Annotated in this window: 43 protein-coding genes, 2 tRNA genes and 1 riboswitch (2 of these 46 running past the window's edge); of the genes, 19 read left to right on the top strand and 26 right to left on the bottom strand. The window is 61.0% G+C overall.

The window, feature by feature from the left end; all coding sequences use genetic code 11:
• The 5 genes from SFUM_RS21855 to SFUM_RS13215 all read right to left on the bottom strand — a co-directional run.
• On the bottom strand, positions 1 to 3,047 hold the 5' portion of the coding sequence (locus tag SFUM_RS21855) for a PA14 domain-containing protein (protein WP_011699403.1). It extends 2,794 nt beyond the left edge of the window; only the first 3,047 of its 5,841 coding nucleotides appear in the window; the start codon lies at positions 3,045 to 3,047; its stop codon lies off the left edge, out of view.
• A gap of 272 nt (positions 3,048 to 3,319) precedes the next feature.
• Positions 3,320 to 4,003, bottom strand: coding sequence for a pilus assembly PilX N-terminal domain-containing protein (locus SFUM_RS13230; protein WP_167321350.1), 684 nt, complete (start codon positions 4,001 to 4,003; stop codon positions 3,320 to 3,322).
• Positions 4,004 to 4,043: 40 nt separating this feature from the next.
• Positions 4,044 to 4,520: a type IV pilus modification PilV family protein gene (locus tag SFUM_RS21850; RefSeq protein ID WP_049766374.1), complete on the bottom strand. Its 477-nt coding sequence runs from the start codon at positions 4,518 to 4,520 to the stop codon at positions 4,044 to 4,046.
• 17 nt (positions 4,521 to 4,537) lie between these two features.
• Entirely contained in the window at positions 4,538 to 5,248 is a 711-nt protein-coding gene (locus SFUM_RS13220; RefSeq protein ID WP_011699399.1) for a prepilin-type N-terminal cleavage/methylation domain-containing protein, read from the bottom strand.
• 143 nt (positions 5,249 to 5,391) lie between these two features.
• Positions 5,392 to 5,949, bottom strand: coding sequence for a GspH/FimT family pseudopilin (locus SFUM_RS13215; RefSeq protein ID WP_011699398.1), 558 nt, complete (start codon positions 5,947 to 5,949; stop codon positions 5,392 to 5,394).
• Between the two features lie 261 nt (positions 5,950 to 6,210).
• Positions 6,211 to 6,295, bottom strand: a riboswitch (cyclic di-GMP riboswitch).
• 848 nt (positions 6,296 to 7,143) lie between these two features.
• On the opposite strand from SFUM_RS13215, the gene SFUM_RS13205 reads away from it, so the two are divergent.
• The 8 genes from SFUM_RS13205 (at position 7,144) to SFUM_RS13170 (ending at position 15,057) form a co-directional block, all read left to right on the top strand.
• Complete coding sequence (locus tag SFUM_RS13205; RefSeq protein WP_041440519.1) at positions 7,144 to 7,686, top strand: ferritin family protein; 543 nt, start codon at positions 7,144 to 7,146, stop codon at positions 7,684 to 7,686.
• 420 nt (positions 7,687 to 8,106) lie between these two features.
• Positions 8,107 to 9,642, top strand: coding sequence for a multiheme c-type cytochrome (locus tag SFUM_RS13200; protein ID WP_011699396.1), 1,536 nt, complete (start codon positions 8,107 to 8,109; stop codon positions 9,640 to 9,642).
• A gap of 244 nt (positions 9,643 to 9,886) precedes the next feature.
• Positions 9,887 to 10,483, top strand: a complete 597-nt coding sequence (locus SFUM_RS23360; protein ID WP_167321349.1) for a peroxiredoxin family protein — start codon at positions 9,887 to 9,889, stop codon at positions 10,481 to 10,483.
• Positions 10,484 to 10,487: 4 nt separating this feature from the next.
• Positions 10,488 to 11,093: a peroxiredoxin gene (locus SFUM_RS13190; protein ID WP_011699394.1), complete on the top strand. Its 606-nt coding sequence runs from the start codon at positions 10,488 to 10,490 to the stop codon at positions 11,091 to 11,093.
• A gap of 106 nt (positions 11,094 to 11,199) precedes the next feature.
• Positions 11,200 to 11,400: a hypothetical protein gene (locus SFUM_RS13185; protein ID WP_041440515.1), complete on the top strand. Its 201-nt coding sequence runs from the start codon at positions 11,200 to 11,202 to the stop codon at positions 11,398 to 11,400.
• Between the two features lie 76 nt (positions 11,401 to 11,476).
• Complete coding sequence (locus tag SFUM_RS13180) at positions 11,477 to 11,680, top strand: hypothetical protein (RefSeq protein WP_041440513.1); 204 nt, start codon at positions 11,477 to 11,479, stop codon at positions 11,678 to 11,680.
• 146 nt (positions 11,681 to 11,826) lie between these two features.
• Positions 11,827 to 13,881, top strand: a complete 2,055-nt coding sequence (locus SFUM_RS13175) for a thioredoxin domain-containing protein (protein WP_011699393.1) — start codon at positions 11,827 to 11,829, stop codon at positions 13,879 to 13,881.
• 312 nt (positions 13,882 to 14,193) lie between these two features.
• A complete protein-coding gene (locus tag SFUM_RS13170) occupies positions 14,194 to 15,057 on the top strand; it encodes a flavodoxin family protein (protein WP_011699392.1) in 864 nt (287 codons plus the stop codon).
• A 103-nt stretch (positions 15,058 to 15,160) separates the two neighbouring features.
• On the opposite strand, the gene SFUM_RS13165 is transcribed toward SFUM_RS13170, so the two are convergent.
• A complete protein-coding gene (locus tag SFUM_RS13165; RefSeq protein ID WP_041440509.1) occupies positions 15,161 to 16,084 on the bottom strand; it encodes a YkgJ family cysteine cluster protein in 924 nt (307 codons plus the stop codon).
• Between the two features lie 548 nt (positions 16,085 to 16,632).
• Between SFUM_RS13165 and SFUM_RS13160 the strand changes: the two genes are divergently transcribed.
• Positions 16,633 to 16,890, top strand: coding sequence for an FmdB family zinc ribbon protein (locus SFUM_RS13160; protein ID WP_011699390.1), 258 nt, complete (start codon positions 16,633 to 16,635; stop codon positions 16,888 to 16,890).
• 184 nt (positions 16,891 to 17,074) lie between these two features.
• On the opposite strand, the gene SFUM_RS13155 is transcribed toward SFUM_RS13160, so the two are convergent.
• The 7 genes from SFUM_RS13155 to SFUM_RS21840 form a co-directional block, all read right to left on the bottom strand.
• The gene (locus SFUM_RS13155; RefSeq protein WP_011699389.1) at positions 17,075 to 17,332 is read right to left on the bottom strand and encodes a DUF504 domain-containing protein; all 258 of its coding nucleotides are present in this window, start codon (positions 17,330 to 17,332) and stop codon (positions 17,075 to 17,077) included.
• A gap of 52 nt (positions 17,333 to 17,384) precedes the next feature.
• Positions 17,385 to 18,443 carry an RNA 3'-terminal phosphate cyclase gene (rtcA, locus tag SFUM_RS13150; protein WP_011699388.1) on the bottom strand — a complete coding sequence of 353 codons (1,059 nt, stop codon included), beginning with the start codon at positions 18,441 to 18,443 and terminating at the stop codon, positions 17,385 to 17,387.
• 93 nt (positions 18,444 to 18,536) lie between these two features.
• A complete protein-coding gene (locus tag SFUM_RS13145) occupies positions 18,537 to 20,081 on the bottom strand; it encodes an FHA domain-containing protein (RefSeq protein WP_011699387.1) in 1,545 nt (514 codons plus the stop codon).
• 284 nt (positions 20,082 to 20,365) lie between these two features.
• On the bottom strand, positions 20,366 to 21,103 hold the full coding sequence (locus SFUM_RS13140) for a Stp1/IreP family PP2C-type Ser/Thr phosphatase (protein WP_011699386.1): 738 nt from the start codon (positions 21,101 to 21,103) through the stop codon (positions 20,366 to 20,368).
• A 474-nt stretch (positions 21,104 to 21,577) separates the two neighbouring features.
• Entirely contained in the window at positions 21,578 to 22,006 is a 429-nt protein-coding gene (locus tag SFUM_RS13130; protein ID WP_011699384.1) for a LysM peptidoglycan-binding domain-containing protein, read from the bottom strand.
• A 411-nt stretch (positions 22,007 to 22,417) separates the two neighbouring features.
• The gene (locus SFUM_RS21845; protein ID WP_011699383.1) at positions 22,418 to 24,970 is read right to left on the bottom strand and encodes a serine/threonine-protein kinase; all 2,553 of its coding nucleotides are present in this window, start codon (positions 24,968 to 24,970) and stop codon (positions 22,418 to 22,420) included.
• A 720-nt stretch (positions 24,971 to 25,690) separates the two neighbouring features.
• Entirely contained in the window at positions 25,691 to 27,934 is a 2,244-nt protein-coding gene (locus tag SFUM_RS21840) for a protein kinase domain-containing protein (RefSeq protein WP_011699382.1), read from the bottom strand.
• Between the two features lie 743 nt (positions 27,935 to 28,677).
• Between SFUM_RS21840 and SFUM_RS13115 the strand changes: the two genes are divergently transcribed.
• Positions 28,678 to 30,690 carry an Lcl domain-containing protein gene (locus tag SFUM_RS13115; RefSeq protein ID WP_011699381.1) on the top strand — a complete coding sequence of 671 codons (2,013 nt, stop codon included), beginning with the start codon at positions 28,678 to 28,680 and terminating at the stop codon, positions 30,688 to 30,690.
• Between the two features lie 332 nt (positions 30,691 to 31,022).
• Here the strand turns inward: SFUM_RS13115 and SFUM_RS13105 are convergent, their stop codons facing one another.
• From SFUM_RS13105 to SFUM_RS13085, 5 genes are all read right to left on the bottom strand, one after another.
• Complete coding sequence (locus SFUM_RS13105) at positions 31,023 to 31,931, bottom strand: restriction endonuclease (RefSeq protein WP_011699380.1); 909 nt, start codon at positions 31,929 to 31,931, stop codon at positions 31,023 to 31,025.
• 56 nt (positions 31,932 to 31,987) lie between these two features.
• The gene (locus SFUM_RS13100; RefSeq protein WP_011699379.1) at positions 31,988 to 32,998 is read right to left on the bottom strand and encodes a BsuBI/PstI family type II restriction endonuclease; all 1,011 of its coding nucleotides are present in this window, start codon (positions 32,996 to 32,998) and stop codon (positions 31,988 to 31,990) included.
• Positions 32,977 to 34,470 (bottom strand): Eco57I restriction-modification methylase domain-containing protein, encoded by a 1,494-nt coding sequence (locus SFUM_RS13095; RefSeq protein ID WP_011699378.1) that lies wholly within the window; start codon positions 34,468 to 34,470, stop codon positions 32,977 to 32,979. The genes SFUM_RS13100 and SFUM_RS13095 overlap by 22 nt, the downstream gene beginning before the upstream one ends.
• Before the next feature lie 340 nt (positions 34,471 to 34,810).
• A tRNA-Ser gene (locus tag SFUM_RS13090) sits at positions 34,811 to 34,904 on the bottom strand.
• 17 nt (positions 34,905 to 34,921) lie between these two features.
• A tRNA-Ser gene (locus SFUM_RS13085) sits at positions 34,922 to 35,014 on the bottom strand.
• A gap of 631 nt (positions 35,015 to 35,645) precedes the next feature.
• On the opposite strand from SFUM_RS13085, the gene larC reads away from it, so the two are divergent.
• The 8 genes from larC (at position 35,646) to SFUM_RS13045 (ending at position 47,760) form a co-directional block, all read left to right on the top strand.
• The gene (larC, locus tag SFUM_RS13080) at positions 35,646 to 36,812 is read left to right on the top strand and encodes a nickel pincer cofactor biosynthesis protein LarC (RefSeq protein ID WP_011699377.1); all 1,167 of its coding nucleotides are present in this window, start codon (positions 35,646 to 35,648) and stop codon (positions 36,810 to 36,812) included.
• A gap of 193 nt (positions 36,813 to 37,005) precedes the next feature.
• Positions 37,006 to 38,280, top strand: a complete 1,275-nt coding sequence (locus tag SFUM_RS13075; protein WP_011699376.1) for a CinA family nicotinamide mononucleotide deamidase-related protein — start codon at positions 37,006 to 37,008, stop codon at positions 38,278 to 38,280.
• Positions 38,255 to 38,827, top strand: coding sequence for an RNA 2',3'-cyclic phosphodiesterase (thpR, locus tag SFUM_RS13070; protein ID WP_011699375.1), 573 nt, complete (start codon positions 38,255 to 38,257; stop codon positions 38,825 to 38,827). Before SFUM_RS13075 ends, thpR begins: the two co-directional genes overlap by 26 nt.
• Before the next feature lie 181 nt (positions 38,828 to 39,008).
• Positions 39,009 to 40,040 carry a recombinase RecA gene (gene recA, locus SFUM_RS13065; protein WP_011699374.1) on the top strand — a complete coding sequence of 344 codons (1,032 nt, stop codon included), beginning with the start codon at positions 39,009 to 39,011 and terminating at the stop codon, positions 40,038 to 40,040.
• Between the two features lie 135 nt (positions 40,041 to 40,175).
• The gene (gene alaS, locus SFUM_RS13060) at positions 40,176 to 42,833 is read left to right on the top strand and encodes an alanine--tRNA ligase (protein WP_011699373.1); all 2,658 of its coding nucleotides are present in this window, start codon (positions 40,176 to 40,178) and stop codon (positions 42,831 to 42,833) included.
• 794 nt (positions 42,834 to 43,627) lie between these two features.
• Complete coding sequence (locus SFUM_RS13055; RefSeq protein ID WP_011699372.1) at positions 43,628 to 44,614, top strand: GTPase; 987 nt, start codon at positions 43,628 to 43,630, stop codon at positions 44,612 to 44,614.
• A gap of 279 nt (positions 44,615 to 44,893) precedes the next feature.
• Complete coding sequence (locus SFUM_RS13050; protein WP_011699371.1) at positions 44,894 to 46,195, top strand: sigma-70 family RNA polymerase sigma factor; 1,302 nt, start codon at positions 44,894 to 44,896, stop codon at positions 46,193 to 46,195.
• Positions 46,196 to 46,341: 146 nt separating this feature from the next.
• The gene (locus SFUM_RS13045) at positions 46,342 to 47,760 is read left to right on the top strand and encodes a CDP-archaeol synthase (RefSeq protein ID WP_041440501.1); all 1,419 of its coding nucleotides are present in this window, start codon (positions 46,342 to 46,344) and stop codon (positions 47,758 to 47,760) included.
• On the opposite strand, the gene SFUM_RS13040 is transcribed toward SFUM_RS13045, so the two are convergent.
• The 4 genes from SFUM_RS13040 to SFUM_RS13025 all read right to left on the bottom strand — a co-directional run bounded on the left by SFUM_RS13040 (position 47,748) and on the right by SFUM_RS13025 (position 52,055).
• Positions 47,748 to 48,761: a glycoside hydrolase family 3 N-terminal domain-containing protein gene (locus tag SFUM_RS13040; protein ID WP_011699369.1), complete on the bottom strand. Its 1,014-nt coding sequence runs from the start codon at positions 48,759 to 48,761 to the stop codon at positions 47,748 to 47,750. The genes SFUM_RS13045 and SFUM_RS13040 overlap by 13 nt on opposite strands.
• 187 nt (positions 48,762 to 48,948) lie before the next feature.
• On the bottom strand, positions 48,949 to 50,106 hold the full coding sequence (locus SFUM_RS13035; RefSeq protein ID WP_011699368.1) for an ABC transporter permease: 1,158 nt from the start codon (positions 50,104 to 50,106) through the stop codon (positions 48,949 to 48,951).
• 21 nt (positions 50,107 to 50,127) lie between these two features.
• A complete protein-coding gene (locus tag SFUM_RS13030) occupies positions 50,128 to 50,835 on the bottom strand; it encodes an ABC transporter ATP-binding protein (RefSeq protein ID WP_011699367.1) in 708 nt (235 codons plus the stop codon).
• Positions 50,835 to 52,055 carry an efflux RND transporter periplasmic adaptor subunit gene (locus SFUM_RS13025; RefSeq protein ID WP_011699366.1) on the bottom strand — a complete coding sequence of 407 codons (1,221 nt, stop codon included), beginning with the start codon at positions 52,053 to 52,055 and terminating at the stop codon, positions 50,835 to 50,837. Before SFUM_RS13025 ends, SFUM_RS13030 begins: the two co-directional genes overlap by 1 nt.
• Before the next feature lie 478 nt (positions 52,056 to 52,533).
• Here SFUM_RS13025 and SFUM_RS13020 point away from each other — a divergent pair, with 478 nt between their 5' ends.
• Entirely contained in the window at positions 52,534 to 53,232 is a 699-nt protein-coding gene (locus tag SFUM_RS13020; protein ID WP_011699365.1) for a hemerythrin domain-containing protein, read from the top strand.
• A gap of 38 nt (positions 53,233 to 53,270) precedes the next feature.
• Here SFUM_RS13020 and SFUM_RS13015 read toward each other — a convergent pair whose 3' ends face one another.
• The 4 genes in view from SFUM_RS13015 to SFUM_RS13000 are tightly spaced (at most 41 nt apart) and all read right to left on the bottom strand, a layout consistent with a single transcriptional unit that may run on beyond the window.
• Complete coding sequence (locus SFUM_RS13015) at positions 53,271 to 54,188, bottom strand: ABC transporter permease (RefSeq protein WP_011699364.1); 918 nt, start codon at positions 54,186 to 54,188, stop codon at positions 53,271 to 53,273.
• Entirely contained in the window at positions 54,185 to 55,333 is a 1,149-nt protein-coding gene (locus SFUM_RS13010) for an ABC transporter permease (protein ID WP_167321348.1), read from the bottom strand. Before SFUM_RS13010 ends, SFUM_RS13015 begins: the two co-directional genes overlap by 4 nt.
• 15 nt (positions 55,334 to 55,348) lie before the next feature.
• A complete protein-coding gene (locus SFUM_RS13005) occupies positions 55,349 to 56,926 on the bottom strand; it encodes an ABC transporter ATP-binding protein (protein WP_041440499.1) in 1,578 nt (525 codons plus the stop codon).
• A 41-nt stretch (positions 56,927 to 56,967) separates the two neighbouring features.
• A protein-coding gene (locus SFUM_RS13000; RefSeq protein WP_011699361.1) for a BMP family lipoprotein crosses the window boundary here: on the bottom strand, positions 56,968 to 57,671 show its 3' portion. It continues 358 nt past the right edge of the window; the window shows 704 of its 1,062 coding nt (coding positions 359-1,062); its start codon lies off the right edge, out of view; the stop codon is at positions 56,968 to 56,970.

Raw genomic sequence — 57,671 nt, 5'->3', positions numbered from 1 at the left:
TCGGAAAAGGAGCTGTTCAGCGCGTTTTCGAGCTTTAGCGGGCTTGTCACGTAAAAATAGGTGTCGGGCGTTCCGGTCTTCCCCTTGTCCCACTCCTGCTGGAGGTCGGGCACGTCATCGCCGTCGGCGTCCTCGAATCCTCCCCACTTGGCGGCATACCACAGGGGGGTCTTGATCAGGTCGGCCCCCGTGGCGCTGGGCTTGGGCTTGAACACGCCGGTCCAACTCGTCGTCAGCGCCGTCACGCCGGTATACCCCCTGTAATTCTGGTAGTCCAGCCAGTAGGACTGGTAGGTATTGTTGATGTCCTTGACCACGAGCCAGGGGCCGTCGGCATCGGTGCCGTCCGGATTGAGCGCTCCGGAGAGGGTGAATCCCGAATGCGTATCGAGACCCTGCGAGGAATACAGGCACCTCAGGTTGATGACCACCTGGGTGCCGAGCGCGGGATCGGAGACCGCGTTACCGGAGTCGTCGATGACCTGCCACTTGTAGACCACCAGGACGTCTTGGTCGAAGTCGTTCCCCTGCTCCGCATCCTCCCAGTTGATCATGAATTCCCCGGAAGTCATATTGGGGGCGAGATTGTTGAGGTAGAATCCCGCGTTCTGATTGGTCGGTTGGAACGCCCCCTGGGTCAAGGGGATGCCGTAACCGGTTCCCGTGGACTTCGCGAACGGGACCACGGTGATCTTCTTGTCTCCGACGGGGATCTCCAGGTTGGGATTGGGAGAGGACAGACCGATGGTGTAGGTCGTGACGCTCTGGCTGTCGGTCGTGGACGAAGTGATCTTGTTCCTGCGGCCGAAATGGGCGACGGCAGCGGAGTAGTAACCGCCTTCCTTCGTGGGCTCGTCGGGACAGAGCCCCCGGATGTTGCCGAACCCGCTGACCGTCTGGCCCGTGCATGCGCCGGTATAGCCCGCGGACGCCCCGCTCTGCCCGACGAAGTAATCATGGCCGTTGATGCCTTCCCCGGTCGAGATCGTGTTGGCCAGGTCGGTGACGTTGAGCGTTTCCGTTGCGCCGGTTGCGATGTTTTTGCCCGTCAGGGTCGAAGTGGGAGAGAAGCTCCCGAACGAGGCTCCCGGCAGGTCGTCCGTGTCGTAGGACGGGTAGATGTCGCTGATGACGACCATGAACGGCTTGGAGCAACTGGGCCGCGTCGCGTATGGATCCGACCAGTCCGTTTCCCGCGGCAGATTCATGGAGCTGTCGATCGTCGTACCCGTGCCGTAGTCGTAAGTGGTTGTCGGGGCGCCGTGACCCGCAAAATACCGCAGGGTCTCATACATCATCTCGGCGATGGGATTTCCCCACATGGTGCAGGCCCCGCTTCCGGCGCTTGCCTGGTATTCATCCAGCGGCTCGTCCACGATCAGGGGGCAGCATGCAGGTCCCGACGCGCCGTAATCGTAGCTGCTCCAGCTGTAGCCGTAAGTCTTGATGCGGTCGAGGGTCTTGATGATTCCCACCGTGCTGGTGAATACCCCGGTGGATGCATTGATTTCATTGGAAATCGAGGACACTTTCTTTCTGAGGACGCCTCCATGGAGGTTCTTGCTGTACGAGCCGGTCATGAGGCCGAAGAGGATGCGATCCGATGCTCCGAACCGCTGGAGGATGCCCACCGGCTTGTAGATGGGGCTCGCTTCGGTGCCGTACCTCTTGCAGTTGCTCTCGGGCGTGATCGTGCCGGAGTTGACGCCGACCTTGACCCGCACGCTGTAGTCGGTCAGCGCCGATGCGAGCAGGTTCATGCCGTAGACGGTATGGACGACGTTGGTGAGCCCGCATTGCGTCGCCGTGGAATAAGGAGGCACGATGGAAGCGACGGTGGTGGAGCCGGAGTCGGGCCCCTTCCAGAACAAGTAATAGCCCGCCGTCTCCGACGACTTGTGGGCATGATTGAATTCAATCGTGTAGTTCCCGGCCGCGAGAGTCACGGCGCTGGACGAATTCGCGGGGGCCGAGGGAGGAATGCCGGGCAGATCGTGCTCGCCGTACACGCCGACCCAGTTGACCCGCGTGGTGCCGCCGGAGTCCTTGATCCGGACCTCGACGCTGTCGTCCCCTTCCACTCCGAAGGTGTAGGATCCCGCTGTCTTGATGGTGAGCGTCGCGGTGAATTTGGAGAGGAAAACGTCGCTCTCATACATTTGGTCGGCTCCGGCGCAGGGGTTTCCTGTCCCGGCAATCGCCGCCGGTGTCGTTACGCATTCGAGATAAATGGGGGTAGTGGTCCCGCCCCATGTCGAGAACCGGCTTGTAAAGTCGGTGTGGCTGTTCGGGAGAGTGCCGGACGACGCCGAAGAAATCACCAGACTCGTGTCCGCCTCCGGGCGTTCCTTCGACACCCACTCATAGATGCGATGAAAATTATTGGGGAGAACGCGCAACGTCGGGTCACCCGCGGAGGACGGGGTGGTGTTTGCGAACAGGTGGCGGAAACCCGCGGTGGGGAGCGAAAGGGGAGTGTATTGCCTGATGTCGTAACCGTCGTGAGCGATGCTGCAGTATTCCTTGCCCCAGGAGTGCGTGTCCATCGGGAGCAGGACCCGCTCAAGCACGGTTTCCGTCGTGGTGTCCACCGCACGGTAGCCGCCGTAGAACACCTTTCTCATGCAGTCCATGCGCGACATGGTCAGGTAGTTGAGGAAGTTGCCGCTCCAGTGGGAACCGTCGCAGGTCCTGCCCGGCATGGTGGCGGGACCGAACGGATCGAAGCGCTTGGGTGAAGCGCTGGAGTTGTAGCTGTAGCATTTGTTGCTGTCGAAATATCCATAATACTCTATGCTCGGCTTGAAATGCGTCTCGATGATGCCGTCCGCGTCGAGATCGATGGCGTCGTTGTACGCCGGAAAGTATAGCTTGTGGTCCCGGCCCAGCACGAGCATGACCAGGGGGGAAGCGCCGGCCGTGACGAATGGAGGGATGAGACTGTAATCGCCCATCGTTTCCGCCCTGGCGACGTTCGGACAGAAAATCGTGCTCGAGAGGCAAATTGCCATCACCAGAATAATCGCAACGGTTGCTTTCTTAAACATCGGCTTTATCCCCATTGTTTTAGGAACAAATTGAAATCCGACACGTCGGAGGTCCCTCTGCGGGCAGCCCCCGCTGTCTCCACCGGAAACAGAATGATGACTTTGACGGTCTCCCCGGCGCGGGGAGCGCTTTTTTCCGTTCGGTGCGCACGAAGCGCACGAGGCAAGCGGATCAGGCGCCGATTGCGCGGCGGCCGGGCCCCGTCGAGATCATCCCCGGCATCGCCTGACGGCTCGCGATTACATTCCCGCAAACACTTCCGCCCTTGCCGTCACATGACGTGCCTCCAGTTGCAGGCTACCGTCGAATCGCTGTTGTCCATCGCCTGATGTCGCGATCGGATGGCGTAGACGATCCATGCCCCGCCGCCCGCCGAGCTCTTGCCCTTGCCTTCGTATCCGGCGATCATCTGGATCGCCCCGCCGGTCGAAAGGGACGTATCGCCGCCGAACTTCAACTGGGTGACGGGCACGCAATTGGACGGAGGATTGGGATCGGAACACGACTTCTGGCCCGAGACCAGTGTGGGCACCGTTTGGGTGCCGGTCGAATAATAGAAAACATCCCGCCAACCGTCGGTGTCCGTGCATCCCGTGGGGTTTGCAGCGGGATCGCAAGGACGGATGCGCGATCCGGGCGTCGCGTTCAGATAGAAACGTGTGGAATTGTCCGAGGCGGTGTTGTACCGGATGGCCACGTTGTCGAAGGCGCAGGGCTCCGAAGTGCAGTCCGTCTTCAGCCCTCTTTCCTCGATGGCTTCTTCCACCAGGACGATTCCCGTTTCGACGCCGCCGTCCGCCTGGAAGAAAGACGTCTTGTAGAGGCGGTCGTTCCGGGCGATCCGGGTCTCAACCCGGCTCGTCTGCGTCGTGCTGATGGCGATGACGGCCAACAGGCCGATCACGAGAATCGCGATGACCAGGGCCGAACCTTTTTCTTCCTTGAGCTTTTTCACGGTCATGTCTCCTGCTTCCGAATCCGCGACCTGACGGGAATCAGATGATGTCCGGCTTAACGCATTCCAGAGACACGGAATGCCAGCTCCTGTCTCCCCGCTGCCACCTGACGATGATCCGGATCCGCTTGGGGGAGGTCTCATCGTCGGACGAAACGAGCTTGAACGGATCCTTGGGAACGACGTTCCAATATATGTGGAACTTGCCCACCGTTGCGTTGCCGTCCGAAATGGGGTTGCCGCTCCCGTCGACGGTCTTGTCGATTCCGCTCACGCCGTCCCCGTTGTTGTCCTTCTGCCGGATGTCGCTGTTGTTGTACGGCAGGGACATGAGCAGCTCCATCCTGTCCTGGGCCAGGGTGATGGCCTGCGTCAGGTCGTTGGAGAAGGTGTTGCTCTGCACGCCGGCACTTTGCAGCCGATAGAGGGCGAGCACCCCGAATGCGAAAACCACCACCGCCGCCAGCACTTCGACCAGCGTGAATCCTTCACGGCGGCTCTGCGAGATTCTTCTCATGGTCTTGGTCCCTCCCGTTAGTTGCGCAACCACACGGTGGTGGTGAGCAGCCGGTGGCGGCGGTTTACCTCATCCGGGTCCGGGGCCGTCGCCGGAGTGAATATTACCGTGTTCTGCTGGTTCTTGTACTGGGTGGTGTCCTTGAAGCCTTTTTCCTTCGTTCCGGCCCTGACCACCATGGTGATCTGGACGGCCGTGATCGAGGCGAGCTGCGTGGACGATGTGAGCGGCAGCGCCAGCACGGCGCCGTTCCTGTCCAGGTAGACCAGGTCCAGGGCGACGACGTTGTCGGCGAGGAGGTAGCCGTAGGTGGACGGCGTCCCATCGCTGTAAGCGACGTTGTTTTCCCGCCTCTCAAGGCCGGCTGAGCTGCAGACGTAGGAAATGAGCTCCACTTTCGGGTCGGTCTTGACAGTGGGGGGCGTGATATTGCGGATGCCGTCCCCATCGTAGTCCGTGGCGAACGTGATCGAGCCGGCCGCCACCGCGTTGATGCCGAAAGTGCTTTCTATGGAGTGGGGGTTGTAGCCGGCCATGCGCAGGTCCCTCACCACGTACTCCATGCCGGCCCGCAGTTCCTGCTGGGTAGAAACGACCTGCTCCTGCGCGGTGTAAACCCTTTGCTGCGAGGAAAGGGTCTTGTACACCGCCGCAATGACCAGCCCGGACAATGCCAGCGCAACCATCAACTCGACCAGGGTGAAACCGTCTTTTTGTCTGCGAATCATGACTTGTGTCCCATCTCATCGAGACTTTAACCGTTGACCGTGCGGGGGAGAGAGAAACCCCTCTCCCGCCGGCGGCGGACCCACCGACCGGAAACGGCCCCGCATGCCGCCGGGGAGCCCAAGCCCTTCATTCCGCTCCCGATCTATTTCCAGGTCGTTCCCGTCCATCTCTGCACTCTGACCACACCCGAGGGCAGCACGCCCACGGCGTACACCGCCCCCTCATCGTTGGACAGATAGCAAAAACCCTGCTGACCGAAAATCGGGAGCCCTCGACCGTCAAAAGTAACGAGATTGCCGGGGAACGTGACGTCACTGCCGATGGTCCCCATGGAAGGAGGCGTGGAGACCCCGCCGCGGCCGAACTTAATGCCGTTCTTGTATGCGGCAAGGCTGACGTTCCCTTCCGGCGTGGTGTTGTCGGCGACAGTGTCCATTTTGCGGTCTACCCCGCTGCTCTGGAGTGCGTAGGCGTTGGTGCCGGTATCGAATGCCACCCCCCACTCCCTGTTTTCCTTGAGCGCATTTGCACGCGCTTTTTCCAGGCTCGATGCAAGGTCCCGCGCGGCCCCCTTCAGTCGGTAGTGCGCGAGCCAACTGCTCGTGCCGACGGTCTTCGCCAGGACGAGCCCGAAGAAGGCCAGCAGCGTAACGGTCACCATCAGCTCAACCAGGGTAAAACCTTCATTTTTCTTCCGCATGTCGATCACCGCTGTGCACCTGAAAGAAAAAAACGGATAATAATTCTCCTCCCGCCGCTCACCCTACATGAGAGCGTGACGGGAACCGATGACCTTCCCTTTATGATCCTTATCCCGGGATGCAAAGACCGCCGCAAGGTCGTGGTGCTGTATTCCGATGAGAAAAATGACCGAATGGCGAGGACGGCATCAGGGCACATCGTTCCGCTTTTTCCGATAATGATGTGCGATGCGCTGAAGAAGTCGTTCATACCGTGCTCGCTCGGCGGCTCTGCTGCCATATCCTTTTGGACTTAGGCCAGAAGCTTTGCGTCCCAGTCTTTCGAATAGTTTGCCTTTTCCAAACGATTGGCTCAATCGTAAGTGGCCAAAACAGGAAAAGCAAGCAAAAACATGCATCTCAAAGCAGTTTGAGACTTGGTTTGCAGAAAATTAATTTTCTTGTATTAACCAAGATAAACTGCACATCAACGATCTCCAGCCAAACTCCAATCAGCGCAAGCCACGACATATGATTCCGGCCTTCAACCAGGGGTTGCGAAACCCCGCGGGCCGTGAGGGCCATGCTCCGCATCCCCTTTCCTTAAGTCGGCCGGATCCCCGTCTTTCTTTAGAAAACGGCGAAACGGCGGACGGTCCCCCGGTCCGCGCGGGAACTCACACCGAGGTGCCTTCAGGGGCACGGAACGCCTGCCCGGCGGGAGGTGACGCGGGCCGGGATGAATCCTGCCCCTGCGGACCGATGTTCCGGCCGGACGCAGCAAAGAGAGGGCTCCATGCGCTCCGGTACGTATCACCATTTCGAACGCAAGTTCGGCTGAGGGGCAATCCCGCAAAGGCATGAGGCCGGGTTGGGTTTCTCCCCCGCGGCAAGCGATTCCATGTCCATCGTGTACCCGCTATTGAGTTTTGCTTCAAGCAATCTGATGGCAAACGGGAAAATAAAAATTTTCTTAATTTATAATGAAGGGTGGTGACAGATTAGATATACATTCTTAGATGAATATTATTATTTGTACGGAGGACGATTGATTGAAAAACAAAATTCCCCCAAGCGGACAGGTCCTGCCCGGCCATTGCGGCACAAGCTTCCCGGCCGGGTCCGGGCGGGCGCCGGAGACAGGCTGCGGGAGTCGGTTGCGCGACACGCCCTTTTGGGTTCAGGGAATGGGTCGCGACAGGAAGGAGTCGAAAATGGCACGCTTGGATGTGACGCGGGACATGTATTGCACTGCCCTGCAATTGAAGGAAAAAAAACGGGAGTTGTATGCGCAGGCGATGAAGACCTGCCCGGACCAGGTGGGCGTGGCGACGTTCAAGATGCTTCTCGATGCGGAAACCGAGCACATGGAAATCATCCGGAAAGCCTACGAAGAAGCGAAGGCGGGTCGGGCCGGCGGTGAGGTCTGCGGTTTGTCCGCCATCGACGCGGCGGGAAAGAAATCCCTGCTGCGAAAGATCGCCTCGGAAAAGCAAAAGGTCTCTCGGGCCTGTTTCGATGATGTGGCGGCCATTGAAGCCGGAATGCGCATGGAAGACGCGAGCATCTCCTTCTTCACCGGAACCCTCGATCGCGCCGCCGATGCGGACGAGCGCAGGTTCCTGGAGCGCCTCATCGAGGAAGAGCGCGAGCATTATCGGTTGCTGGCGGACCTGAAGTTCTACTACGTCGATCCCGAACACTGGTTCATGGAAACAAGCTCCACCGGGCTCGACGGGGCGGGCGCCTTCAGTTGATCGTTGCCGGGAGGGCATCATCCGGGGCGCTCCGGTGCCGCGGGGGATGCCCCGATTCCCGGAACTGTCGATCCCCGGACGAAAGCGACCGGGGAGAAGGGGTTTATCCTTTCCTGCCGCCATCTTTTAAGGTAAGTTTTATCCAACAGTTCCAAACCGTGCCGTTTGTGCCCGGCGCCGTGTGTTGCGGCCCGGGGGGCGCTTTTTACAGCCTGGCGCATCGAAGACGGGCACGGTCCCCACAGGGTCGAAATGTTCTTTCCCCGCTCGGAGCCGGAGCAGCGCCAAGGTTCGATCTCGCCCGTAGTTTGCGGGCATTTTTTGCATTCCCGGCCCCACGGGGGAGAGCGGCGCATGGACGGCTCCCGTTTTGTCGAGGGGATGGAGTCGGTTTCCCGGTGAGTGATGGAGGAGGGACAGATGGCTGGTTTTTTTGGAGGAAACCGGAGGACGATGAGCTTTGCGGCATGGGGTTGGTTTTTTTTGGGCATGTTGCCGACGCTCCTCGCGTTGGGGGGAGGAACAGGCGTCTGCGCCGAGTTGAGCGCCGATTCCCGGGCGTGCATGGAATGCCACGCAACGGTAACGCCCGGGATTGTGGCGGACTGGGAAAAATCCGCGCATGCGAGGGTCAGCCCGGCGGATGCCGCCGGGAAGGGAGCTCTGGAGCGGCGGGTCTCCTTCGAGAAGCTTCCCGACAAACTCGGCGGAAGCAGCGTGGGATGTGCCGAATGTCATACGCTGAATCCCGACGATCACAAAGACGGCATCGAACACCAGGGATATCCCGTCCATCCGGTGGTCAGTCCCGCGGACTGTGCGGTCTGCCACCCGGTGGAGCGGAACCAGTACAATGAAAACCTCATGGCCCATGCCTATGCCGACCTCACCGCGAACAGCCTCTACCGGGACCTCAAGGACTCCATCAACGGCGTGCAGGTCATGGAAAAGGGCAAACTGGCGGCCCGCCCCTCCGAGAGGACGACGGACGAGGATTCCTGCCTTGCCTGTCATGGAACGGTGGTGGAGGTCGCGGGTACAGTTTCTCGTTCCACGGAAATGGGGGACATGGAGTTCCCCGTGCTCACGGGCTGGCCGAACCAGGGAGTGGGGCGGATCAACCCCGACGGCAGCAAGGGGTGTTGTTCCTCCTGCCACACCCGCCATCAGTTTTCCATCGAAACGGCGCGAAAACCGGCGACCTGCTCGCAGTGTCACAAAGGACCGGACGTGCCCGCCTACAAGGTTTATTCGGTGAGCAAGCACGGCAACGTGTATGCCTCCGTGGAGAAGGAATGGAACTTCCACAACGTTCCCTGGACGGTCGGAAAGGATTTTACCGCTCCAACCTGCGCCGCCTGCCACATGAGCCTGGTCGTCAGCACGGATGGACAGGTGATTTCGCAGCGTTCGCACGGGGCCGCCGATCGCCTGCCGTGGCGGATATTCGGCCTCATCTACTCTCATGCCCATCCCAAATCCCCGGACACGAGCATCATCCGGAACGCGGAGGGGCTGCCTCTGCCGACCAGTCTTGACGGGAAGCCCGCGGCCGGGTTCCTGATCGATGCGGCGGAACAGGACAAGAGGAAGGCGAGGATGGAGAAGCTGTGTCTTTCCTGCCACAGCCGCGGATGGGTGGACGGCCACTGGGCGCGGTTCGTCGATACGTTGCGGGTCACGGACGCCATGACCCTGACGGCCACGCGGATGGTCATGACCGCGTGGGAAAAGGGATTGGCCAAAGGGCTCGCGCAAAAGGGCAACGTTTTTGACGAGGCCATCGAAAAGAAATGGGTGGAACAATGGTTATTCTATGCTAATTCAACCCGGTTTTCCGCGGCGATGAGCGGAGCGGACTACGGGGTGTTCGCCGATGGAAGGTGGAGCATGTCGAAGAACGTCAGGGACATGCAGGACTGGTTGGATTCAAGGACCGGCGGCGCCGGGAAGTAATACCGAGGGGCATTCGACATACACGACGCCTGCCCGGCGGGAGGTGACGCGAAAGGGGATAACCCCCGCCCCTGCGGAGCGATGTGCCCGTCAGAGGGTGCCGGAGGTGACGCGGGCGGGACAAACCCCGCACCTTGTATGGACCGATGTGCCCGTTAGACATACAAGGGGAGGGCTTCATGCCCTCCCGCCCGATGCTGCGGACTTGAACGCTGGTACAAGAGCCGATGGAAGGAGACGGGAGATGAATCAGAGAGGGTATGGAGCAGTGTGGCTCGTGATCTTGGCCATTGCCGCCGGCATGGCCTTTGTCCCCGATTGCCGGGCCGCGGGCGGCCCCCCCGGCGTGGGAGGGGTTTTGCCTGAGTTCGTATTGCCGCCGCCGCAGAGGATGGAGGAAGTCCAGTATCTGGGCCTCAAGGAAAAGGTTTCCTTCAAGATTCCGGAAACCCGGGCGGAAGTCGTGATCGTCGAAATCTTCAGCATGTACTGCCCGTTTTGTCAAAAAGAAGCTCCGGCGGTGAATCAGCTTTATCAAATCATTGCAAATCGGGCCGATTTGAAGGATAAAGTAAAGATCATCGGGATCGGCGCCGGCAATTCGCAGTTCGAAGTCAACGCCTTTCGAGACCTCTACCGGATCGCGTTCCCTCTCTTCCCCGATACGGATTTTTCCGTTCACAAACTGCTGGGAGAAGTGAGGACGCCCTATTTTATCGTGATCAGGATCAAGCCGGACAAAACCCATTCCGTCATATACTCCCAAGTGGGAGCCATCGGAGACCCCGGGCAGTTTCTCGAAAAGATTTTGAGCAAGCCCGCCCCGGGGAAAGGGGTGTGATGCCATGAAAAAGACAATGACCTCGCGCGTTGTCGCGCTCGTCGCCTGCTGTGCCTTACTGGGTTTGACGTCGAGCGCCCTCGGACTCTCGGAGCAGTTTCAGGGCAGGATATTCCAGGGGGGGAAATTGAAGCCCGTCGACAGCCAACCCAAGCTCAAAGTGGGGGACAAGGCTCCCGATTTCACGCTCCCTTCCCTTTCGGGGGAACCGGTTTCGCTGCACCAGTTTCTGGGGAAGAAGAACGTGGTCATCTCCTTCGTCCCGGCCGCCTGGACGCCGGTCTGTTCGGAGCAATGGCCGGGCTACAATATCGTGAAAGGCCTGTTCGAAGCCGCCGACGCGACGATCATCGGGATCACCACGGACAACATCGCCACGCTGTATGCGTGGACCGAACAGATGGGGGGTGTCTGGTTCCCGGTCCTGTCCGACTTCTGGCCTCACGGAGAGGTTGCCGGGAAATACGGGGTGCTTCGCTCCGGCGGGGTGTCCGAACGGGCGCTTTTCATCATCGATAAACAGGGAATCGTGCGGTACATCGACATCCATGACATCAACGAGCGGCCGAATCTGGAGACGCTCATCGGTGAACTGCAGAAAGTGAAATAGGCCGTCCAGAGCGTCCTCGCGGGTCGAGTCCGCCGTCGAGGGCGGATGTCCCGGCGGATGGCTGAGGGTGAGTTTCGAACCATCGGGTTCAGAGAGGTGAATGAGCATGGCGAAAAAGATCAGGCATGTCGTGAGAGGGCAGTGTCCCCAGTGTGCGTGCGGGGACGTATCGTTTGTTCCTTCGGAGGAGATGAGGGCGAAGTACGCCGGCCCGGATACGGAGATCGAGGTTTTGTGCCCGAGTTGCGGGACGAAGCACAAGGGCAGGTTGCACGTGGAAGAAGTGGAAGAGAAAGACCAGGGTTGAACCGATCGTTGCAGGACCGCGCGGAGGCGGGTCCCCGGCCGGGACCGCCCTGCAGCGGCTCTCAGGGAGGGGAAGGATGAGTACTCCAAGAAGTTGCCCGGGATGGGAGAGTTTCAAGAACCTGAGCTCGTTTGAATGCAAATGTCCCGAATGCGGGAAGACGCTCGAGATCTTCTCGGACGAATTCGACCGGCCGCGGATCTGCCCGGGATGCAAGAAAGAGGTCGATTTCAGCAAATGCGCCTTCGAGGGTTCCGCGGGGTCCAAGGCCCCGCGCTGATTTGCCCGTTCATTGCGACGTCATCTTTCGAGCTCTCCCTGTCCCGTATCCCTGTCCTGCTCTCGTGAGGAGCCTCCGGAAGGACAAGCCTCGCGGCCCTTCCGTGTCTCCGTGATCTTCGAATCGAACACGCCGGAGTCATGCTGATGCCAAATCGTCTGAGCGCGGAAAAGAGTCCCTATTTGCTGCAACATGCCGACAACCCGGTGGATTGGTACCCCTGGGGGGAGGAAGCCTTCAGGAAAGCCAAAGAGGAAGACAAACCCGTCTTCCTCTCCATCGGGTATGCCACCTGTCACTGGTGCCACGTCATGGAGCGGGAGTCGTTCGAGGACGAGGAGGTGGCGGCGCTGTTGAACGAGCACGTGGTGGCCGTCAAGGTCGACCGCGAAGAACGGCCGGATATCGATCAAATTTACATGACCGTGTGCCAGGCATTGCTCGGGAGCGGCGGGTGGCCTCTGTCCGTCTTCATGACACCGGAGAAGAACGCCTTCTTTGCGGGCAGTTATTTTCCCAAGCACGCCCGCCTGGGAATGGCCGGTTTCACGGATGTGATCCGGCGCATCGTGCACATGTGGAAAAATGACCGCGAACGGCTCCTGGAGGCCGGCAGGCAGATCACCGAGTCGATTCAGCCCAGGCCCGTGCAAACCGTCGGCTCCCTCCCCGGACCCGAGGTGTTGGAAGAGGCCTATAGCCGGCTCAGCCGGGCCTTCGACGCCACCTGGGGCGGTTTCGGTTCCAAACCGAAGTTCCCCACCCCCCACCATCTCACTTTTCTTCTCAGGTGGCACCGGAGAAATCCCTGGTCCGACGCCCTTGCCATTGTCGAGAAAACACTCGACGGCATGCGGGACGGCGGGATCTTCGACCAGGTCGGTTTCGGCTTTCACCGCTACTCCGTGGATGAAAAATGGCTTGTCCCCCACTTCGAGAAGATGCTCTACGACCAGGCCATGCTGGCCCTGGCCTACCTGGAGGCCTTCCAGGTAACGGGCAGGGAACGCCACGGCCGGGTTGCGCGCGAGATCTTCGAATACGTGCTGCGCGACATGACGGATCCGGACGGCGGTTTCTACTCGGCCGAAGACGCCGACAGCGAAGGGGTGGAAGGCCGTTTCTACGTCTGGACCCCGGCGGAGGTGAATGCCCTGCTGGGAAATGAAATCGGGGAAACGTTCTGCCGGTTCTTCGACATCACCCCGGAGGGCAACTTCGAGGACGGGCGGAGCATCCCGCACCTTGCGGAGCTCGCGGATTCCCTTTCCGACCGTGATGAGCCGGGAATCGGGGGTCTTGAGGACCTGCTCGAAAAGGGAAGGCGCCTGTTGTTCGAAGCCCGCCGGATGCGTGTGCACCCGCTGAAAGACGACAAGATCCTCACTTCCTGGAACGGGTTGATGATCGCCGCCCTGAGCAAAGGGTCCCGGGCGCTGGGAGACCGTTCATACGCCCTAGCCGCTTCACGCGCCGCGGATTTCATCCTCGACAGGATGCGAAGGGATTCCGGACGGCTCCATCGCCGCTACCGGAAAGGCGAAGCCGCGATCCATGCCTATGCGGACGATTACGCCTTCTTCATATGGGGGTTGATCGAGCTCTACGAGGCCGCCTTCGACGTGCGGTACCTTGAGGAGGCCGTGAAGCTCCAGGATCTCATGATCGACCTGTTCTGGGATGACGCCGAGGGGGGGTTCTTCTTTACCCCCAACGACGGGGAGAACCTCATCGTGCGCGAACGGGAAATATACGACGGCGCGGTGCCGTCGAGCAATTCAGCGGCGGCGCTGAACCTCCTGCGCCTCGGGCGCATGGTCGGCGCCGTGCGGTTCGAGGAGAAAGCGGACCGGCTGCTTCGTAGATTCTCCGAAACGGTTCGGGATTATCCTTCCGCTTACACCCAGTTTCTCCATGCCGTCGATTTCGCCGCCGGCCCGACCCGGGAAGTCGTGATCGCCGGGTCTCCCGACAACGCAACCACCGCCGAAATGATGAAGATCGTCGGGAGCGGTTTTGTGCCCAACACCGTGGTCCTCCTGCGCGGGACCCCGGAGAGCGGAGCCAGGCTGGCCGAGCTCGCCCCGTACACCGCGGGGCTCGTCGCTCCGGGCGGCAATCCGGCCGTCTACATCTGCGAAAAATTTGCCTGCACAAGTCCGATCACCGAAATCGAGGAACTGCGGGAAACCTTCGGTTGATCTCCTGTTCCGAGACTTTGCAGGGGAATCGGCACGAGGGGATGACGCGATTGTGGCGTGATTGAGGCGCGATTTTGGGCCGGATGGCGTGATTCCGGCGCACAATGCGTACGGCTCAGGTAGCGTGAAGCATGGCGTAAAGCCGCAAGGGAAGAGGATGCGGCACAAAGGGTTTGATGGCATCTATCTTGCATAGTAAATCGGGTGCAAGAGAAACCAACTCTTTCCTCCTCAAAAGCTAACCGGTCCTAGCCCCTCCGGTTGGCTTTTTTTTTGGAGGTTCGTTCACGCTAACCCCGCGAAGGATCGTCTATGAGCTCCTCTTCCATTCTGCTCGGCATCATCGGCTCACCCCGCAAGCACGGTAATTCGGAAATCCTCGTCAAGGAGATCTACCGGCAGCTGTCCGGCGATTGGGAGCTGCGATTGATGCGCCTGCCCGAGATGGATATCCGCCCCTGCCGAGCCTGCTATCAGTGCCTGTTCGGCGAGATGAAGTGCATTCAGGACGACGATTTCCACATTGCCCTGGACGCGTTGCTCGAGTGCAGCGCCTATGCGGTTGTTTCCCCCGCCTACCTGCTCGATGCCAATGCCGGGTTGAAGCGCTTCCTGGACAGGGGACTCGCCTTTTACGGACACGTGGCCGCGCTCTGGGGAAAGCCCGCCGTGGCCGCCGCAATTGCCGGCATCGAAGGGATGGAAGGGCGCACCAAGCTGGCCGTGGAGGGTTTCGTCAAGTTCACGATGGGGGATTTGCGCGGCTCGACGGTTCTCTACGGGGCGCTGCCCGGCGAAGTCCTGCTGGGGGAGAGAGGGAGGTCGGAGGCGAGGCGCCTGGCGCAGGCCATTGAAAAACCGGGGAAAGAGGAGCGCGTTGCCGGCGTTCCGGCGTGCTCGGTGTGCGGTGCCGACTCGTTCCGTTTTCTTCCGGACGGGCGCGTCCGGTGCCTGTTGTGCAGCAGCACCGGGTCCTGTGAATGGCGGGAGGGACGGCTCACGGTCGCGACGCAGCCGGGGGACCACCCGTTCTTCCACACGCGCGAGAGCGTCCTCGAGCACGCGGAATGGCTCCGGGGCATGAAAGACCGGTTCCTGCAGCGCAGAAAAGAACTGAAGGCCGTGGTTCAGGACTACGCGGGGGTTGGAACCTGGATCAAGCCCGACCGAAAATAGCCGTCCGTCGGAAGGCGTGCGAAGCCCGGCAACGGGTCATACCGAGGTGCGTTCAAGATGCACAACACCTGCCCAATGTATTCATCGTGAACGCAAAATTGTGTCAGGCGGTCTCGGGAACCAGGCACCGGCTGCCGTCCGGCTCTTCGATGACTCTGAAACCGAAAAGCGGTACAAGGTCGGTGAGACTCCTTCCAAACACGAGCTCGACCTGGCCGGAGGGCACTTTCAGTTTCTCGCCGATAAAGTTCCGGAAGTGTTCCTCGTAAGACAGGATTTCGAGAACCTCCCCGACCGTCTCGCCTTTTGTCTCGATCAACCGGTCGAAGGCATCGTTCAATTTCCGGAAAGAGCATCGTTTGTCGTGCTCCACAATGATTTCGAGCAGCAGGTCGACGTTCTTGAAAATGTCCCGGCGGGTCAGATACGGTTGTTTCGCGAGGTCCTGCGCCGGAGCGGGATCCCAGCAGGCCTGCGCCCGACATTGGACGGGCCGGTCCGCGTAAATGGCGCACAGGCATGTATCGGCGTTGAAGAAGACGCACTCCTGCGAGTCGGCCCGCTCGCGTATCTTGATGCGTTCGTCCAGGAGGAAGAACGGCTTGCGGTCAAAAGGCGACTGGACCGGTTCGCCGCGGCGCAGGGTGACCAGTTGGTTCCAGGGGATCCTGCCGGTTTGAAGCAGCTCGAGATCCTCGAGTTGCAGCGAGGGGCTTCCCTTGCGACAGCAGGTACCGCACTGGACGCACGCCGGGAGTACCTCGCGAGAGACTTCCTCGGCGGCCTGAAGGAGTCTTTTCCAGGCGCCCAGCCGCTCCGCCCCGCTCAACCCGGACCACCTGACCAGCACTTCCTTGTAGATGGGGCTCTGCTCCACCTGGTACTGGATGCGTTTCAACGGAAGCGCGTTTTCATTCTCGCCGACCAGCATCTGCAGGAACTGGGACCAGTTTCTCCGGAAATCCGCTTCATCCCATTCGGTGGGATGGCTGTCGATAATGGTTTGATTCTGCTCGGTCTCACTCATGAGAGGGTTCTTCTCCTGGATGTTTTTCCCGTGAAATCGACGGGTGAACCATTGTACCCCATCCCCGGCTCGAGATAAACCATCTTGGCCGAGGAAAACGGCGGCGCGCTCCGGTTTTGTGCCTGGCCTTCCCTCCTTCCCCATCCCCGGCGGGAGGGATGGGCATATAAGTCCTATGTGCTTAATAGGACCTATAAGACTTATTTCACGCTTCACCCTATCGCCCGGGACACGGAAACCGGCTTCACATTCCATTGTGAGCCGCCCACCCGCGGCGAGATGCAAGCCGGGTTCTTCAGAACCGCAAGCTCACATGCGCGTCACGCGGATGTCGTCACGCGGATGTCGCCACGACAGGATGTCGTCAGGCGGATTGACACGTTTCATCCCATTTGTTAAGAAAACCGCGTCGCACCCACGGTCTCTGTGGGCACATTTGAGCGCCCTCCCGGTTCTCGACGGGGTTCCGGCCGCCTTCTTCGAACACGCGATCCCCCCGCGGCCAAGGGGGGCGGCGGGCGTCCGGCGGAAAGGGCAAAGGAGAGGTCATGCCGATCTATGAATTTCGTTGTACCAAGTGCGGACATATCCGGGAATTCATCATGACGGGTTCCGACCGGGAAATCGACATGAAGTGCGAGGAATGCGGGGGAGACGATCTGGAGCGGGTCATGAGCAGCGTGAATTATGCCATGGGCTCGTCCGGTTCTTCATCGGGACGGGATTCGTCTCCCAGCGCCACGACCAGGACCTGCGCGCCCGGGAAGAGCTGCACGACCCTCAAGCTTCCCGGTCATACGAAATAGGGGCGGATGGTCGCCCGGTGCCGTCGGTTCCGAACTGAGCGTTCGACGAGAGAGCCATGCACCGCCGGAGGATTCGCACAGGCGGGCGCATGACGGTGTAACGTCTTTTCACGGTCCGGATTGCGCGCATGGCCTCGGTCGGGGGGCATTCCCCGGCGAACCGCGGCGCAGCCGGCTCCGTCGGTCACCCACCTGGCCGTTGCCATATCCGGATGCCGTTCCGATAAACCTCCCGGACCCGGTGCAGGGGGATGGTGAGGGTTTCCCCCGTTTCCTTTTCCAGGTGAAACGAGAACGAGTCCCCTTCTTCAAAAAAGATATTCCTGAACGGCACGCGGACGATTGCGTGCTCCACGTGGTCCAGGTATCCCAACTCGAAAAAACCCGCCCCGAATTCCCGGTCCCAGCGGATTCGGTTCAGGAGATCCCGGATCGTCACCATCGATCATCCTTTGCGGCGCATTCGCCGACGGCCCTCGTGGTTCCAGGCGATTTCAAGCTTGGGTCCCGGAGTCGAGGCCGCGTGCGTGCTCAACGGTGATTTCCCAAATATCATCGGCAATGCGAGCGCATTCGATCCTGACGTCCAGGAACCGTTCGATCACATCGATGTTCGTCATCGTATGGGGCGACGGGGCGACCGTCCGGAACGATCCGCCGCCCCCCAGGGCCAGCAGCGGAAGGATTTGATCGGCAAGGTGCACCCCCACCGGCACTCCGGCGGCAAGGTATCGTCGCACCTCCTCGACGGTTCCCGCGGCGACCCGTTCGGCGGGCACCCCGCGCGCTCCGAAACCGGTGAAGATCTCGGTGATGTGCTCGCTCTCGATCGCAACGATCAGAACATTGCCGGGCCCCGTGGACTCGGGGCATGCCGTAACCTCCGCCCAATCCGGGCTCCAGCCCAATCCCCTGCACACCGCTCCGACTTCCCGGTGCCCGATGTTCATGTCCAGGTGGGCGACCACGGCGCGGCACCCGCTCCGCCTGATCGCGCCGCGATGGAGCAGGCTGACCCGCGACAGCCTCGCGACCGGAGAGACCTCGACGATGAAGCGCCCGCCGCCCGCGGGGTAGAACCCGGGCCTTTCCAGTTGACAGGATACGTCCGGTCCCATGCGTTTCAGGAACGGGATGAAGGTTCTCTCCAGGAAATCGAAGGGTGGGGCCCACGGATTGTGTGTTCCGCCTTCCAGCACCAGGCGGGATTTTGCGGAAGCGGTTGCAAGCGCCGGCAGCACGGTCTGGAGCACCAGGGTCGCACTGCCGGCCGTTCCCACGGAGAATCGATACGAGCCCGGGAGCACGTTTCGTGGTTCGAACGTCACTTCGACACTGCCCGGGACCGCCCCGTCCACCCTGGCCCGGCTCACCTCCGCGGCCGCGTTGAGGGCGGTGAGATGTTGCCTGAGCAGGCCGCCGTGCTTGCGACGCGCCCGAATGTTGACAATGCGAAAAGGTCTGCCGGTACTCATGGAAAGGGCGAGAGAAGTGCGCAGCACCTGTCCTCCACCTTCTCCCATGGAACCATCGATGGTGATCGGCTCGTCCATCGAGCGCTCTCTTCCTGAACGTTACGGGTTCCGTCCGCCCCGCCGGCCTTGAAGGCGATCGTTCCCGCGATGCGGGGAGCGGCACGGAGCCTGCTATGGTTTCACGATCCTCGGCAAGCGGATGACCATCGGGAACACGGAGCTGGAATGTCGATCCAGGAGAAGCTTCCCGTCCTGGTCGGCGATGATCTTGTGGCCCATGTTCAGGAACAGGTCGAGGACCCATGGCTTGTGCTGAAGGGCAGGATCGAAAGCCTCGCAGTAGACCGTCCTGTCGGCCCGACGGCCGATTTCGATTTCGAGCTCGCCGCCGCGGTCCCGGATCGATATGCTCAATTCCGATCCGCGGGGAACGTTGGACAGGGATTCCCTGAAGATCAGGGACAATGCCTTCCGGAAGAGGGTATCGTCGATGGGAATCATCAGGTGGGAAGTGCCCACCACCAGTTGAGGGCGGATGTCCTTTTCCTTCCAGTCCCGATCGTGCTGCCGGATTTCCTCGAGGATGAGGGAATCGATCTTTCTCAACTGCTTGGTTGGAGGAGGAAGCTTGACGAAGCCGTCCACCTCCCTGAGGACGGTCTCGATTCTTTCCACGGAGCTCATGACGGCCTGCATCCCGGCTCCTTCCGGCTCATCCGGGGCCGGCCGCCGCATCCTCCTCACCATCCCGCCGATCACCATGAGAGGGTTTCTTATTTCGTGCGCCATGGCCTGGGCCAGCCGTGCATAGGCGGCCGCCCGCTCCACCTCGATCAACCGCGACTGGGTCTCCTTGAGGCTATCCACGGTGGAGGCATACAGGCCCTTGATCTCGGCCCAGAGGCGCGCGTTTTCAACCATCGGGGCGAGGACGCACGAGACGGTTCTCAGGAATTCCAGGTCTTCGTGGCTGTACGCGCCGGGAACGCTCCGCGAGAGATAGATCAGCCCGTGAATCTGGTTGTGATAAAGCAGGGGTACGCACAACGCCGACCTGATCTTCATTTCCAGCGCTGCCGCATCCTTGTTTAGAGCCTCCCCGCCCAGCGCATCCTCCAGGATGAACGACTCCCCGTTCTGCAGCAACCGGTCGACGATGCTCCGGCTGACGGGCACGCTGTCGAGGGAAGCGTCGGAAAAGACGGATTCCAGCGAGCCGTCCTCCTTGAAAACCCCGAGATAGCCCTGGTCCTGCTGATAAATATCCTTCAGCCGGGAAAAGAACCTCTCTCCGAGCAAAGCGGGGTCCTGTTTCTCCGACAGTTCGACGGTGATTTCGTAGATCCACTTGAGTCGCTGGCGATCGAGCCTGCGGTCGCCCATCGTGTGCAGGCTCGGGAAGGCGATGGTGTCTCCGGCCACTTCCTCGTAGGACCTGCACACCGAGAAAGTCAAGCGTCCCAGCCGGATGGTGTCTCCGGGTTTGAGCGGCGCCTTGTCCTCGATCCTCACATCGTTCACGTAGATGCCGTTGAGACTCCCCAGGTCATCGATCCAGATATGGTCGTTTTCCTCCGAGATGAGGGCATGGCGGTGCGAAACCGTCGGGTCGGCAAACCGAAGGTCCACCCCTTCTTCGCGACCCATCACGCACGGCAGGCTCACCCGGTGGATGACTCTTGAACCCTCTTCCTGGAGAAAAAAGCTGGTGATCATGGTTCACGCTTCTTTCCGCGAGCGACGATCCTATCCGCCGCCCCGCCACGAAAGCGTTCCGTCCGGCACGGAGCACCGATGTGCTTTCAAAATAGTGACCCCGGGCGGGAAAGCAAGGGGGATCCCGATTGCGCCGGCCGACGATGATCTTGCCTGGATTTGGGGGGGGCCGGGCCGTCGAGCGCGCCTCCGTTCGGACGTGCAAACGGAGAAGGAGTTCGACCGGCGCCTGCCGGCTTGCAGGGAAGGGGAATTGCCGAACGCGGGTAAAACGGTCCGAACCCTCAGACCACGGGCACAACCTCGCTCAAAACCACCGTGACGTTATCGTAACCTCCGGCCGCGTTCGCCGCCGAGATCAGCTTCTCGGCCTTGACGCCGAGCGGGTCGCCCGTCGCCAGGATTTGCACGATAAGGTCGTCCTCCACCATGTCCGTCAGGCCGTCGGAGCACTGGAGAAAAAGGTCGCCGGAGGCAACCTCCCCTCGCATGACATCCACGGAAAGGGATTCCGATGTTCCCACCGCCCTCAGAATCACGTGCCGAAAGCGATGGACCCGCGCCTCCTCCGGAGTGATCACGCCTTTGTCCAGGAGGTCCTGCACGAAGGAATGGTCGCGTGTCAGTTGCGTCAGCTGCCCGTTCCGGAACAGGTACGTCCGGCTGTCTCCCACGTGCCCCAGGCAATAGCGGGGCCCCTTGAAGGCCAGCAGTTCCGCTGTGCAGCCCATTCCCCGGTGTTCGGGGTTTTCCTTGACGTGGTCGAGTATCTTCCGGTTGGCCAGAGTGAAGGTTCGCTCGATCGGGTCCGGATTGTTGGAATCATCATTGCTGTCCGCCGACGAGAAGACTTCCAGAGCCGCACGGGTGAAAAAACGGCTCGCCAGCTCCCCTGCGGCGGCACCCCCCATGCCGTCCGCGAGCACCGCAACTCCCAGGTTCTGCTCGACGGCAAACGAATCCTCGTTGTTCGTCCGCTTCAAGCCGACGTCGGATTTGCCATGGCAGGCTATCTTGAACACTCTTTCACCTTGCCTCTTCCGAGCGGAAGAGCTGCAGCTCTTTGTATTCATGCGGGTGAACGACCGGGAACCGCAGATTTATCAGGACTCCAAAGTAAAGGATTATGATCGCGGTCGCAAGGATGAAAATCGCGGCTGCGGCAGATTCGCCCGGAGCCTCCGCGGGTCGGGGGAAGGCCATGCGAAACCGGGGGCGGCGGATTCGGGAGAGGGTTTACGGCGGGAGCCGGCCTTTTCCTGCTCGCGGCCCGGTGCACCGGGCGGTGCATACGGGTTTTCGGGAAAAGCGGGGCTCTCCGGGGGAAGAGCGCAGGGGGAACTCCCGCCCTGGTGATGCGATGCATGAACGGGGGAAAGCTTGAGGCGGGGCCGCGCGGAACACAGCCCGAGGTCCCGGCCCCGCTCATCGGGGGGCAAACGGGCCGCGCCGCGCAATCACTCGACTCCGCCGCGCGTTCGAGCGGCGGGCCGCCCTCACTTCGGTCCGAATACCTCATCTTCGGACGGGGCGGAAGAGTCTTCCTCGACGGTCCCGGGCCTGGCGGCCTTCTTTTTTGCCGCTTTCCTGGGTCTCGTGGAGTGAGAAGGCTGCGCGGTGTGGGCGGTCGCCAGCGAGACTCGAACCTTGACAAGGTCTCCCTGCTTGAGAGCCTTGGGATTCAGACCGGGATTGTCCTCGGCGATCTCGCGCCATTTGCTTTCCTTGCCCGTGTACCACTTGGCGATCGAAGCCATCGTCTCGCCGGCATAGACCTTGTGGGAGATGAATTCGGGTTCCTCAACCGCCGGCGGCGGAGCCGCGGCACTTTCCTGTTTTGCCGATTGATCCGTCGTTGCACATCCGCAAAAGAAAAGCGCGGCGATCACCGGGATCAGCAAAACGATTCTCAGGGCCTTGCTCATCTTCCATTTCTCCTTTCCCTTATGCAAATTGTCGATTGAAACAAGCGATTCCGCTCGGCGCTCATTCCTCGTTCACAGCGAGCCGGCAACCGCTGCGTTCCATTTCCGGCCTGCGTTCAAGAGCGCGACATTCGGCGGGAGGGCATAAAGCCGTTCCCTGCAAGTGCGCGAGCCCGGCAGGAAACGAGGTCAGTCCCGTCTGCCCGACCCGCCCGCGATCCCCCTTTTTTGCGATCCGGAACGCGAACCGGCATAATCCAACGCGCCGCGAACCCGTGGTTCACGACGAAACATGAAAGTCATTGTCGTCATTCCCGGGCAGGACGGAATTGCCGGCTTTTCATGGCCTTGCGGCCATCGGCCTCCGCCGGCGGGCCGGTTGTGCGGTCCCTCCTGGCGGGACCGCGACGTTCATGGTTTGCCGGCGCTCCCCTTTGCCGCCTGCTTGGTCAAATTGTTCAAGTGATTCTGGGCGAGCCTGTTCCTGGGATTCGCGTCCAATGCCCTCCTGAACATTGACCTGGCCTCGGCCGGATTGTCCTTCTTCAAGTGGACTATTCCGAGATTGGTCAGGATTTCGTCCTTGTAGGCAGGCGAGAGCGCAAGGCACGATTCGTAGTTCGCCTGGGCCTGATCGTAATCGCCCTGGTTCAAATAGATGTATCCCAGGTTGAAGAAGACTTCGGCGGACTTCTGATTGATGCGAAGCGCGGCGAGATAGTATTGGGCCGCTGCCGCATAGTCCTTCTTCAGAGTCAGGAGACGGGCCAGCTGGAAAATGGCGTCGAAATGATTCGGATCCATGCCCACCGCATCTTCCAGGAGCTTCTGAGCGCGGGCGGGATCGGACTGCATCTGGTCCTTGGCTTCGAGAACCAGGGCGTCGGCGGACTGCCCCGCCTGTTCGCCTCCGGGCGAGCCCGACTGCGCCGCCGTGGACGCGGCCGATGCAGGACCCGGCGGATCCTGCCCGGGCGATGCATCCTGCGTCGGCGCGGGAAGCCCGGCAAGGTAGCTTTTGGCAACGCTGTTGCTCGGGTTCAGGTCCAGGGCTTGTCTGAAAAGCTCCAGCGCCTGCGCGGGATTCTTCTTTTTCAGGTGGCACATGCCCAGATTCGTCAGGACTTCATCCTGGTAGGGAGGGTTCAGTGCCCGGCATGCCTCGTAATGGGTCATTGCGGCGTCGTAGTCGCCCTGCATCAGGAAAATGAAACCCATGTTGAAGTAGACCTCGGCCGCCCGGTTGTTGATGCGAAGGGCGTTCTGGTAGTGCTGCAGGGCGTTGGCGTAGTCCTTTTTCTGCGTCATGAGCCGGGCCAGATGAAGGTACGCCTCGAAGTTGTTCGGATCCAGGCCGATGGCTTCCTCGAGAATCTTCTGGGCGCCGACGGGGTTGGCTTGCCACACGTTTCTTGCCTGCAGAACGAGGGTGTCGGCTTTCATCCGTGTTTCGCGCCCGTCGATGGGAGCCGCTTCCGGTGCCGGTTTGGCCGCCGGAACCTTCTGCGGCTGGGTCTTGGCGGCTGGAGCGGCGTTCTGCGCGGTCTTGGCGGAGGGGCCGGCGGCCTGCGGAGGGCGGGCCGAGTCTCTCGACATGAAAACGAACCCGACGACCACGAGCAGGAGCGCCGCCGCCCCAACGGGAACGAGGCGCAACGCGTTGGAGGGCTTTTTCCGGCCGACCGACAGTCCGGGAAGCCCCCCGGTTTTCCGCTTCAAGGAGGCCGGTTGAGTGGCCGTCGAACCGGACCGGGCTTCTTCCGCCGCCTTCATCCCTACCGGGAGAGGACTCTTTGCTTCGACATCGGCCGGATGTTCCTTCCCGGGCGGAGAACCTTGCGCGGGAGGCGGCGGAGGGGCTGCGGCCGGCGTTGGAGCGGATACGTCCGTTTCCTTCTTCACGGTCTTGACCGCCGGTGTCGGAGCCGCGGGCGGGCTCTCGGGCGGGCGGATCGCAGCGGGCTGCTTCGCGGCTTGCGCGGACGGCACGGGAGGACACGTCTCGGCCGCACCACCGGGAGCGGCCTTCGGCGGTTCATTGGCTCGTTCGGGCTCCCGGACGGCACCCGGGGCCGTTGCCGCGGAGTGGTGCGTCTTGCCGGAGGCGAGCTGCTCCTTGAGCGCCCTCAGGTCCCTGAGCATCTCGGAGGGCGCCTGGTACCTCAAGGTCGGATCCTTGGCGAGTGCCTTGGAAATGATGCTCCCCACCGTCGAGGGAATGTGGATGTTCAGGACCTTCGGCGGAATGGGCTCAACCTGGACGATCTTGTAGGCCAGAGTGGCGGTGTTTTCCGCCTCGAAGGGCCGCTCTCCCGTCAGCATCTCGTAAAAGACCGCTCCGAGGGAAAAAATATCGGAGCGGATATCGACCTTCTGCCCCGATATCTGCTCGGGAGACATGTAGTAAGGCGTTCCGAGGACCGTTCCGGTGATGGTCATCGACAGAGACGGCAGCTTCGCGATGCCGAAGTCCATCACTTTGACCCGCTTGTCGAGGGTGACCATCACGTTGGAAGGCTTGATGTCCCGATGAACGATTTTTTCCTGGTTGGCGGTTTGCAGGGCGAGCAGTATCTGCTCCACGATCGGAATCGCATCCTCGATGGGAACGGCCTTGCGTTCCCTCAGCATGTGCGCCAGGGTTTCCCCGGTCACGAATTCCATGCAGATGTACTCGAACTCCTCCGACTCGCCGTAGGAATGAATGGTGACGATATTGGGGTGGGTCAGGCGTCCCGCCGCCTTGGCTTCCTGGATCAGCCTTTTGCGCGCCTCTTCCCGTGCGGCGAGCTCTTCCTTGGACAGCCCTTCCTCGATGGCCTTGGGAATCAGCTTGAGGGCCACCGTGCGCACCAGCACGGTGTCGAAGGCCCTGAACACCAGCCCCATCGCCCCTCTTGCCAGGTATTGATCCAGCCTGAATTGGTCGATCTGCCTGCCAACCAGGCTTTCCGGGTTGATCATGATCCGTCGTGCTCCTTCGATCGCTTTTTGACGGGGTCGAACTCAACAGGTTAAAACGGTTCATGGAGCGGAGCGCTCCATGGACCGATGCCAACAGGCCGCATATTTTCACACGGTCACCTGGAAAATGGATTCCCGGGTGAAACTGTTTTCATGCTTCGCGGGTGAAGCGCAGCATCATGGATAATTACCTAGAAAATAGACTCCCTCGAGAGTCTGTTTTCATGCTTCGCGGGTGACGCCGGCGCCATGGGGAATTGTGTTCAAGATGAGTGCATTGGCGGGAGGACATACCGTCCTCCCCTACGTCTGACGGATACATCGGTCCGTAGGGAGGATCCCTGCCCGCAACACCTCCCGACGGGCAGGTGTAGCGTCATCTTGAACGCACCTCGGTGTCGGCTCCGACGCGCGCGAATGGACGCTCTCTTCCATCCAAATCAAGACACGGCAATCCTGCAAAAAAACATAAACATTCACCCTCAAATACATGGAGACACCGGTGCCCGCCGGCCCGGGATCGAAGTTCCCCTCGCGGCGGAGACCGGACCGGTCCCCTCCGAACGGGGGACCCCTTCGAAGAGGCTCCTCGAAACGGCTGCACCACGCTCGCGGATGTCTTGGATTCGAGAGTACGCCTGATCGAGGCGTTACCGGAAAAACAGGAAACGACAAAACGGCATTTGCGCGAGCGCGACGGGCGAATGGCGTCCCGCGTGCTCAGTTGATCGGCGTGAGCGTTTCCAGGCCCGAGCTGTTGGGGCCCCACACCCCTTTGAGCACGCCCGTTGCGGTGACCGTATACACCACCGCCCCGGTCGCGCCCCGGGAACCTCGCCACTTGACGGTGAGGGTCCTGCCGACCAGCGGACCGCTGCCCGTGTAGCTCTTCCCGCCGACGTTCCAGGTGACGGTGTACCCGGACACGCTCCGCTTGATCGTGGCGGTGCCGTGATAGGATGTGCCGTTGGGGTTCTGGCCCTCGACGTTGTATTTCCCCTCCACCCGGACGGCCCGGGAGGGCGAGTCGGTGTCCGGCGCCCGCGGCGACGCGATGGGGGTTTTCGGCTGCGTCGTCGCCGGACTCAGGCTGTCCAGAAAGGCGAGGGCCGCGCGGTTGTTGGGGTTGATCTCCAGGGCTTGTTCGTAGTAGCGCCGTGCCTGATCGGGGTTGTTGAGCTTATCGTGGCAGAATGCCACGTTCGCGAGCAGCTCGTCAGGATGGGAGGGCCTCAGCGCCAGGCCGGCTTCGTAACTCCTGATGGCGCTCGCATAGTCGCCCTGCGCCTGCTGGAGCGCACCCATTTCGGAATAGGCCTCCGGGGCGTTGCCGTTGACGCGCACGGCGTCCCGGTAATATTGAACGGCGGCCGAATAGTCCTTTCTGGATGCCTGCAGCCGCGCCATCGTCAAAATGGTTTCGAACCGGTTCGGATCGAGGCGGAGCGCTTCCTCGAGAAGCTTCTGCGCCTCGGCCGGGTTGCTCGCGGATTGATTCTGCGCCTCGACGAGAAGCGGTTCCACGGAAGCCGTGGTCTTGTCCTTGCCCGGTGTGAGCTGGTCCAGGGGCGGCATGGATGTCGCCGGGGGAATCGTGGCCGGGGGCGCCGTGGTCGGGGTGGGCGGCGGCTGGGTGGCGCGCGTGGTGACCGGCGCGGATCGCGACGTCGGAGGGGGGATGGAGGGCCTCGGCGACGGCACCCCGGGACTCCTCAACGACCTGTAGACGAGGAATCCCGCGAGCGCGACGAGGATCGTCAACAGGGCTATGCCGAGCCCTTTCATCTTTACCCCGCGTTTCCCGGCCGGACCCTGCGTCAGCGTCAGGACCGGGATGTCCGTCTGTTCCTCTCCGGGGCCAGGAGACGGCGACACGCGCGCCCCTGTGCCGTCGCTGCGGAGCGGTTCGCGTTCGGCGGGCTTTCTCGGGTCCAGTGAAATCCTCCGAGGCGGCGCGGGCTCCGGTGGGCGCGGGCCCGGCGGCCGCACGGAGCCGATCCGGGCGGCGGACTTCACGGCTTCCGGTATTTCGGCCCTCACCGTCTGGTCGAAGTCCGGTTCTCCGATCACCGTTCCGGCGAGCGTGGCATCGTCCGGGTACGCGTGAGGTCTTTGCACGAGTGCTCTCAAGGCGAGCATCATTTCCGTGGGCGTCTGGAAGCGCTGATCCGGGTTCTTGGCGAGCGCCTTGACGATGATGTCCGCCATCGGCTGGGAGAGATTCCTGTTGATCACGGCGGGCGGTGTCGGATCGAGCGCCATGATCTTGTAAGTGATGGTGGCGGTGCTTTCCCCGACGAAAGGTTTCTCCCCGGTCATGACTTCGTATAGAACCGTCCCGACGGAAAAGATGTCGGAACGGATATCGACCTTCTTCCCGGCGATCTGCTCGGGGGACATGTAGTAAGGCGTGCCCAGGACCATTCCGGTGACGGTCATGGAAAGGGAAGGCAGCTTGGCGATGCCGAAGTCCATCACTTTCACCCGGTTCTCGTCGGTGATCATGATGTTGGCGGGTTTGATGTCCCGATGGATGATTTCTTCCTTGTTGGCGGCTTCCAGGGCCGACAGCACCTGCACAAAAATGGAGACGGCCTCCTCTTCGGACAGAGGCTTGCGTTCGCTGAGAACCTGCGTGAGCGTCTTCCCGCTCACGTACTCCATGCAGATATACTGGAACTCATCGGTCTCGCCGTAAGAATGAATGGTGACGATATTGGGGTGGGCCAGCCGTCCGGCGGCCTTGGCTTCCTGTATCAGGCGCTTCTTGGATTCTTCGCGCGTGAACACTTCCGCTTCCGACAGGCCTTCTTCGATCTCCTTGGGAATGAGCTTCAAAGCGATGGTCCTGGCGAGTACCGCGTCGAACGCCTTGAAGACGGCGCCCATGGCGCCCCGGGCAATGAACTGGTCGAGTCGGAACTGATCGATCTGCTTTCCAATGAGAGTATCGGTTTTCCGCATGCTCACTGATTCTCCCTGAATGGGTTGTCCCGGCTGCGAGCGGCGAGCCCCAGGCGAGGAAGAAGTCGAACGGTTGATATTACTATGTTCTGTCGGTCAGGGCTAAAAGAAAAATGTCCGGGCATGGATAAATCGGGGCCGGCCGGCCATTGAAGAAGGCGCCGTTACAGCGGCCGCAGGAAAGCCGGTCCGGCTTCACTTCCCGGCCCGCGCGCGTTCGAATGGAAGGTCGCGAGAGCGTCCCTGCAGCCCCGGAACGGGACCGTCACGGACTGTCGATGAACAAGTTGTAATGAACGGATTCGGAATTGACATCATTAACCGCCCAAATTACGCTAATATGAATAACGGGGTTGCCCCCGCTACTTTTGACGCACCTTCATGAGCCGGGGGCTCACAACGAAGCATGAAAGGTCTCCGGCCGAAGATATCCGGAGGGCCCGGCACAAAGAGAGGCAGGGAGGCAGGGTTCCATCAGGCCCACTCTCAGGGACTTGGGTTGCGCCGCCGCCTGGTCCACCCTGCACGATTCGAAATCGAGTGTGAAAAGAAAGATCTTCATTCCGGCGATCCGCCGTGAGCCGGGAACGCTCAAGGAAATGGAAGAACATGCCCGTGCGGAGGATTTTCGCGCGAGAGAAGCGGGAATCCGATCTTTCCGCGTTTCTCCGGGGGCCGGCCCTTCAGGGGGTGACATTTGCGGCGAATGATTCGACACGCTCTCAGACGAGGAGGAACAAGCCGTGTGCAGAAATGCGAAGATGAGCATATTGGTCGTACTCTTGAGCATAATGTTCGTTGCGGTCAACGTCCGCGCGGAAGTGATCCAGCTCCCGAAAACAAACCAGAAAAAGTGCTACGCGACCGGCGGAGCCGAGATTTCCTGCGCGGGCACGGGACAGGACGGGGAGATTCGGGCGGGAGTGGCCTGGCCCGGCACCCGGTTCAAGAACAATGGGGACAATACGCAGACGGACAGGCTCACGGGGCTGACTTGGCCCGTGGTTGTCGATCCGGAAATCGCCGGGGTGTGTGACAGCGCCGTGACCAACTGGGCGGAGGCGCTGGCCAGGGTCGCCTGCCTCAACGCACACAGTTTTCTGGGCTATCAGGACTGGCGGCTTCCCAACGTCAACGAATACGAAAGCCTGAGGAACGGCGCGGAGTCGGAGGTCGCCGGCTGGCTCAATTCGCAGGGATTCTTCTTTGCCGTGGAAGAGCCGTTTCTGACGTCGACTTCCAATGCGGCCAACACCTACTACAAGTGGACCGTCCTGCTGGCAGGCGGGAATGCGGTCACCCTGCTCTCCGAAAGCCAGGGCTTTCCATCCCCGGTGTGGCCGGTGCGCGGAGGACAGTCCGGCGCCCCCAGCAGCGTGTATCCCGCAAATGTCTGGAAGACGGGGCAGACCGCCAGCTACGCCGCCGGCGACGATGGAGCCCTCGAGAAAGGCGTGAAATGGCCCGTGCCGAGGTTCAAGGCAACGGCATTCACCGGCGGGGTCCGGGATGATCTGACCGGGCTGGTATGGACGAGGAACGCCAACGCGCCGGGGCCTGCCGCCTGCGGACCCGGCACGGCGAAAACCTGGCAGGGCGCGCTGAACTATGTCCAATGCCTCAACGCCAACAATTTCCTCGGCTTCAGCGACTGGCGTCTCCCGAACCGCGTGGAGCTCCACAGCCTGACGGACTTCTCCCGGCGCAACCCGGCTCTGCCGGCGGTGCATCCCTTCATCAACGTGAAGAACGCCAAGTACTGGTCCTCCACGAGCAACGTGGATCTCCCGGACCAGGCGGTGGTGGTGCACATGGGGAACGGCCGGATACTCTACAATTCGAAGAACGCGTCGGGGCTTCAGAGAGTATGGCCGGTCCGGTCGGGCATCGTGATCGACACTCCGCCCCTGAAACTGTCGGCCACGGCCATATCCTCCTCGGCCATAACGCTTTCCTGGAACGACGGCACGACCCTCGAGTCGGGTTACAGGGTGGAGACCAAAGAGGGCTCGTGCTCCTCCGGTTCTGCCTGGACGCCGATTGCCACCACTGGGCCCAACGTCGTCCAGTACACACGCTCGGGCCTTGTCGCTGACTCCACCCACTCGTACCGGGTCAGGGCCTATAACGCTCACGGCTATTCGGCGTATTCCAATTGCGCCTTCGCGACCACAGGCCCCTCGGGGGCGCCCGCTTCGCCCTCCGACCTGAAGGCGTACTCCCGGGGACCCAATAAGATAGATGTCTACTGGAAGGACAACTCCAGCAACGAAACGAATTTCTTCCTCTACCGCAGGGATTGCCTCTCCTGTCCCTGGGACACCCGCGCAACCCTGATGCCGGGCGCCGAGACCTTCTCCGACGGCACGGCCACGGGCAATGAGGCTTCCGCCGTCTACAGCTACTACCTCATTGCGTGCAACGGCGCCGCCTGTTCCCCGGCCACGCGGGTCGCCGCCGTTCCCTTGAAGCCCACGGGGCTTAACGCCAACCCCGTCGATTTCGTCAATCTCACGTGGACCGACAGCAGCAGCAACGAGACGGGATTCCAGGTGTACCGGAAGGAGGCTCTCTGCGCTGACGCGGCTTCATGGGTGTTGAAGACCACCACGGCGCCAAACGTCCACGTCTACCTCGACAACTCGGTGATTTCCGGCACTTTCGCCTACCACGTCAGGGCTTTCCACGAGTCCGACGGGGAACCTAACGCTTACGGGTATTCGAACTGGTCCAATTGCGCTGAAGCGGTCAAATGATTTCGAGGTCGTCGGACCGGCCGCGGCGGCATATTCTTGCCGAATCCGCCGCGCCCGGTCCGTTGCGTATAACCGGCCCGCCGCGAATGCTTTTGCTGGAGGACGGGAGCCGCTTTGGCCCCCGTTCCGGCCGGCCGCCGTGTGAATTCATGAACCGGTAGGACCTGTACTGCCTCTTTCGACGCTTGCGACCGGTTTCGGCCGCCCGCCGGAGATGAGTGGACAAATCCCGGGCCGCGAGTGGGAGGACGGCGGGGTGAAGAGGTTTGAGTTTGGGTATGTGGAGGTGGATGAGAGAAAATGGCCGGGGAATGAAGCCCCGTCTGTCGCTGTCATTCCTCGGTAAAGTAATCGGAATCGATGCGCTTTAATTCATAGGAGGCGACAGCAGCTACTCCTATGTTGAAATCTATCATCAACTGAGCCAATAAGTCGCCATCTATGAGGACGATTTTGCTTTCAATCCTGGAGACGTAATCTCTGGCCTCTTTTGTGAAAGCGGATGTTGTAAGGAAGATGCCCTTTTTTGCCCGTTGGCCCTGTAAGGCCCCGGCAAACTTTTGGACTTCCGGCCGGCCAACCTGGCTGTCCCATCTTTTGGCTTGGATATATACAATGTCCAGCCCCAAACGGTCCTCTTTGATAATCCCGTCAATGCCTTCATCACCACTTTTCCCGATGGCCTCACCAGCATCCTTCCTTGTGCCGCCATACCCCATTTTCACAATGAGATCCACGACAAGCCGCTCAAAAAAAGTGGCCGAGCAGTTCTTGATGGTCTGCAATAATTCCGAAGCCAGGTCTTGCCGAATCCGCTGATAGGCTGCTTCAATAACTTCTTCCGGAGTCTCGCGATTGATTGGGTCATCATCGGATGGAATGGCCGCCTTCCCTTTTCGTGCCTCTATGAACTCGACAAATCCGGGAAAACGGTGAAGAGACGCACTATTCAGCTGAATTGGCTTTTCCGCGAGGAGCTGGAGCCCACGTGCGGTTATTTGAAAGATACCCCTTCTGGATGACTGAAGAAGACCCGCTTTCTTCAGGTATGTCCCGGCCCATCCGATCCGGTTGCCGAAGGTCGTTTGCCGGCCGCTCGGAAGTAGTTGTTTCAATTCACTCTCGCTCAAAGCAAATTCAACGGCAAGAGCCTGCGCAGCCTCCTTGGCGGAATGCTCTTTGCCATCACCGGCAAACCTCAATAAGGGTAGCATTATCGACTCATAATCCGGAATCGCCATGTTGATCCTGCGCTGTGGGGTTCTGATCATGTTTCAAGCGACAATGCAAGTTATTTTCAATTGGTTTTGTACTCTGGGAGAAGATGACCTTTGTCCGCCAGTTTGGGTTTTTCCCCGAGCTTACCATCATAGGGCCCCAGGAAGCGAGGTCCATTGAAATGGATCAGATGAGACGGCGCATCCGCGATCCAGACCTCCGTTTCCCACGCGATTTCAGAAAGGTAGCGCTGCATGACCGCGCGGGAAGGAAATGCCGTCACGTACACTAACCCGGCGGACGAGTCTGCAAACAGCACTGCCAATTCGGTGTGGCGCTTGCTGTCAACCGGACCATGGCTGGTGACGGATTCAACGAGCAGAAGCCAATGCTTTTCGGGGTAGAACAGAACCACATCAGGCATCTTCCCATGCGAATCGATTGTGACGCCCAAATCAGCCAGGAGCTTTTCATCAAAATAACCCCATTTTTCACCGGTGTCTCCAACATAGACCAATCTACAACCGGGGGCGTGGCGCGGGGCAAAACTCTCAATAATCGCCTTGATGAGCTCGCTATGTTCACCTGGGCTGATCCTGATCTTCTGATCGACTGCGACACGTACCGATATCAGCTTTTGGACGCGCTCGTTTGCGTAGCGTTGCGCGAGGGTCTTCCTGATCGCAAGAAAGCGCTTCAAAAAGGCCCGCCATTTGTTCGTGCCATAGGTTTTCAACAGGGCGAGCGCTTCGGGTGATATCTGATAGACGGCTTTGGGACTGTTGACCGGTCTGTCTGGTCTGTCGGGATTGTAGCACGCTACTCCTGCCTGTAGAAACTGATGGATCGTCTGACGTCGAAAAGTTTCACGCGTGTTCGGTGCGTATTCCCTGCCATAGTATTTGCCACTGAACTTCATCATGGGCGTGATACCGATAAGTGGATTTTCCGAATGCGCCCAAGCCTTGCCAGGAATCAAATTAAGCAATGCCAACAAGCAAAGCGCTGAACGTTCATTCTGTTGTGCTCGGGGAAGTCCGAGAGCAGCGAGGATCTCCAGTGCGCTTTCTATATTGTCTTTTTTCCGCATGCCAAACTTTCTATTTTTTTGTCAATTCCGTCTTGCGTCAAGAGGCCTTGAGCCTTGGCCCAAAGGCCGAGACGGGTCAATACTTCGCGGCTCGGATATTTGAGCAACCTCAAATCGGTCGCATTCACTTGCGTATGGCCGCTGAACCGTCGAAATTGCTCATCAATCTGAGTGGAATTGAGAAACACCGACAAACCCCGAGCTAAATCCTCCGGAAGGCCCTGTCTTCCCCGGTGAAAAACGTTCAAGTGATTTTCCAAACCGAGCACGGGGCTATCGAAGGCATCAGGATAAACAACGCTAGCCACAATGCGACGCTTCTCTTCCTTGGATGAAAACCGTTTAACTACGACGTAACAGCCGTTAGGATACAGCCATCTTTCAGTCTCGGGGTTTCGAAGAATAGCGTTGGGTTTCTTCGCTCCCGATTTCGGCCAGTCAACGACATATCCCGAGAAATGACAAGGATACAGGAGGGGCACTGTGCCTTTTTCAGGCATTTTTCGGAGATGAGCTCTTAACCTGAAATCCACAACCGGCCCCGTGGAGACCTCAAGGCCAGTATCGGCCAGTGAACAACTGATAAGCGGTGAACACTCGATTTGGTTCTGCTCGGGGGATGTCGGAATGTGAATGAAGTGCTCGGGATCGTCCTGAAAAACAATCCGGCCAAACGGATAGTCATGACTGCGGATATCGAAGAAACGATCATCGGTCGACGTAGTGACGGTTACGATGCCTTGCCTGGCATCGCGCTCAAGCAAAATGATGATGTTCTCCTGCAAAACATCGTCATCTTTGAAGGCGCGATCACGAGCGTCGAACAAGTGAATATGCTTGATAGCCGTCCTGGCTAGAATGAGCTCCCGGAAGGGCCGATAGTAGGGGCCGTTGCAGAAGCTCCGGGGAATGATCGCAACGATCTGACCGCCCGGCTGCATTAGTCTCACGGCAAGAGCCACAAACGCGGAATAGAGATTGACCGTTTCAATGCCCACCTGCCGCAGCAATGAGCGGTGACGGGAAGCACTGTTGATCTTTTTGTATGGCGGATTCAGGATAGCGTGAGTAAAACACGGGCCTCCATTCAAGATCATCTGTACGGCCTCTTCAATGAAATCCCCCGCAACGACGGATGCATCCAGAGTAAATTCGCCATGATAGTTCGCAAGTGTCCGGGACAAGTGATTCCGCAACCTTGCGTCTATTTCAAAAGCCGTGACCTCGACTCGGCGAAAGGCAAAGCCTCCGCGGACAACACGATCAAGAAAAGCCCCCGATAATGAACCTACACCTGCGCCGGCATCCAAGACCCTCCCTGTGCTCAGGGTTGAAGAAGAAAACAACGAGGCCATAAAACGGGCGACCGTCGCGGGCGTCATGAATTGGCCCAGATCGGATTTGTGCTCTTGACTTATATGCCGCCCGACCTCTTTGCGGACACTATCGGCGTGTTCGAGCAACTTCAGCATATTGCCCCCAGGACTCCTTCCATCCCGATGCCACGATTTCAACCTTCTAATTCAAGACTATTTGATCGATCATTCTTTTTCAATCGATTTTCTGCTCGATGAAGGCAATGGAAAACCTACGAATGCCGGGGATCTTCCTGCCCAAACTCTTCCTTCGTGTTCTGATTTAACCGGTCCCCTCGCCTTCACTATCAGGAGTGATCCCGTCTGTTCTTCATCGAACCGGCCCACCGGACCGATTTTGCCCTGTAAATCTCAAAATTGGTCCCCAAATTGCTCCCCGATGAAGGCAAAAAAGCCCGGAATCAGGCATCCCTGATCCGGGCTCGATTATTTCTGATGGCGGAGAGAGAGGGATTCGAACCCTCGGTACACCTTTACAGCGTACACTCGCTTAGCAGGCGAGCGCCTTCAGCCGACTCGGCCATCTCTCCGTTACGATCCTCGGGGTTGGCGGAGGGAGTAGGATTCGAACCCACGGTCCCGCTGCTAACGGAACAACGGTTTTCAAGACCGCCGCCTTAAACCGCTCGGCCATCCCTCCGGACAGTCTTTACTGCGAACAGAGTCCGTAAAATTAGCATCGGCGCCGCCATGTGTCAAGCGGAACCGTGGCGACAGCGGAACCATGGCGGAACCGTGCCGCGCGGGTCGGGGCGGCAACATCGGAGGCAACGCGCCGAACAATCGACGCGCGCCTGTGTCCACGTGGAATTCACATGCGTGCCATCCGCCTGGCTCCTCATAGCGGTCTCACACCCCTTTCCGTATGGAATTCGCGCGTCATGGCGACGCCCGACTTCAAAAAGAACCCGCGGACTCGTCTCCATGTGGAATTCGCCCCGCTCGGCGGTGAAGCGTCCGGCTCATGAATGATCGGGCGCCACGGGCTCTCGCTCAACCGTCGATTGACCTTTCGAGTCCTTTCACAGTAAAAGAATATTCTTTGGACGCTCCAGTGGATGGGAGTACTCTGCCCTGCGGGCGCTCGAACTGTTCCATGACGTCACCGCCTTGACGGCGCGGTTCTTTCACGCCGGGAATGGGGGTTCGATTCCGGGTTGGGGCTTCATGGGGTGGCGGCGAGGGGATGCACCGCCTTGGTTCGACGGGCCCGCGGGCGGCGATGCGGTCCTGAGGCTGGACGGATCGGGTGTCGGGAGAAGAGCTCGGATATGAAGACCGCCTATTTCGACTGTTTTTCGGGAATCAGCGGGGACATGGTGCTGGGCGCGCTGCTGGACCTCGGGCTTCCGTTGGACGTGCTCTCCGGAGAGCTGAAGAAGATCGCCGTGAGCGGGTACGTCCTCTCGGCGGAACGGGAGCGTCGCGGCTCCATTGCGGGCACTCGGGTGCGCATCGACATCGAAGACCAGCCCGCCCGGTCCTACCGGGAGATCGCGCGCCTCATCGGCGAAAGCGCCCTGGAGAGCCCCGTCAAGGAAAAAAGCCTCGCCGTTTTCGAAAAGCTGGCCCTGGCGGAAGCCAGGGTCCACCAGGTGCCCCCGGGGGATGTGCATTTCCACGAGGTCGGGGCGCTCGATTCCATCCTGGACATCGTGGGGGCCGCCATCGGATTGCATCACCTGGGGATCGAGCGGCTGTGCGCCTCGCGGGTCCCGCTCGGCGGAGGCTTCGTGGAAACGCGTCACGGGCTTCTGCCGCTGCCCGCGCCGGCGACGGTCCTGCTCCTGGAAGGCGTTCCCGTCTACGACAACGGCATTCAAAGGGAGCTGACGACTCCCACCGGCGCCGCGATCCTGGCGGCCCTGGCGGAGTCCTTCGGGCCGGTTCCGGACATGGTGGTCCGCTCCACCGGCTACGGGGTCGGGACGCACCCTTGCGCCGACCCTCCCAACCTGCTGCGGGTCCTCGTGGGAGAGGCCTCCCCGGGCCTCCTCAGGCGGCGCCTCCTGCTCATCGAAACCAGTATCGACGACATGAACCCGGAATTTTACGGTCATGTCATGGAGCGGCTTTTCGACGCCGGGGCGCTCGACGTGAACCTTGTCCCCGCGCAGATGAAAAAGAACCGTCCGGCGGTGATCCTGCGCGTGCTTCTCGAACCCGCATTGCAGGCGGCGGTCACCGAAATTGTCTTCAGGGAGACGACCTCGCTCGGCGTGCGGATCCAGGAAGTGGATCGTGTGGAGCTTCCTCGGGAAATCGGCGAGGTCGATACCCCGTATGGCCGCTGCCGCGTCAAGTGGGTCCGCACCCCCTGGGGGGAACGGCGGGCGACGCCCGAGTACGAGGACTGCAAGCGGATCGCCCTGGAGCAGGGAGTTCCCATCCGTAGAATTTACGAGGAAGTCCTGGCCGCGGCCGGCCGAGGACAATAGGACCGTCGGCTCCGGCGAAGCCGGCTGCGACGCCTGCTCCCGGAGCGACCCGGATCCCGGACGGGCGCACCGCAACTCCCTGCGGGAGCACCGGCACTGCGGGCGGGGAACGGGGAATCAACCGGTCCGAAATGACGAGCGCGGGCGCTCATTGCGTTCCGCGCGCATGAAATCAACCCGGCGGGAATATCTCATGGATGAACGACCACCTGAAATCAGCGGTTCGCTGCTCACCATCGGAGACGAAATTCTCCTGGGCGACATCCTCAACGGCAACGCGCGTCACATCGCCCTGGAGTTGCGCAACCGGGGCTTTCGCCTCGATCGCATGATCACCGTGGGGGACCGGGAGGAGGATATCGTCTCCAGCCTGGTCCTGTGTCTTGCCGATGCCCGATTTATCATCGTCACGGGCGGCCTGGGGCCCACGGACGACGACCGGACCAACGCGGCAGTGTCCAGGGCGTTCGATCGTCCCCTGGTCGCCGACGAGGCTTACGTCGGGCGGCTCAAAGAGCGGCTGGCCGAACGCGGGCAGGCTTGGTCGAACGAAGTGGCCAAGATGGCCGAGCTTCCGGCCGGAGCGGTCAAGATCGGCCTGGACATGGCGGGGTTCTTCATCGACCATGGGAACGTTCCCTGCTATTTCCTTCCCGGCGTTCCCGGTGAAATGAAGTTCCTGCTTGCCGAAGTCGTGATCCCGGACCTCGCTCGGCGCTTCCCGCTGCGCGGCGCCTACTTGAAAGAGGTCGTGCGGGTTCAGGGCATGGTCGAATCCGAGGTCAACCGGCGCCTGAGGGACCTGGACTGCCGGCGCATCGGGGTCGAAATCGGCTATCTCCCGCAGGGAAGCGAGAACTGGGTCACGCTTTTTGCCGTCGCCGCATCGGAGGAGGAATGCCGCACCCGGATCGAGAAGGTGCGCGAGGAAGTCGTCGCCCGCCTGGGAGAAAAGCACATCAGCGGGCGAAATGACGAATGCCTCGAGAAGGTCGTGGGGGAGAGGCTTCGCGAGCGGGGCTGGCGGATGGCCGCGGCGGAATCCTGCACCGGCGGCCTTCTTTCGACCAGGCTCACTTCCATTGCGGGGTCTTCGGATTACTTCGACCGGGCGTTCATCACGTACAGCAACCAGGCCAAGCAGGACCACCTGGGCGTCTCGGAGGAAATGCTGCGCGTCCACGGGGCGGTGAGCGAGCCGGTTGCCCTGGCCATGGCCGAGGGGGCGTGCCGCGGCGCACGCGTCGAGGTGGCCCTCGGAATCACGGGAATTGCCGGGCCCGCGGGGGGAAGCGCGGAAAAGCCGGTGGGGACCGTCTGCATCGCCTGCGTCACCCCGAAGGAAAAGCGGGTGGAGAAGCACCGGTTCGAGGGTGTGCGGGAAAGCATACGGCAAAGCGCGGCCCAGGCCGCGCTGCTGCTCCTCTGGAGGGTATTGACCGATGATTCGAACCTTCATTGCCGTTGATCTGCCGTCTCCCGTGCAGGCGGTCCTGGAGCGCTTCGAGCGGGAACTGCGCAAGGCCGATGCCACCGTGGCATGGATCAGGCCCGATCGCATCCACCTCACCTTGAAATTCCTGGGCAACGTTGCCCCGGAGCGGATTCCGGCGCTCCGGGAAGCGCTCGAATCCGTTTCCCGGACGGTCAGTCCGTTTCGCCTCCAGGCCGCGGGCTGCGGCGCGTTTCCCACCATCAGGCAGATGCGGGTGATCTGGGTGGGGCTTCGTGGGGACGCCGACAGGCTGGGCGATCTGAAGCAAAAAATCGAGGCGGCTACGGTGCCGCTCGGGTTCGAATCCGAAGACCGCCCGTTCAAACCTCACCTGACCCTGGGACGAGTGAAGGGACGCGGGCGTCTGTCCGTGCTCCAGGAAATTCTCATGGCAAATCAATCCTTTGAGGCGGAAGCTTTTGACGTTGCAGAAGTTGTATTGTATAAAAGTGACCTGAAACCGGACGGCGCTCAGTACACGCCGTTGTTCCGGGCCCCATTCACCGGCCGCCCCGAGTGACCAGCAATCTCTCGCGTGATCGCAGATCGTTTTTTCCCAGTGACTATGCCAGGATGGGGCAAAGTGATATATAATTGTTCGAGGCGGGTACCGGGATCCCTGCAAAGGGGTCCTGTTTGTTCTGAGGAACGTTCACCATCACGATCCGTTTCCACGCGGTCCTACGGAAGGAGACCCTGGTATGGGAGCTGTTGACGAGCGTCAGAGGGCCATCGACACGGCGGTGTCTCAAATCGAGCGCATGTGCGGCAAGGGCGCGATCATGCGGCTGGGCGAAGGCGCGCAGAACGTGGAAATTCCCGTGATATCCACCGGCTGCCTGTCACTCGACCTTGCCCTGGGAATCGGCGGGGTGGCTCGAGGCCGGATCATGGAAATTTTCGGGCCGGAATCCTCCGGCAAGACCACCCTGGCGCTTCACGTGGTCGCCGAAGCCCAGAAACTGGGCGGGCTGGCCGCGTTCATCGATGCCGAGCACGCCCTGGACGTCAACTATGCCCGCAAGCTGGGAGTCCAGGTGGAGGATCTCCTGATCAGCCAGCCCGACTACGGCGAGCAGGCCCTGGAGATCGCCGAAATCCTGGTGCGCAGCAATGCCATCGACGTCATCGTGGTGGATTCGGTGGCGGCACTCGTTCCCAAGGCGGAAATCGAAGGGGAGATGGGCGATCCCCATGTGGGGCTGCAGGCAAGGCTCATGAGCCAGGCTTTGCGCAAGCTCGTGTCCAGCATCAGCAAGTCCCGCACGTGCGTCATCTTCATCAACCAGATCCGGATGAAAATCGGGGTCATGTACGGGTCTCCGGAAACCACCACCGGCGGGAACGCGTTGAAGTTTTACGCCACCATGCGGCTGGATATCCGCCGGGTGGGCCCCATCAAGGACGGACAGGAAGTGGTCGGGAACCGCACCCGCGTTAAGGTGGTGAAGAACAAGATCGCGCCTCCCTTCCGGGAGGTCGAGTTCGACGTGGTGTACGGGCGCGGGATTTCCAGGGAAGGGGATATTCTCGACCTTGCCGTCGAATCCGGGGCCATTGAAAAGTCGGGCACCTGGTATTCCTACAGCGGGGAGAGGCTCGGGCAGGGCCGCGAGAACGCCAAGAATTTCCTCAGGGAGCACCCCGACCTGCTGGGTGAGCTGGAACGGAAGCTGCGCGAGGCCCACAATTTGAGGTTTTCACCCGGCCCGGTGACCGGGGCGGGGGAGTAAAGGGGAACGTACCCGCGGGAAAGCGGTCCGCGCCGCTTTTCCCGCTCATTTGCGCGGTCCCGGGCGGACTGCCGTTTGACGGGCTCTTGTTCCGGACTGTCGATTGACCGTTGATCCATTCAGGAGATTTCATCGATGAAAGCCAGCGAAATCCGCAAGGCGTTTTTGGATTTTTTCGCTCAACGAGGACATTCCGTCGTCAAGAGCTCGTCCGTGATTCCCCATGACGACCCCAGCCTGCTGTTCACCAACGCGGGCATGGTCCAGTTCAAGCGCACCTTTCTCGGAGAGGAGAAGCGTCCCTACAACCGGGCCGCCACCAGCCAGAAGTGCATGCGCGCGGGCGGCAAGCACAACGACCTGGAAAACGTCGGCCGCACCGCGAGGCATCACACGTTCTTCGAGATGCTGGGGAATTTTTCCTTCGGAGATTATTTCAAGGAGGATGCCGTCGAGTACGCCTGGCGGTTTCTGACCGAAGACATGGGCCTGCCCAGGGAAAAGCTGTACGCCACCATCCATGAGGGGGATTCGGAGATGCGTCTCGGGCCCGACGAGGAAGCCCGTGGGTTCTGGGCGCGTTATTTGCCAGCCGACCGCATCCTCACCTTCCCGACCAAGGACAATTTCTGGTCCATGGGGGATACCGGCCCCTGCGGCCCGTGTTCGGAGATACTCATCGACCAGGGGGCGCACGTTGGCTGCGGAAAACCGGACTGCAGACCGGGGTGTGACTGCGACCGGTTCCTGGAACTCTGGAACCTGGTCTTCATGCAGTTCAACCGCAAGGAAGACGGCACGATGGAACCGCTGCCCAAGCCCAGCATCGATACGGGGATGGGACTGGAGCGGGTCGCCGCGGTCATCCAGAAGGTGCCCTCGAACTACGACACCGACCTGTTCGCGCCCATGAGGGCGAAGATCGCCGAGTTGAGCGGGTACCGCTACGGGACCGATCCGGAAAAGGACGTTTCGGTAAAGGTCATCGCGGACCACGGCAGGGCGGCGGCATTCCTTATCGGCGACGGCGCGCTGCCGAGCAACGAGGGGCGTGGCTACGTCCTGCGCAGGGTGCTGCGCCGGGCTTTGCGTCACGGGCGTTTCCTGGGCCTGGACAGGCCGTTTCTCAGCGAGGTCGCGGTGGCCGTGATGGAGTCCATGCAGGATGCCTACCCGGAACTGCTCGAGAGCAGGAATTTCATCACGCGGGTGATCCTCAACGAGGAAGAGCGGTTCAACGAAACCCTGGACAACGGGCTGCGGCTCCTCCAGAACGAAATCCGCAGGCTCCGGGACGAGGGCGCCGGCACGATCCCCGGGGCGCTCATCTTCAAGCTCTACGACACCTACGGGTTCCCCATCGACATCATCACGGACATGGCCCGGGACCTCGATTTCAAGGTGGATGAGGCGGGCTTCGCGGACCTGATGGAAAAGCAGAAGGAACAATCGCGGATGCACTGGAAGGGGAGCGGCGAACGGGAAGTGTCCGAAGCCTACCGGCAACTGTCCGCCGAAGGCGTATCGACGCGCTTTGTCGGATACGACACCCTTTCCGCTCAATCCACGATCGCGGCGCTGGTCCGCGACGGGCAGGCCGTTGAGGAGGCGCCGGCGGGGACGGACGTCGAGGTCGTCACTTCGGAGACTCCCTTCTACGGAGCCGCGGGCGGGCAGGTCGGCGACCAGGGCGTGATCGTCGGTCCCTCGAGCAGGGTGATCGTGTCCGATACGCTGAAGCTTCCCGGGGATCTCATCGTTCACGTCGGGAAGGTCGAAAGCGGCAGGCTGCGCGTGGGGGAAACGGTGCGGCTCGAGGTGGACCAGGCGTTGCGCGGCGATACCGCGCTGCACCATACGGCCACTCACCTGCTTCACTCGGTCCTGCGCCGGGTGCTCGGAGACCATGTGAAGCAGGCCGGGTCCATGGTGGCCCCGGACCGGCTGCGGTTCGATTTCACCCATTTCGCCGCGATATCGCGCGATGAGCTGGCCGAGATCGAACGGCTCGTCAACGAGCAGATCCGCGTGAACCGGGACCTGCAAGTCCGGGAGATGAATCTCGACGAAGCCCTCAAGACCGGCGCCATGGCCCTTTTCGAGGAAAAATACGGAGACCGGGTCAGGATGGTGGAAATCCCCGGTTTCAGCCGCGAGCTCTGCGGGGGGACCCACACGCACCGGACGGGAGACATCGGCCTGTTCGTCGTCACCCAGGAGATGAGCATCGCCTCGGGGGTCCGCCGCATCGAGGCGCTTGCCGGGCGCCGCGCGTTGGACTACCTGGGCAGGCAGCAAAGCGTCCTCCACCAGGCTGCCGGGTTGCTCAAGGCCGGTCCCTTCGAGGTGGCGGAGCGCGTCGAGAAGCTTCTTGCGAACCAGAAGCAGATGGAAAAAGAGCTGGAAGCCCTGAAGAGCTCCTTGACCAGCAAACGTTCGGCCGACCTGCTCGAGCAGGCTGAAGAGGTGGGCGGGGTCAAGGTGCTGGTGATGCGGGTCGAGGCGGACGATCCGAAGGCCCTGCGGGAAATGAACGATCGATTCAAGGAACGGCTGTCGAGCGGGGTCACCGTCCTGGGGGCGCACCAGGGCGACAAGGCCTTCCTGCTGGTGGGAGTGACGCCTGACCTGACGTCCCGGGTTCATGCCGGGAACCTGATCAAGGAAATCGTCAAGACGATCGGAGGCAGCGGCGGCGGGCGCCCGGACATGGCCCAGGCCGGCGGGAACCGGCCCGAGAAATTGCAGGATGCTCTCGATCTGGCCAGGAAGCTGCTCCGGGAAAGGCTCTGATGCGGGACTCCAGCCCCGCTCCGGTACAGCTTGGCGTGGCGGGCGGGCGCCGTTTCACGCTCATTTGAAGACGACTCCGCGCCGCCCCGACCGGCGGCATTTGAAAGCGGCTCCGCCCCCGGCGTGGCGGGGGCTCAACATATTTTCCCGTGCGACGGTCCGCGCGAAAGAGAAGCGAAGCGGCACGATCGGGGGCTTGCGTGGGCGGCTTTCCGCATGGAGGGCGCTCCTCGGGTGAGCCGGCAGGAAGGGGGGAGCTTCGCGCCGGCAGCGACCATGCGGCCGAACGTCAGAGCCGGTCCACGCGACAGTCGGCGAGCTCTCTCTCGGCTTCGTCGATAAGCTCGTCTTTGAGGTCCGCCAGGCGATAACGGGCGCCGCAACCCCGGCAGCGCCAGAAAACTTGCTTTCAGGCGCGAATCAACTCCAATTCCTGGTTACAGGCAGAACATTTCAAAAGACTTCCTCCTCGATGATTTTCGGAATTTCCCCGGCGGATCGGCAAAACAACTCATTTATAATGGGTTTCCGGGGAACAGGCAACCGGCAAGACCAAGGCGCGTCAAAGATGTCACAACCCCTGCCCCGCGGGCTGCGACGCGGGTGGGGATAAACCTGCCCCTGCGGACCAATATGCCCGTCAGACGTATAAGGGGAGGGCTTTATGCCCTCCCGCCCAATGCACTCAACTTGAACGCATTTATCCATGAGGCTGCGCTTCACCCGCGAAGCCTGAAAACAGGATCACTCGGGAATCTATTGTCCAGGCAAAATTGTATGAATGGAGTTGGTGCATGCCCGCGAATCTGCCCCCTCCCTACTTTGAAGCCGAGAAACGCTACCGCGAGGCCAGGACTGCGGAGGAAAAGATCGAAGCCCTGGAAGAGATGCTCACGATCATGCCCAAGCACAAGGGAACCGACAAGCTGCGGGCGGATCTGAGGCGGCGCATCGCCAAAACGAAGACGGAAGCTCAACAAAAGAAAGGATCGTCGAAACGGGATGCGTCCTACTCCATCGAGCGGGAAGGCGCCGCACAGGTCGTGCTCGCGGGCGCGCCCAACACGGGCAAGTCTTCGCTCCTGGGGGCCCTGAGCAATGCGAAGCCGGAGGTGGCGGACTTTCCTCATTCCACGTGGAAACCCACACCGGGCATGGTTCCGTATGAGAACATCCAATTTCAGATGGTCGACACTCCGCCCATCACCCGGGAATACATGGACCCCTGGATGGCCGATCTCCTGCGCCGCGCGGATATCCTGGCAATATTGCTGGACCTCCACGCCGATCCCTTGCAGCAACTTGAGGACACGCTCGCCGTTTTCCGGGGTCTGAGAATCTACCCGAAAGGGGAAGCCATACCGGCAGACCTGAAAAAAAGTCCCTTCGTCAAGAAATGCCTGCTGGTTCTTAACAAGATGGATGACGACAAAGGCGAAGCGGACTACACGGCCTTTCTGGAGCTCTCAGAAACCCGCCTTCCCTGCGTGGGAGTGTCTGTCCTGGCCGGGCGCAATTTCCACGTTCTGTTGAAAGAACTTTATAGCATTTCCGAAATCATTCGTGTATATACCAAGGTTCCCGGAAAGGAGCCCGACTTCACGGCTCCTTTTGTGCTTCCCGAACGCAGTCCTCTCGAGGAACTGGCGGAGAAGATTCACAAGGATTTCGTGGACCAGCTGAAGTTCGCCAAGGTTTGGGGGAAAACCGTGTTTGACGGGCAGATGGTTCAGAAGGATCACATTCTGCAGGATGGAGATATCGTGGAAATGCATATTTAAGGTTGAAAACACGCTCTTTGGCACGTTGGTTGGACCTGTCCGATAATCCTGCGGTGTTGTTGAAAAAATCCCTTGATTTTCCCGCATGTAGATTTATTCTCCTTAATTGACTAACATGCTAAAGAGCCTTAAATTTTCTTAGGATGGCAATCAACGCCGGTCTTCGTGCGGGCGTGACTTGGAGTTGCAAGCGGACGAGGGAGAGGGGGCAGGAGAGGGGGATATTGTCAGATCGGCGAAGATTCACTGACTCGTCTGCTCCCGGGAGGAATTGAAAATATGAAAGTTTACGCATCTGAAAAATGCCTTCCTATCGAGTATTACTTCAAGCGGAAGGAGCTTCGAGGGGAATTTGACCTCATCGATGACCAGGTGCTGGACGAGAGGCTCAAGAGGGCGAACCTCGGCCTCGAGGAAGACAGGGATATGGAGGGACCGGAAGCGGAGGATATCCTTGAGGCCGCAGCCGAACGGGAGGAAGAGGACGAGGATCTCCTCCCGGAAGGTGTGACGGCGGCGGGCGAGGATTTCGAGGAAGATCACGTCACGTGCTATCTGAAGGAAGTTTCCAGCTACCCGCTGCTGACTCAGGAGAGGGAAACCGAGCTTGCCCAGGTGATCAGGGAAGGCCAGGAAGAGTTGGTGCGGATGGTGTGCGAGTGTTCCACCGAGGACAGGCTGGCCGCGGATCTGCACCAGAAAGTCCAAAAACTGCTGGACAGCGAGAAGAGCTTTCCCGGGGTGCGGGACAAGATCCTGAAAGTGATCGTGCGCACTTTCGAACGCGGCACCATGGACTATCCGGGAAACGCGCGGTACCGGGAAATGCTCGTCCGAAGCAGGGCGATCATGCTGGCCATCGACAGCGCCAAGCAGGAAATGGTGAAAGCCAACCTGCGGCTTGTCTTGAGTATCGCGAAGCGCTACCGGGGCCGCGGCATGAGCTTTGACGACCTGATCCAGGAAGGAAACCTCGGGCTGTTGAAAGCGGTCGGCAGATTCGATCACACCAAGGGAAACCGCTTCAGCACCTATGCCACGTGGTGGGTCAGGCAGAGCATCATCAGGGGGATCTACGACAAGACGCGAACCATTCGCTTGCCGGTGCATTTCATTGAGTTGAAGAACCTCTTTTTCAAAGTGTTCTACGAGCTCTTGAAAGAGCTCGGAAGGGAGCCCTCGCCCCAGGAAATCGCCGAACGGGCCAAACTGCCTCTTGACAAGGTGCAGATGGTTCTCACGCTCGCCGCTCAGCCCATTTCGCTCGAAACGCCGATCGGGGAGGACGAACAGCGCTTGGGTGATTTCATCGAGGATGAGCGGGCCGCGTCGCCGATGGAGGAATGTTCGGACCGGGAGCTGGCTGAAATAACCCGTTCCCTGCTGTCCAGCCTGCAGCCTCGCGAAGAAAAGATCCTGCGGCTGCGCTTCGGCATCGACGGACAGCCGGCGGAGACCCTGGAAAAAATCGGAAAGACTTTCAAGGTGTCCAAGGAGCGCATACGACAGATCGAGAAAAAGGCGCTTCGAAAGCTCCGCAATCCGAATCGCCAGAGCTGTCTCAAGACGTTCATGGAATAGCCGGAGCCGCCTGCCGGCGGCGTTCGGCGCGATGGCAAACTCACGCCGATTCGCTTTCGGGATCACGGCATGAGGAATCGGCTGAAGGTGAGTCCTGCGCGGCGTTCAGGACGGAATATCCAGGACGCTCCCGTAATGGTTGAGATATGCTGCTGGCCGTAAAACTGCTCGTCTTGCTCTGGTCGATCAACTTTGCCCCGCCGCTGCTTGCGTTCCTGTGCGATGAAAAATGGAATCGTCCGATCGACGGGGGACGCCGCATGTGGGACGGTCGCCCGGTTTTTGGCGATCAGAAAACGATGCGGGGAGTCCTGGGCGGAGTCCTCGTCGGCGGCTTGGCCGGCTTCGGGCTGGGGTTTCCGTTGTGGCTGGGACTTGCGGCCGGTATCCTGAGCATGTCCGGAGACCTCGTTTCGAGTTTCATCAAGAGGCGCGTCGACGTGCCCTGCGGCAAGGTCGTTCCCGGCCTGGACCAGGTATTCGAGGGAGCTTTGCCGCTTTTGGCGCTGGGCCCGTATTTTTCTCTCGGCGCATGGCCGACCGTGCTCCTGCTGTGCATATTCGGATGCGGCGCCTTCGCGGGTTCCCTGGCGCTCAACGAGGTGGTCCTGCGCAAGCCCATCGACAACTACCCGCGTCCACTCCGCCCCGGCGTGCGCCTCAGGGAGATCCGGGCCTGCCAGATTCTCTCGAACCCCCTGCATCATTTCGTGAATTTTGAAGATTCGATCTACTATCACGTCTTCATGAAGACCGTATTCAAGTGCCTCGGCGTGTACGAAAAAGGCAGGAAGAACGCCTTGAAGCTGCGCGAGGAGCACGTTACGCTGGAGTTTCCCGATTTGCCCGGTGCTTTCGACGGCTACCGCATTCTCTTCCTGACCGATCTTCACCTCGACGGGCTCGAGGGGCTCACCGAGCGACTGTTGGAAATCGTGAGGCGGATACGGGCCGATCTGTGTATCGTCGGGGGAGACCTGAGGATGGAGACGCACGGGTCATTTGCCCCGGCCCTCGCCCAGGTCCGCCGTCTTCTGCCCGAAATCCGCGCGAAAGACGGCATTTACGGGATCCTGGGGAACCACGACTGCCTGGAAATCATCGAACCGCTGTCGGAATACGGCATACGATTCCTGGTGAACGATTCGGCGGTTCTCACCCGCGACGGGGAGCGGATTCACCTGGCAGGAGTCGACGACCCTCATTACTTCAAGTGCCACGACCTGGATCAGGCTTTCGAGAAGGTGCCGCCCCGGGAGTTCGCCATTCTGGCGTCCCATTCGAATGAGATTTACCGGGAGGCGGCCGCCTACGGCCCCAGGCTCTACCTTTGCGGGCATACGCACGGCGGACAGATACGCCTGCCCGTTGTCGGGGCGTTGTTCACCCACAGCAAAGCGCCGCGCCGCCTGCTTCACGGAAGGTGGTCCTACGACGGCATGGAGGGGTACACGAGCGGCGGCGTGGGGGTATCCGGCGTTCCGGTGCGTTTTGCCACCGAGGGGGAAGTGTCCGTCATCACTTTGAAGCGGAAAACACTGAAGGTCTGCCCCTACCCTCCCTGATGCTCCATCCGGTGCCGGTCGTAGAGCCACTCGATGCGTTTGGCGGATTCCCGGTGCATGGCCTCGATCCGGGAGCTTCCGGCAATGGCTGCGCAGAGCGCCCCCTGCAACTGCTCGATGTTTTCGGTTCTCTGACAGAGCAGAAAGAAATCGATCGTGGCGAGCAACCCCTGTTCGGCCATCTCCTTCCAGGAATATTTTTCGGAAACGGCGGCCATGTCCATGTCGTCGCTCAGGAGTGTGCCTCGGAACCCCAGTGTTCCGCGCAGCAGGTCGTTGTTTATCGCGGGTGAGAGGGTGGCCGGCCAGACGGAGTCGATGAAAGGGTAGAGGGCGTGAGAAGTCATCACGCAGTGGACCCCTGCCTCGATTGCCTTCCGAAAGGGAAGCAGATCCCTTTGCATGGCTTCCTGGTCCGGCCAACGGATGACGGGGGCAAAGTGGTGCGGGTCCAGTTCCGCCAGGCCAAGCCCCGGGAAGTGCTTCGCCGTGGCGGAGACTCCCGCTCCCTGGAGAGTCTTGATCCATCGGCAGCCCAGTTCCGCCACGGTCAGGGGATCGTCGCCAAGGCAGCGTCCTTCCATGAAGTGAGAATTGGCGTTGACGCGCAAGTCCAACACGGGGGCCAGGTTGATGTGAATGCCCATCCGGCGGAGGTCCATGGCCGCCTTCGAGGACCATTCCGCGACGGCTTCTATCCCCTGTTGGGCGAGATCGCACGCGGAAGGAAGCTGCGTGAAAGGAGGGACAAGCCTCTGCACCGGCCCCCCTTCCTGGTCGATGGCCACCCAGAGCGAACGGCCGAGAACCTGCCGCGCGTGGCTCTGCATCTCCTCCAACAGGCTCCTCAGCTGTTCCGGTGTTTGAATGTTCCGCCGAAAAAGCACGATCCCGCCGATTCCGAACTCATCGATGAGTGATTTGAGCTGTTCCTGGAAAGTCGTTCCCCGGAAACCCACCAGAAGGTGTATGCCCGCCTCGGCCACTTGTTTCAGAACCATTCCGATATACTCCTGTCCGACGCCCGGCAGACCCGGGCGCAAGAATACCGCAGTCCGATTCGAAAGGCGTGCCGCCCGATAGTGTCGTTAGCGTTGTAAATCATTAATGGAGGTTCATTCAAGCTCAAAACCCCAGGCGCGGTTCCTTCGAGACCCGGGGACGACGATGTTCCAAGGCCGGATGGGGTCAACCGGCATGGCTGAGCGCCTCGGCAATCCCGACCCGGATCGCCCTCCAGGCCGGCAGAGCGGCCGCCAGCAGGCCGATGCCCAGGCTGATCGAGAAGCTTGCCAGCAACGTTTCCCAGTGAATGTGGAAAATGGGAAGAAGCGTTCCCAGGTGCTCCGAAAAGACACCGGCAACAGGGAAAGCCAGCGCCATGCCGGTGATTCCGCCCAGCATGGCGATGCACACCGACTCTCCGGCGATGAGCGCGATCAGGAACCGGTTCCCGAAGCCGAGCGTCTTCAGTGTCGCGTATTCGGGCATCCGTTCCCTGGACGTCATCGCCATGGTATTGGCAAGGATGATCAGGATCACGCCGATCACCACGTAGGAAACGACCCTCACGGCGACCACGATGGCGTCCGTCATGGCCACGAATCCGAGCTGGAAAGCTTTTTCCGTTTCCGTCAAGGTCTCCGCCCACGAATTCTTGAAAAGTGCGTCGATCGCCCGGGAGACCTCGGCCGACTGCACAGGGTCCTTGACCTGAACGACGTACCATCCCACCTTCCCGCTTCTGGACGGCATGATCTTTTTCACCGTTTCGTCCAGGTAATCCCATCGAAAGAAAAACTGGGTTTCATCGATGGATTTCGTGGCTCCGGTATAAACTCCGACCAGGACGAAACGCCACTCTCCGGGATAGATGTTTCCGGTCAGAGTGATGGCGTCCCCGATCTTCCAGCGATACTTCTCGATGAGTTTGCGTCCCGCGATGCAGGCATCGCGCCGGCGCCAGAAGGCCTTCGCCTGGTCGGGCGGGAGAATCATTTCAGGAGCCAGGTCGAAGTAGTCGTTGCCGCCGATGGCCATCCTGGGGAAGAAGTGCCGCTCGTCGATGTAAACGCCGCCGAACCAGTTGCCGAAAGCGACTCGCTTGACGCCGTCCACCTGGAGTATCTTCTGTCGATAACTGAGTGGAAGAGGAAAGATGAGAGAGACCGCGTTTCGGGTTATCAGGCGGTCCGGCGCGGCGGCTGAGACTCCCGCGAACCAGGCGTTCACCACCGTCTGCAACAGGCAGAAGGCCAGTATGGCAACGGCCATGCCGAAAATGGTGAGTGCACTCCGGAGCCTCTGCCGGAGCGTATTGCGGAAGATCAGCTTGAGCAGTTCCATTGTTCAACCGAATTCAGGCCCTCACTTGCCGGGGCTCTCCAGGGTGCCCTTGTCCAGGTGATGGATGAGCCGGGCCTTGTCCGCGGCCCTGGGGTCATGGGTCACCATGATGATGGTCTTGTTGAATTCGCGGTTGAGCTGCTCGAGCAGTTCGAGCACCTCCATGGCGGAGTTCTTGTCGAGATCGCCGGTGGGTTCGTCCGCGACGAGCAGCGTGGGGTCCGTCACAATGGCCCGGGCAATGGCAACCCGCTGTTGCTGCCCGCCGGAGAGCTCCCGCGGGGTGTGCTTCACACGGTCCGCCAACCCGACCAACTCGAGAGCCGTCATGGCGTGCTCGCGGCGTTCCCGGCGGCTGAGATTCCGAAGCAGCAGCGGCAACTCCACGTTTTCGAGCCCGGTCAGCACAGGGAGGAGATTGTAGAACTGGAATATGAACCCGATGTGAATCGCCCGCCAGCGGGCCAGGTCGAGCTCGCCGAGTTGGGTGATGTCGGTTCCGGCAACGATCAGACTGCCCTGGTCGGGCCTGTCCAGGCCGGCGATGAGGTTGAGCAGGGTGGTCTTGCCGGAACCGGAGGGTCCCATCAGGGCGATGAAATCCCCTCGGCCGACGCTCAGGTCTATACCCCGCAACACCGAAATCGACTGGGAACCCCGCCGGTAGGACTTATGGATGTTCTCGACCGACACCAGCGGTTTGCCGACAACGGGGTCGCTCCGGGTCATCAGTCCGCAACCTTTATCTTGTCGCCGGATTTCAATTCCTGAGGGGGCTTGAGCACGACACGCTCGCCGTTTTTCATGGCCGATCCGGGCAGCACGTAATCCCCAAAGGTCTCCGCGCCCGGAAGTGCCACCCAGACCGCGCGGTCGCCCTCGATGCGAAAAACGCCCTCCGCATCGCCCCTCCGGGTGCTCGCGTCCCGATGAACCCCCAGAAAAGGACGGCTCTCACCTTCCGGCAGCGGTCTCGACAGAAAGGATACCTTGGCGCTCATCTCCGGAAGGATGCGCGGATCGAGACGGTCGAAGCGCACTTTCACCATGACTGTGCCCCTCGTGCGGTCGGCGGTGGGAACGATCGTGTCCACCTTTCCCGTGAAACGCGTGTCCGGGAGTGAATCCAGCTGGACCTCGCACGGCTGTTCGATTGAAGCCCTGGACAGAAAGGACTCGGAAACGTCGGCCTCCACCATGAGCGAAGAAAGGTCCGCCATGTTGACGACAGCCGCCTTGGCATTGGTGGCGGAACCGAATGGAGCGACCACTTCGCCCACATCCGCGTCCTTGGTGAGCACCACGCCATCGAACGGGGCCCGGATGACGGTGTATTCAACCAGGACCTCGGCCTTGCGCAGAGCGGCTTCAAGCACGCGGATGTTCGATCTCGCCGAATCGACGGCGGCCCTGGCTTTGAGGTACCGATCCCGGGCGTTTTCAAAATCCACCTGTGAAACCGCCTTGCGCCCGTAGAGATCGGAGAACCGCACATGGTTGCGAGCCGCCGTGTCGAGCTCGATCCCGGCGCGGGTGAGATCCGACCGAGCGGCTGCCAGTTGTGCCGCGACCTGGTTGCAGTCCGCCACCAGGTCGTCGTTTTCGATCCTTGCCAGCACATCCCCGTCTTTCACGCGGCTGCCTTCCTGCACTTCCACGCTGGACAGCCGCCCGGTTCCCTTGGAAGCGACCGCGGCCTTCCGCTGGGCCACGACGTACCCGCTGGCATTGAATTCGGTGATGACTTGGGAGGGATACACCCAGCCGACGGAAGTGGCGCGCACTTCCACCGAGGAGGAAAGAAACCCGGAGCGATGGGCCAGCGTGAGCCCGGCGACAATCAAGACGACCACGAAGGCCGGCCACAGCAGCTTTCGTCCGCGGCCGCTCCCCGGCGTGAACTTTTGTTCTTCGCTGATTTTGAGTTTGGAAATCTTGTCGGGATCCATGGCGCGGCTCAGCCGAGGTGCAGTTGATCGTGCCCGGCGCGCGCGGTCCCGGACCGCGTCGTCGAGGGCAGACAACAAAATGGTGAACGGTTCACTGCGGAAAAAGGTTCCCCCTTGTCGAAGTCACATTATGCACAATCCTTGACAGATTGCCATCAATCCGTAGAGTGTGTTCCCAAAAAAGCGGATCTTCCGGAAGATGCGCCGCTCACGGCTCCAGCCACGCTTGTGCCGCAGGCGGCATTCGGGCCCCGGGTGCTCGTTTTCCGGAAAAGGGACCCCCCTCCAGCCTCACCGCGGACGACTCCATGTCGTCGCCGCGACGGCCCGGCACGCGAGGATGGAACACAATTGAATCCGTTCTTCAGCCGCATGGCGCCGGCGGTCATGTCCGGTTCCTCCGCGCCGGGGGCGGATGGGCGATCGATGACGCTGCAATGCGGGCGGAGCGCAGAACGCCTGCCCGAAGGAGATATGGATGGCTTCGGATGTTCTGAAAACACGGCGTGATTTTCTTGTCGTTACGGGCGCCGCGGGAGCCGGCCTGCTGCTCGCCGGGTGCTCGGGAGAAGAGAAGAAGAGGGCCGCGGATCTCATCTCCGCGCCGGAACGGTTGATGCGCCAACACGGCGTGTTGAGCCGCCTGCTCATGATCCTCGAGGAGTCCCTGCGCCGAGTGGATGCGCACATGGAATTGCCCCTCGAGGTCATTCCCGGCGTGGTCGAGGTCGTGCAGAATTTTGTCCAAATGCACCACGAGAAACAGGAGGAGGAAGAAATCTTCCCGCTCTTGGCCAATAACGACAAGCTGGTCGGACTGATCGCCGTGCTGAAGGCGCAGCACCGGGCAGGCCGCGAAATCACGGCACGGATCCTGGAGTACTCTTCGACTGCGGCTTTGAAGGAACTCGAGACGCGCCGTAAATTGAACTCGGAGGTGCGCCAGCTCGCGCGCATGTACCGGGCCCACTCCAACCGTGAAGACACGGTGCTCTTCCCGGCACTGGATTCGGCGGTCACCGCCGCGCAATACCGGGCGCTGTCGGCCGGAATGACTCAAAAACAACAGCAGGCGCCGGGAGACGGGGCGTTCGAGAAGACCGTCGAGCGGGTGGCCGCCCTGGAAAAGCTGGTCGCCATGGACGATCTCGCCGGGTTTTCACCCGACGCCTCGTAGTGACTCGCAAACGAGGAGCGGAAGAACCTGCGGTTCGATTACAACCGGCCGAGAGCGGAAGGTTGCTGCCGTTTTCCCAAGCCCAGGAGCAATACGAGCAGGCACAGGAGGTAAGGAAGGGCAAGGAAGAACTGGGACGGCACTTGCACCCACTGAATGCCGAGCCATTCCGAAAACGCTTCACTGAAGCCGAAAAGCAGGGCGGCCGCCATCACCCCCGCAGGTCGCCACCGGCCAAGGATGACGGCTGCGACCGCCAGGTAGCCTCGACCCTGTGTCATTTGTTCGACGAACTGGGAGAGTTCCCCGATGGCGAGGTAGGCCCCGCCGATTCCAGCCAGGAAACCTCCCGCCAGTAGCGCGGAGAGCCTGACACGCCACACTGCCAGGCCCGCGGCTTCCGCTCCGCCCGGGTTTTCGCCGCACGCTCGCAGATGCAGCCCGTAGCGGCTCCGGTGCAGAAGCACCCAAAGCACGATGCAAGCCGCCAAGGCGATTGGCACTACGATGGACAGGCCTTCCCCCACCGAGGAAGAGGGCCTCGCCGGGAGGCCCAGCACACCGCAGAACGCTTCCCCTATGCCGGGGAGCTTGGGTACTGCCGGGGATGTTCCGTAGACGTTGAAAACCTGGTTGAGAAGAGTACCGGTGATTCCTGCCGCGAGGAGATTGAGCGCAATGGAGCTGACGATCTGGTTCGCTTTGAGTTTCAGGCTGACGACGGCGTGGAGGAAGCCGATGACGAGACCGCCGAATCCGCCGCCGAGCAGGCCGAGCCAAGGCGAGCCCGTTGCCCACACCGTCCAGATCGCTCCAAACGCTCCCACCAGCATCATGCCCTCGATGGCGAAGTTGATCACGCCGGAAAGCTCCGAGAGCAGTCCCCCGAAACTCGCCAGCAACAGAGGCGTGGATTTTGCCAGGGCAAGCAGAAAGAGGTTCAGCAAAGTGGTCACGGCCGTGACTCCGGCTCGCCTGTCCGGGCGTGCTCACCGAGTGGCATGCGTCCCCCTGCCCGAAGGTTCGAAACCAGTCTGCCCAACCCGTCCCGGATACCGGGCTGTCCGGCCACGGACAGCAGCAGGCAGGCCTGGATGATGTAGATTGAGCTCGGCGAAATGCCCACGGCGAGCTGAAGCCATTTGTCCGCCGCTCTCAGACCGGCGAGCAGCAGACCGCTCAACCATACCCATCCCGGAGCCGCATTGGCCAGGAATGCGGCCGTTATGCCGTCGAAACCGTAACCCGGAGAGAACGCCCGGTAGAAGCGGTGATGGACGGCGACCACTTCGAGCGCTCCGGCCAATCCGGCCAGCGCGCCGCTCAACAGGAACATGCGTTTTTGCCATCGTTCTACCTCGATACCGGCGGCCCGGGCCGATTCCGGGTTGCATCCCGCCGCCTTGACTTCGAATCCCCAGGGTGTTCCGGAAAGCCAGAAGTGGGCCAGGAAACCCAGGACGACCGCAAAAAAAGGCGCAATGGTCAGACCCATGGCTCCGTATTGCCAGACGGGCGGCCAGACGGCCCCGTCTCCGATCTCGCGGGTGCGACCGATGGCCGTGCCGTCTCCGAGGGGACCCAGGACCAGAATTTCACACAGGTGGATGGCGATGGTGTTCATGAAGATCGTGGTGATCACCTCGTGCACGCCTCGCTTCTGCTTCAGCCAAACGGCCGGATAGGCCCAGGCCGCTCCGATGACGGCGCCCGCGATGAGGGTGAGCGGCGCGAGCAATGAAGCCGGCAGTGATTTTGCGGAGGCGGCGAACGCGGCCGAGGCGAGGGCGCCGAGCATGAGCTGTCCTTCGCAGCCGATGTTGAGAAGCCTCGCCTGATATGCCATCGACACGGCCAGGCCGGTGAGCAGCAGGGGCGTAAGCTTTCCCAGGGTGGTTGCCAAGGCGTCGGCGCTTCCCCACGCGCCTGTCCAGAGCCCCGCAATGAGGTCGAAGGGGCCGGCTCCGGCCGACAGGGAGATGACCACGCAGACCGGCAGCGCGGCCGCGCAGGCCACCAGCGGGCCCGAAATCGATTCGAGCAGCCGGCTCCAGGCTCGATCTCCACCGGAAGCCCCGGCGCGAGGTGAATCTGCCGCCATGTTCCGTTTCATCGTTCAGTCATGTTCCCCGTTCTTCACCCCGAGCATCCACCTTGCGAGCAACTCCGGGGATGCTTCTCCGATCGTTGTGATCCCTGCCAGGCGGCCTCGATACACGATCCCGACCCGGTCGCACAAGGCGAGCAACTCCTCCGAATCATGCGAAATCACCAGAAAACCGACCCCCTCCCGGTTGAGCGCGCGCACTCGCCGGCCGAGCTCCACCCGGGCCTTCAAATCCAACCCGCGACCGGGCTGCTCGAGCACCACGAACCGCACGGGACCGGCCAGCACCCTGGCCAGGGCGACTTTCTGCTGGTTTCCGCCGGACAGGCTGGAAACCGGCCGGGAAACCTTCTCGTACCGCACTTTCTGAATTTCCAGTTGCCGCGCGGCGTAAACGGCCGCGGCTTCTTTGCGGAGCAGTCCGCAGCGCTGGAAAGCGGGGCTGCGTTGCGATCCCAGCAAGAAGTTGTCGACCAGTGAGCACTCGGGCAGAAGCGCCTCTTCCATCGGGTTCGACGGCAGCCGGCGGATGCCCGCATCCATGCGATCCCTGATCGAAAGAGCCGTGAAATCCCGGCCGTCGAAATGAACGGTCCCGCCGCGTATTGCGGCCATACCGAATATGGCGCGCGCAAGGGTGCTCAATCCGTTTCCCACCACTCCTCCCAGGCCGACGATTTCTCCCGCGGCGATTCGGAGCGAAAAGGATTCGAGCCCGATATCGTTTCCGGACGGGTCCGCCGTGAGATTGTCCAACACGAGAAGGTCCTTCGGGCTTTCGGTCCGGACGGAGGGAACGGAGACTTCCGCAACGACGAATCGCGATTGCGGCTCGACCGTGCTCCGGCTCTCGCCATGAACGATCAGGTCGGCCACTTCCTCCCTGGAAATAGCGGCGATGGACTCGGTGCGGATCAGCTTTCCACGGCGCAGCACGGAGACTCGGTCCGCCGCGGCAAAGACTTCCCGCAGCCGGTGGCTGATCAGGACGATCGTGTGGCCGGTCCGGCGCAGGGCGATCAACAGATCGAGGAATCGGTCGACTTCGAAGGGCGCGAGCAGGCTCGTGGGTTCATCGAGAATCAGCACTTTCGATCCGCGATAGAGCGCTCGCAGCAACTCGATCTGCTGGCGGAAGGCAAAGGACAGCTGCCAGGCATTCGTGTTCATGGGAAGGTTGAAGCCGAATCGGGCTGCGATCTCCGCCACCTTCTCCAGTGCCCGTCGTCGGTCGATGAACCCTCTGTGCACCGGTTCGTTGCCGACGATCACGTTTTCGAGCGCAGTCAGCTGGGGGAAGATCAGGAGCTGCTGGTGTACCATCCCGATGCCGGCCTTGAGAGCTTCCCGCGGGTGCCGGAAGCGAACCGGCTCTCCGTTCAGACGGATGGTGCCTGAATCGGGCGGGAAGTGCCCGTAGAGGATCTTCATGAGCGTCGATTTGCCGGCGCCGTTTTCTCCCACGAGGGCGTGGATCTCCCCGCCCGCGACGGCAAGGGAGACCTCGCGGTTTGCCCTGAGGGAACCGAAGCGCTTCGAGATGTTGCGCATCTCCACGACGGGTTTGCCGGTCAGTTCGTTTTGCATGGCATTCGATGTGAATTTCATGCTGTGCAAGGGCTTCGGGATCAAAGCTCGGGGGCCTGAAATGCTTCGACCTCGGCACTGCGGGCAGGGACGGCGACCTTTCCCTGCCGCAGCAGTTCGCGGGCTTTGGCAATGGCTTCAAGGCCCGCGGCGGCAAAGAGCTGCCGGGAATACTTCATGTCGGTGATATCGACAGCTCCGTCGGGTGCTCCGAGCCGGCGGTGTCCGGGCACGAAACGGTTCTGCACGATGTCGCGGATCGCAGTGTAGACCGCGACGTCCATTCGTTTGAGCGTGCTCGTGAGGATTCTCCCCGGAAGCTCCGCGTCCACGTCGAGATCATCGGCGATGAGGTACACGTCCTTGCCGCCCTTGATTGCTTCCAGCACTCCGACCCCGGTGTTTCCCGCGGCCCGGAAGATCACGTCGACGCCTTTGTCGATCAGCGTCCGCGCGAGCGCCTTTCCCTTCACCGGATCGTTGAACGATCCCGCGGACACGGCAATGACTTCCACGGGCTTCTTCCCGAACTTTTCCGCAGTTTTCACGCCGGCGCGAAACCCGCTGACATAGGCTTCAACCGGGGGAATATCCATGCCCGAAACCACCCCCACCTTCCCGGCCCTGGTGAAGAGCCCCGCCACCAGTCCGGCCAGGAAGCCTCCTTCCTCGGATTTGAAATCGAAGGAAGCCACGTTGGCCGTTGCAATGTCCCCTTCGATATGGACGAAACGCGTATTGGGGA

It is taken from the genome of Syntrophobacter fumaroxidans MPOB, assembly GCF_000014965.1.
Lineage (GTDB): Bacteria > Desulfobacterota > Syntrophobacteria > Syntrophobacterales > Syntrophobacteraceae > Syntrophobacter > Syntrophobacter fumaroxidans.
Note: the sequence above shows the minus strand (reverse complement) of the source record. Positions and strands in the feature narration are given on the sequence as shown.

Bases quoted from the DNA above. Each gene is read 5' to 3' on its own strand.
- SFUM_RS21850 (WP_049766374.1), bottom strand. From the start codon at position 4,520: ATGAGAAGAATCTCGCAGAGCCGCCGTGAAGGATTCACGCTGGTCGAA.
- SFUM_RS13220 (WP_011699399.1), bottom strand. From the start codon at position 5,248: ATGATTCGCAGACAAAAAGACGGTTTCACCCTGGTCGAGTTGATGGTT.
- SFUM_RS13215 (WP_011699398.1), bottom strand. From the start codon at position 5,949: ATGCGGAAGAAAAATGAAGGTTTTACCCTGGTTGAGCTGATGGTGACC.
- SFUM_RS13205 (WP_041440519.1), top strand. From the start codon at position 7,144: ATGGCACGCTTGGATGTGACGCGGGACATGTATTGCACTGCCCTGCAA.
- SFUM_RS13200 (WP_011699396.1), top strand. From the start codon at position 8,107: ATGGCTGGTTTTTTTGGAGGAAACCGGAGGACGATGAGCTTTGCGGCA.
- SFUM_RS23360 (WP_167321349.1), top strand. From the start codon at position 9,887: ATGAATCAGAGAGGGTATGGAGCAGTGTGGCTCGTGATCTTGGCCATT.
- SFUM_RS13190 (WP_011699394.1), top strand. From the start codon at position 10,488: ATGAAAAAGACAATGACCTCGCGCGTTGTCGCGCTCGTCGCCTGCTGT.
- SFUM_RS13185 (WP_041440515.1), top strand. From the start codon at position 11,200: ATGGCGAAAAAGATCAGGCATGTCGTGAGAGGGCAGTGTCCCCAGTGT.
- SFUM_RS13180 (WP_041440513.1), top strand. From the start codon at position 11,477: ATGAGTACTCCAAGAAGTTGCCCGGGATGGGAGAGTTTCAAGAACCTG.
- SFUM_RS13175 (WP_011699393.1), top strand. From the start codon at position 11,827: ATGCCAAATCGTCTGAGCGCGGAAAAGAGTCCCTATTTGCTGCAACAT.
- SFUM_RS13170 (WP_011699392.1), top strand. From the start codon at position 14,194: ATGAGCTCCTCTTCCATTCTGCTCGGCATCATCGGCTCACCCCGCAAG.
- SFUM_RS13165 (WP_041440509.1), bottom strand. From the start codon at position 16,084: ATGAGTGAGACCGAGCAGAATCAAACCATTATCGACAGCCATCCCACC.
- SFUM_RS13160 (WP_011699390.1), top strand. From the start codon at position 16,633: ATGCCGATCTATGAATTTCGTTGTACCAAGTGCGGACATATCCGGGAA.
- SFUM_RS13155 (WP_011699389.1), bottom strand. From the start codon at position 17,332: ATGGTGACGATCCGGGATCTCCTGAACCGAATCCGCTGGGACCGGGAA.
- rtcA (WP_011699388.1), bottom strand. From the start codon at position 18,443: ATGGACGAGCCGATCACCATCGATGGTTCCATGGGAGAAGGTGGAGGA.
- SFUM_RS13145 (WP_011699387.1), bottom strand. From the start codon at position 20,081: ATGATCACCAGCTTTTTTCTCCAGGAAGAGGGTTCAAGAGTCATCCAC.
- SFUM_RS13130 (WP_011699384.1), bottom strand. From the start codon at position 22,006: ATGAGCAAGGCCCTGAGAATCGTTTTGCTGATCCCGGTGATCGCCGCG.
- SFUM_RS21845 (WP_011699383.1), bottom strand. From the start codon at position 24,970: ATGATCAACCCGGAAAGCCTGGTTGGCAGGCAGATCGACCAATTCAGG.
- SFUM_RS21840 (WP_011699382.1), bottom strand. From the start codon at position 27,934: ATGCGGAAAACCGATACTCTCATTGGAAAGCAGATCGATCAGTTCCGA.
- SFUM_RS13105 (WP_011699380.1), bottom strand. From the start codon at position 31,931: ATGGCGATTCCGGATTATGAGTCGATAATGCTACCCTTATTGAGGTTT.
- SFUM_RS13100 (WP_011699379.1), bottom strand. From the start codon at position 32,998: ATGCGGAAAAAAGACAATATAGAAAGCGCACTGGAGATCCTCGCTGCT.
- SFUM_RS13095 (WP_011699378.1), bottom strand. From the start codon at position 34,470: ATGCTGAAGTTGCTCGAACACGCCGATAGTGTCCGCAAAGAGGTCGGG.
- larC (WP_011699377.1), top strand. From the start codon at position 35,646: ATGAAGACCGCCTATTTCGACTGTTTTTCGGGAATCAGCGGGGACATG.
- SFUM_RS13075 (WP_011699376.1), top strand. From the start codon at position 37,006: ATGGATGAACGACCACCTGAAATCAGCGGTTCGCTGCTCACCATCGGA.
- thpR (WP_011699375.1), top strand. From the start codon at position 38,255: ATGATTCGAACCTTCATTGCCGTTGATCTGCCGTCTCCCGTGCAGGCG.
- recA (WP_011699374.1), top strand. From the start codon at position 39,009: ATGGGAGCTGTTGACGAGCGTCAGAGGGCCATCGACACGGCGGTGTCT.
- alaS (WP_011699373.1), top strand. From the start codon at position 40,176: ATGAAAGCCAGCGAAATCCGCAAGGCGTTTTTGGATTTTTTCGCTCAA.
- SFUM_RS13055 (WP_011699372.1), top strand. From the start codon at position 43,628: ATGCCCGCGAATCTGCCCCCTCCCTACTTTGAAGCCGAGAAACGCTAC.
- SFUM_RS13050 (WP_011699371.1), top strand. From the start codon at position 44,894: ATGAAAGTTTACGCATCTGAAAAATGCCTTCCTATCGAGTATTACTTC.
- SFUM_RS13045 (WP_041440501.1), top strand. From the start codon at position 46,342: ATGCTGCTGGCCGTAAAACTGCTCGTCTTGCTCTGGTCGATCAACTTT.
- SFUM_RS13040 (WP_011699369.1), bottom strand. From the start codon at position 48,761: ATGGTTCTGAAACAAGTGGCCGAGGCGGGCATACACCTTCTGGTGGGT.
- SFUM_RS13035 (WP_011699368.1), bottom strand. From the start codon at position 50,106: ATGGAACTGCTCAAGCTGATCTTCCGCAATACGCTCCGGCAGAGGCTC.
- SFUM_RS13030 (WP_011699367.1), bottom strand. From the start codon at position 50,835: ATGACCCGGAGCGACCCCGTTGTCGGCAAACCGCTGGTGTCGGTCGAG.
- SFUM_RS13025 (WP_011699366.1), bottom strand. From the start codon at position 52,055: ATGGATCCCGACAAGATTTCCAAACTCAAAATCAGCGAAGAACAAAAG.
- SFUM_RS13020 (WP_011699365.1), top strand. From the start codon at position 52,534: ATGGCTTCGGATGTTCTGAAAACACGGCGTGATTTTCTTGTCGTTACG.
- SFUM_RS13010 (WP_167321348.1), bottom strand. From the start codon at position 55,333: ATGGCGGCAGATTCACCTCGCGCCGGGGCTTCCGGTGGAGATCGAGCC.
- SFUM_RS13005 (WP_041440499.1), bottom strand. From the start codon at position 56,926: ATGCAAAACGAACTGACCGGCAAACCCGTCGTGGAGATGCGCAACATC.